Below are 57,519 nucleotides of genomic sequence, written 5' to 3'. Positions count from 1 at the left end.
CTGCGGGACCATTTGGAGAGCAAATTTCGCGACACAGGTTTCCACTTTTCGAATATATGATCCGGCGGCTGAGCCTGTCTTTATCTTAAAATCCAGCGATTTCCATGTTTCAATTGCCAAGCCTGTCTTGAAAAAGTCATATCCAATCCTCACAAGAACAGGATGAGCACTCGATTTGATGTGATTCTGCTTGCAGCGCAACGCGTGGGCGTCACCAACCCACTCGCGGAGGTCCATGGCGTCAGCCATAAATGTCTTATTCCAATCGCAGACCAAATCCTGATCAGCCGCACATTGGCATCGGTCTCGTCTCACCCTGGGTGCCGGGCCATCCATATTCTGATCGAACCGGACGGCGAGCTTGCGGTCCGGCCCGTCGCAGAAGCGTTCGCGAAAGCGGACCTGCCGATATATTTCATCGCTTCGGACAGTAATATTGCCGGTAGCGTGCTGCTTGGTTGTGAAAACGGGACAGGGCCCTTTGTTATTACAACCGCAGACAATGTACTCATCAAGCACGAGAGTATCGATCGGGTCGTGGAAATCATGGCCGCAGGGGCTGATGCGGTCGCTGCGCTGGCCAATAAAGATGATGTTCGCAGCATCCATCCTGCGGCCCAGCGGTTCTTTTACGAGTTTCGCGATCACGGCTATGCAAATTGCAACCTCTATGGGATCGCCAGCGAGCGGGCACTACACGCGGTGGAAATATTCCGCGAAGGCGGTCAGTTCATGAACCACCCCCGGCGTCTGGTGAACGCCTTTGGCCTGTTCAACATCCTGTTGATGCGCTTTGGCTGGGTAACCGTTGATAATGCCTTCCAGAGAATGTCAAAACGCTTTGGCATCACCATGCGCCGGGCACCGATAAGCGATGGTACGCAGGCCATCGATGTCGACAATGATCGCACATATCGGATCGTTGAAGCGGTGTTACAAAACCGCATCGACGATCTCAAAATTTGATTGTTTTGCCCTAGATTTTTGAATTATATTCCAGAACATAGCCAAGAGAATCAGTATGATGTCAAAATCTCCCGATGTGCTGCCGCTTGCGATTCCCGATGAAGCCAAAGAGCGGCTGAAATTCTTATATCTAGCGAAACATGCCCATTGGGGCGGCGGGATGCATCCCGAAGATGGCAATCACGCCATATATCATCACGAGGTTAGAACCAGTCTCGAAAGTCTTGGCATAAATCTCGCGGTCGAGGACAAGTACGACATATTGTTCGATCATCCGGGCGTGGATTTTGTCTTTCCATTGTTGAATCGGGGCGGCTTCGTGAACAGCGAAATGATGATTCCGCTGCTGTGCAACATGCACCGGATCGCCTATGTCGGTGCGATGCCCTTCATTCGCGGCGTGGGGGATGACAAATCGGTATCCAAGCTCGTCGCAACCCATGCCGGCGTTCCGACCGCGCCCTGGTTTTGCTACCGGCGCGGCGCCCCGGTGCTGGAGGCTGACTGTCCAACAGCCGAGCGCTGGGTCATCAAGCCGAATGCCAGTTCGGCGAGCTGGGGGATTTCGGATGCCTTTGATTGGGCCGGCGTCGCCAACGCCGTTGCCGGAATTCATGGCCAGGGTCACGATGCGATTGTTGAACCCTATCTCGATGGATATGACGTGCAGGCTGCCTTCATCAGTTCCGACGGACCCAAAGCGTTGCCGATGCTGATCTATGAACGGGAAGATACGCAGAAGCTCTGGACCTATTATGAAAAGCGCGATTTGGTGCCCAATACAGAGAAAGCGACTCTGAAACGCTTTGACGATCCGGAATTTGCTCCGCGGGTTCAGGAGATGGCGGAGCGGATTGCCCGTGAATTCGAGCCGTTTGACTATGGACGGATCGAGTTTCGGCTGGACAAGAAGACCGGCGAAGTCAATTTTATCGAGATCAATCTCAACTGCAATCTATGGTCCGAGAAGGTCGTGGCCAAATCGGCTGCGGCCGCGGGCTTCAGTCATGCGCAACTGCTCGAAACGATCATTGCGGAAGGCTTGAAGCGCAACGGCCTGATTGCTTGATCAACCGACAATGGAATTATTGGGTGGATTGCCGAGCGGGGGATGCTAGCTCGGCATCATGAACCAAGATAACCGATCCGCAGACATCACCAATTTCGTCACCCATCTGGAATGTTCCAAAACCGGAGAGGCCTTGCCCGCCGGAACCGTGCAAAACCTGTCACCAGCGGGTGCGCCGATATTGGTGCGCTATGATCTGGACGCGGTTGCCGGCGAATTGACCAAGGAAAAGCTCGCCAGCAGGCCTGCCGACCTCTGGCGCTATCGCGAACTATTGCCGGTCGCCAGCGCGACCAATATCGTTTCGCTGGGCGAGGATATGACGCCACTCGTCGCGCTCGACAATTCTCTCGGGTCCAATGTGATCGTCAAGGACGAAGGCCGTCTGCCGACCGGTTCATTCAAGGCTCGCGGGCTGGTCATGGCGGTGTCGATGGCGAAGGAACTCGGGCTGAAGCGGCTCGCGATGCCGACCAATGGCAATGCCGGAGCGGCAATGGCCGCTTATGCCCGGCGAGCCGGAATGGAAGCCTTTGTCTTTTGCCCCGACGACACGCCCGAGGTGAATGTCCGGGAGATCGCGTTGCAGGGAGGCAAGGTCTGGCGAGTGAACGGCCTGATCAACGACTGCGGCAAGATTGTCGCTGACGGCGAAGCGGAAATGGGCTGGTTCAATCTCTCGACCCTGAAAGAGCCTTACCGGATCGAAGGCAAGAAGACGATGGGACTCGAACTGGTCGAACAACTGGGCTGGGAAATGCCGGATGTGATTTTCTATCCGACCGGCGGCGGCACCGGCCTTATCGGCATGTGGAAGGCTTTTGACGAACTCGAAGCGATCGGCTTTATCGGATCCCGGCGGCCGCGGATGGTTGCGGTGCAGGCTACCGGTTGCGCGCCGATTGTCGATGCCTGGGAAAAGGGGCTCGACCACGCGCCATTGTGGGAAAATGCCAGTACGGTCGCCGCCGGTATCCGCGTGCCGGTGGCGATTGGCGACTTTCTGATATTGCAGGCGGTGCGCGAGTCCGGTGGTTTCGCGATTGCGGTCGAGGATGAAGCGATCATCGCGGCGCAACAGAGGATCGGGCAGGAAGACGGGCTTTTGCTCTGTCCTGAAGGTGCAGCGACCGCCGCTGCCTATCTGAAGGCGCTTGAGGACGGGCTGATCGGAAAGTCCGACCGCGCCGTGCTGTTCAACTGCGGCAATGGTCTCAAATATCCCATGCCCGCTGCTGATGCTGCGCTGGACCGCCATCAGCCGATCGACTGGAGCGCCATTGCCAGCGCCTGACCGGCTGGTTAAGGCTTAGAATATGAAGTGGCTTGTCATAATCTCTGTTTTGTTGCTGGCCTGCGCTGGCCTTGGCTGGTGGTTCGTCTCGCAACCAGGACCGAAGCAGCTTGATATCGCCAATAATATCATGCCCGGCGACAGCGATGCGAAGCTGCTGGTCGAGAACCAGATCTATGATCAGGAACTGGGCCTGGGGCTTAATATCTGGACGCCCAAAGGCATGACGACCGAACCGCTTCCGGTCATCATGTTCATCTATGGTGGTGGATGGCGTGACGGCGCCAAGGATCATTATGCATTCACCGGCAGGGCGCTGGCCAGTCGCGGGTATATTGTGGTGCTGCCGGATTACCGGCTGTTCCCCAAAACCCGCTTTCCCGGCTTTCTCGAAGACAGCGCCAAGGCTCTTGCCTGGGTCCACGACAATATTGGCGAACATGGCGGTGACAGCCGGCGGATATTCCTCTCCGGCCAATCCGCCGGAGCCTATAATGTCATGATGCTCGCGCTCGACCGGCAATGGCTGGGGCGCGAAGGCAAGTCACCGGACCTGATCAGGGGCGTCGCGGCGCTGGCCGGGCCCTATGATTTCTATCCGTTTGATTCCGAAACCACCAAGCAGAGCTTTGGCGAATTTCACAGGCCGGAGATGACTCAGCCGGTCAATTTCGTGCGGCCCGATGCGCCGCCACTCTGGCTCTCCAGCGGCGATAACGACACCAAGGTCAAGCCGCGCAACAGCAAGACCTTGCGGGACAAAATCCTCGAGGCGGGTGGCGATGCGGAATATGTCGAATATCCCGATATCGACCATCTCGAGATCATGATGGCGGTGGCCAAGCCGTTTCGCCACAAGGCGCCGGTGCTGGATGACATGGTGGCCTTTTTCGAACGCCACAAGTGATCGCATGAAATGATAGGCTCGCCGTTGTTTTTGCTGCGCAAAACGGTTGAGATAATGGCACTTCTTGGTTATGCCGATCCGCAGAACAAGGGAATCCGACAGACATGGCCACTTTCACGCTCCCCAAGAACAGCAAGATTCGCAAAACGGGCGAGTTGCACCAGGCGCTGACCGGCGGAAAGAAACGGCCGTTCAAAGTCTATCGCTATGACCCCGACAAGGGCGAAAATCCGCGCTACGACACGTTCGAGATCGACACCGACGAATGCGGTCCGATGGTTCTCGACGCCCTGATCAAGATGAAGTCGGAGCAGGACGCCACTCTGACCTTCCGCCGCTCTTGCCGCGAAGGGATCTGCGGGTCCTGCGCGATGAATATCAACGGCAAAAATGGCCTGGCCTGCACCACCGCGATCGAAGATTGCGGGAACAAGGTCACGATCACGCCATTGCCTCACATGGAAGTGATCAAGGATTTGGTGCCGGATTTCACCCATTTCTACGCCCAATATGCTTCGATCGAGCCCTGGCTCAAGACGGTCACGCCGACCCCTTCGGGCAAGGAACGGCTGCAATCGCCGGAAGATCGTAACAAGCTGGACGGACTGTACGAGTGCATATTGTGCGCCTGTTGCCAGACCAGCTGCCCGAGCTATTGGTGGAACAGCGACAAGTTCCTTGGTCCCGCCATCCTGTTGCAAGCCTATCGCTGGCTGGCGGACAGCCGCGACGAAATGACCGGTGAGCGGCTCGACGAACTGGAAGATCCGTTCCGGCTCTATCGTTGCCACACAATCATGAACTGCGCCAATGCCTGCCCCAAGGGTCTGTCCCCGGCCAAGGCAATTGCCGAAATCAAGAAGATGACCGCCGCGCGCGCAGTTTGAACCGCTGGCAGGCTGTTCATGACTGAAGCGGAGCGTAATTTTGAAATCAGCAATCCCGATCCGGACTATCCGGGTTGGTACACATGGGTGCTGAACGATCCCGATTGCTATAATAGTTTTCTCGGAAAATTGATTGTCCGGCGCGGTGGCGACGGGCTGGGCGATGATATCGCGCGGGTCCGCATGTTCCCGGAACGCAAGCACCGCAATCTGGGCGATGTCGTGCATGGCGGCACGATGATGGGCTTTATCGACTGTTCGCTGTTCGCCGCGATGCGGGTCTTCGAACTCGGACCATCCGGCTATGCCGTGACGCTGGAATTGCAGACCCATTTTATCGGTGCCGCGCGAATGACCGAACCACTGGAAGCGCAGGTGGAAATAACCCGGGAAACCGGCCGTTTTCTGTTCATGCGCGGACTGGTGGTGCAGGGCGCAGAGGGTGAGGACAATATGGCTTCGTTCACCGCCATCGTCAAAAAGGCGCCGCGCCAGAAAACAGATATGCAATGAGCGCATTCTACCAGCGCTATCAGGCGCTGATTGCGCAAGGCGAACTCAAGCCTGATGCCGATCAGGACGATTGCGCGAAACAACTCGCCCGGCTGCAGAAAGAGCTCGAAGCCGTGCCGCCTCGGGGCAGCATTCTGTGGCGCACCTTTGGCAAGAAGCCGCCCGCTCCCAAGGGCATCTATATGTGGGGCGGGGTCGGTCGTGGCAAGTCGATGCTGATGGATCTATTTTACAACAATCTCGACATCCGCCGGAAGAAACGCGCCCATTTCCATGAGTTCATGCTCGATGTTCACGCGAGAATCAGGGAGGAGCGCAAGAAGGAACTTGGCGATCCGATATTGCCGGTTGCCGCTGCCTTGGCCAGCGAGGCGCGCTTTCTCGCCTTTGACGAAATGGTGGTCAACAACAGCGCCGACGCGATGATCATGTCGCGGCTGTTTACCGGGCTGGTCGAGGCGGGCGTGACGATTGTCACCACTTCGAACCGTCCGCCGGACGACCTTTACAAGGACGGTCTCAACCGCGAGCATTTTTTGCCGTTTATCGAACTGCTCAAGACCCGGCTCGAAGTAATATCACTGAACGGTCCGACCGATTACCGGCGCGAGCGTCTGGGCGATGTCGATCTTTGGCATGTGCCCAACGGAGAGGCCGCAACAAAGGCGTTGAGCGAGGCCTTTTTCCGCCTCACCGACTATCCGCCCGAGGACCGTGAGCATGTTCCCTCCGCAGAAATCGCGGTGCCGGGCGGCCGGTTGCTGACCGTTCCGAAATCGCTGAAAGGCGTGGGTGTGTTTTCGTTCAAGCGTTTATGCGCTGAGGCGCGCGGTGCGCAGGACTATCTGGCGATTGCGCGCCATTATCACAGCGTCATCATCGTCGGAATACCGGTGCTGTCCAAGGAGAATCGCAACGAGGCCGCGCGCTTTGTCACTCTAATCGACGCACTCTACGAATATCGGGTCAAGCTGCTCGCCAGCGCCGACGCAGAGCCCGATGCGCTATACCCTGCGGGTGACGGTTCCTTCGAGTTTGAACGCACTGCTTCGCGGTTGCTGGAAATGCAATCGGACGAATATCTTGCCCTGGGCCACGGAGCGGGCGTCTAGAGCAGACTCAGGCTGTCCAGATCGATGGCCATCTGGGCCGGCCGCTCGGCCATCGCCGCAAACATCCGGTCTCCGCGCTCGGTCCGTTCGACGTGGAGCGAGGCGTTGATCGCCATGATGAAGCCGGAAAAGGCGTGACGGCGATATTCGGTCCAGAATTTGTCGAAATCGGGCGCGTCGGGCCGCAGGGCCAAATAGGCCCGGACCAGATTTTCCTCATGCCGCCGCCGGTCGGCCGGGTCGGCAAAGCTGGTCCCGGTCAGATAGGCGACGTCATTGGCCGGGTTGCCCAGAGAGCAGGTTTGCCAGTCGACCAGGGCCGCGATACGGCCGTCATCGTGGAAGAGGATGTTGTCGAGCCGCATGTCGCCGTGTGTGATCGCCTGCTGTTCGGGAGGATGCGCGATATAGGTCCCGATCCCGTCAACCAGCTGCTGGCCGAGGTCCAGTATATCGGGCGACAGCAAGGACGAGAAGCGCTCGCGAAACAGCGGATAGCCGGCCGCCAGACTTTTCTCGAGAAACTGGGCATTGCCTTCGCCATGACCGAGCCATGGAAGATTTTCGAAGCCGGCTGGCGGTTTGAAACTGTGGAGAGCGGCGGCTTCGGCCAGTGACGTTTCCACCTGGATCAGCAATGCTCCCGCCAGTTGGTCGCCCTGCGACGCGGGGGCCATGTCCTCGAGCAGCAGGACGAATTCCTGTTCATTCTCGGCAATGTCGGCGTGATAGGATTTCGGGCAGAGTGCATCGCAATGGTCCGCGACGTCCCGATACCAGCCGACCTCCATATCATAGAGATGAAAGATCGCGGCGGCTCCCCGGCTGACCGGGTCGGCGCTCGGGCATTTGGCGATGAAAGTCGCGGGATGGCTGCCTTCTGTCCAGTCGCAGGTGAACCGATAGCTGTCGCAGACCTGGCCGGTGCCGACCGGTTCGTGGCTCAGGGATATAAGCGACCCCGGGGCGGCGTCGAAAACCTGCTCGACAAAGGCGGTATCGAATTCTTCGGGACGGACGGGGAAGCGGCGGCTCATGCTGCGGGGTCCATCAGCCCGGTCAGGCCGCTGGTTGCGTGGGGACCGATGAACAATTGCTCGACCACACCGATGCCCCGATGTTCGGTGCCGTCAACCGTCAGCACGGTGTCGCTGAGCGCCTGGATATGGATAGTGGTCATGTCGATCGCCGGAGCGGGGTCGAGGGTGATGACATCGTGGGCGACCTCGAGATCGCCGTGATCCATCCCGTGGCCCCAGACCGGGTGGAGATAGCCGAGGCCCGACATATAGAATGTCCGGGCGGCATCGCCCGTGCGGGGCGTGATCGAGAGCGATCCGTTGCCGGTCTCAAGCCGCACCTGCCTGATGCGGCGAGAGCCGCTGTGATAGGCGAGATCGATCGTCTCGGGTTCGAACTCGATTGCGCTTCCTCCAATCGAATCGACCACCCCGCGGCGGTTCCAGGCCTTTCCTTCGCCGTCGTCGTTGCTGTGGAAAAAGCAGGCGTGCTGGTCAAAATTGAGCGGGGTCCATAGCCACCAGAATTGCGGAAAGGCTCCGGCTGGCGGCGGCTGCGACTCCGCGGCGCCGATCGCCCTGATCCCCCAGCTGCGGTCCCGGGTGCCGCGGCAACTGGCGATATCGATATCCTGACCATCGACGGTGATCGTCCCCGACCAGTCGCCGTTCTGGGTCATTCTGGTATAGTCCATCTGCAGTCGCGGGCCGTCGCGCCGGATGAAGCGGGGTTCTTCGATCGGCTGGTGGCGGGCAGTGAAGCGGATGTCGGCGGTGATCGCGCTGTCGTTGCCTGCGACTGTCAGGTGGAGCCGCTGGAGCGGTTCGACGATCGTGATCGTGATGGGGCCGACGGTCAGATCAAGCCGCTCGCTGGACATTCTCTTCGAGGCGCGGAGATTGTGCTGCTTGCCGTCGATTGAGACACAAAAGGCGGCGTCCATGATGTCCAGCTGGGGGTAGGCACCGAGTGCTGCAGCGAAGAATATCTTGCCGTCAGGCGAATAGCCGTTGAAGAAATAGCGGTCGTAGAAGTTCCGGTTTCCGCCCGATAGCGCCATTGGTTCGGGCGTCTGGTGCAGCGGATAGTCGTCGCCTTTTGTCAGCATGTTGCATCCTCTTTTTCTTGCATCATGGCATTTCAATTTCGCTTTGCAACGCAAAAGATTGGAAGAATTGGAAGCATGTTTACTGTTCTGCGTCATCCTGAACTTGTTTCAGGACCCGGGAGACGGAGAGCCGTTGGAGGTCCTGAAACAAGTTCAGGATGACGAGGCTAAGCCACTACAATTGCTATTGAGAACTAATTGCAAAGATAGCAGGTAAAATGATGCTTTCTCCGGTTGAATTTGTCTTAATTGCGGCCTAATCCGGTCGTTAATATCCTTTTCCGACTCTATTCTATCAGGAGAATTTCCCACATGGCCCGTAACAAGATTGCGCTGATCGGCGCAGGCATGATCGGCGGCACGCTCGCCCACCTCGCAGCTTCCAAGGAAATGGGCGATGTCGTCCTGTTCGACATTGCCGAGGGCATGCCAGCGGGCAAGGCGCTCGACCTGAGCCAGGCCGCTCCGGTCGACGGGTTCGACAGCAATCTCAAGGGCACCAATGACTATGCCGATATCGCCGGCGCCGATGTCATCATCGTGACCGCCGGTGTTGCGCGCAAGCCCGGCATGAGCCGCGATGACCTGATCGGCATCAACCTGAAAGTGATGAAGGCGGTTGGCGAAGGCATTGCTGCCAATGCGCCCGACGCTTTCGTCATCTGCATCACCAACCCGCTCGACGCGATGGTCTGGGCCTTGCGCGAATTTTCCGGACTGCCGCACAACATGGTAGTCGGCATGGCCGGCGTGCTCGACAGCGCCCGCTTCCGCCACTTCCTTGCCGACGAATTCAATGTCAGCGTCGAAGACGTCACCGCCTTCGTTCTCGGCGGCCACGGCGACACGATGGTTCCGGTTCCGGCTTACTCGACGGTCGCCGGTATCCCGATCCCCGATCTCATCAAGATGGGCTGGACCACGCAGGAAAAAATCGACGCGATCGTCGACCGCACCCGCAAGGGCGGCGGCGAGATTGTCGGCCTGCTCGGCAACGGCTCGGCTTATTATGCTCCGGCAACCAGCGCGATCATGATGGCGGAAAGCTACCTCAAGGACAAACGCCGTGTCCTGCCAGCCGCTGCGCATCTGACCGGCCAATATGGCGTTGACGATCTCTATGTCGGCGTGCCGGTCATCATCGGCAAGAACGGTGTCGAGAAGATCATCGAAATCGAACTGAGCGAAGAGGCCCAGGGCAATTTCAACGTGTCGGTCGATGCGGTGAAGGAATTGCTGGTCGCCTGCAAGGGGCTGGATAGCTCACTGGCTTAAGGGCAAATTGCATCCCGGTAAAAATCGGGATTTTTGCTACAACGCAGCGCGCTGGGAAGATTGTTCCAGCTTTCGCTGGAATGACGAGAAAGTAATTTTATGAGCATTTTGATCGACAAGAATACCAAGGTCATCACCCAGGGCATGACCGGCAACACTGGCACGTTCCACACCGAACAGGCTTTGGCTTATGGCACGCAGATGGTTGCGGGCGTTACGCCGGGCAAGGGCGGCACGACCCATATCGGATTGCCGAACTATAACACCGTGGCGGAAGCCAAGGATGCTACCGGCGCGACGGCTTCGGTTGTCTATGTTCCACCTCCGTTCGCGGCGGACTCGATCCTCGAGGCAATCGATGCCGAAATCGAGCTGATTGTTGCGATTACCGAGGGCGTTCCGGTGCTTGATATGGTCCGCGTAAAGCGCGCGCTGCAGGGCAGCAAGTCGCGCCTGATCGGCCCCAATTGCCCCGGCGTCCTGACCCCCGACGAATGCAAGATCGGCATCATGCCCGGCAGCATCTTCATGAAGGGCTCGGTCGGCGTGGTCTCGCGTTCCGGTACCTTGACCTATGAAGCGGTGCACCAGACCACAGCGGTTGGCCTTGGCCAGACCACAGCGGTCGGCATTGGCGGTGATCCGGTCAACGGCACCAACTTCATCGACGTGCTCGAACTGTTCCTGGCCGACGACGAAACCAAGTCGATCATCATGATCGGTGAAATCGGCGGCAGCGCGGAAGAAGAAGCGGCGCAGTTCATTGCTGACGAAGCCAAGAAGGGCCGCAGCAAGCCGATGGTCGGCTTTATCGCCGGTCTCACCGCACCTCCGGGACGCCGCATGGGCCATGCCGGCGCGATTGTTTCGGGCGGCCAGGGCGGCGCGGAAGACAAGATCGCGGCGATGGAAGCCGCGGGCATCCGCGTTTCGCCTTCACCGAGCGAATTGGGCACGACGCTTGATGCGATGCTGAAAGAGCTGGTCTAGATTACTGGGCCCTCTGCGCAAGCAGAGGGCCACCCTCCCCCCAAGGAAATGATCATGGGTTTTGAAGGTCAAGAGTTTCTCCAATCCGAAAAAGAAGCAGGCCCCAGCTGGCAGCGCAAACATTGGCCGCTCGATGATGCCGACGAGCTGAACAGCGCGCTCGATCCCACGCAAATGGGCGTCGAGATCAAGGCAGCCGCCGAGAAATCCGGCAAATCGATGTCCGACGCCGAAGTGGCGCTCGCAGCCGAAAAATCGATTCGGGCGATGATGCTGATCCGGACCTATCGGGTGCGCGGGCATCTCGGTGCCAATCTTGATCCCCTGGGCCTGTCCAAGCTGGAAGAACCGGCTGACCTGACCCCCGAATTCCACGGCTTCACCGCTGCTGAAATGGACAAGCCGATTTTCCTCGGCGGCGTATTGGGATTTGAAACCGCGACCATCCGGGAAATCGAAGCGGTGCTGCGCGCCAATTATTGCGGCTCGGTCGGGCTGGAATATATGCACATTGCCGATATCGAGGAACGGCGCTTCCTGCAGGACCGGATGGAAGGCAAGGACGCCGAGATCCACTTCACACCGGAAGGCAAGAAGGCGATCCTCAACAAGGTGATCGAGGGCGAGGAATATGAGAATTTCCTCGGCAAGAAATATGTCGGCACCAAGCGCTTCGGTCTCGATGGTGGCGAATCGATGCTGCCGGCGCTGGAAAATGTCATCAAATATGGCGGCCAGTCCGGCGTGCGCGATATCGTCTACGGCATGGCCCATCGCGGCCGGCTGAACATTCTCGCCAATGTCATGGCCAAGCCTTACAAGGTCATCTTCCACGAATTCCACGGCGGATCGGCCAATCCCGATGATGTCGGCGGCTCCGGCGATGTGAAATATCATCTCGGAACATCCTCCGACCGCGAATTTGACGGTATCAATGTCCATATGAGCCTGGTGCCCAATCCGTCGCATCTCGAAGCGGTCGATCCGGTGGTGCTCGGCAAGGTCCGCGCCCAGCAGGTTGCGCGCGACGATCTCGAAAAGCATGACCAGGTTCTGCCGGTTCTGATCCACGGCGACGCCGCCTTTGCCGGACAGGGCATTGTCTGGGAATGTCTCGGCTTCTCCGGCATCCGCGGCTATAATACCGGCGGTTGCATCCATTTCGTGATCAACAACCAGATCGGTTTCACCACCAGCCCGCAATTCGCGCGCTCCTCGCCTTATCCGTCGGATGTCGCCAAGGGCGTGCAGGCACCGATTTTCCACGTCAACGGCGACGATCCGGAAGCGGTGACCTTTGCCTGCAAGATCGCGATAGAATTCCGCCAGCGTTTCGGCCGGGATATCGTCATCGACATGTGGTGCTATCGCCGCTTTGGTCACAATGAAGGCGACGAGCCAAGCTTCACCCAGCCGATCATGTATGCAGCGATCAAGAAACACCCCAAGGTCAGCAAGCTTTACGAAGCGCGGCTGGTCGAGGAAGGCGTGATCGATGCCGATTGGGGTGACAGCACCCGCAACGCTTTTGCCGAACATCTCGAAACCGAATTCCAGGCGGCAGCGACCTACAAGGCCGACAAGGCCGACTGGTTTGGCGGTCGCTGGCAGGGGCTGCATATTCCGGCCGATCCGGAAACCGCTCGTCGCAACGCCGACACCGCGATCGACACGAAATTGTTCGACAGTCTTGGCCGGACGCTGACCACGGTTCCCGAAGGTCACAAGATTCACAAGACTCTCGGCCGCGTACTCGAAGCCAAGGCTGCGATGTTCAAGACCGGAGAGAATTTCGACTGGGCAACCGGCGAAGCGCTGGCTTATGGCGCGCTGGTTTCGGAAGGCTATAATGTCCGCCTGTCCGGGCAGGACAGCGGGCGCGGAACCTTTTCCCAGCGCCACGCGGTCTGGGTCGATCAGGAAACCGAAGAAAAATATGTGCCGCTCAGCACCGTGCGTCACGGCCGGTTTGAAGTGCTCGACAGCCCGCTTTCCGAATATGGCGTGCTCGGTTTCGAATATGGCTATGCCGGCGCCGATCCGAAAACACTCGTGTTGTGGGAAGCGCAATTTGGCGATTTCGCCAATGGCGCGCAGATCATGATCGACCAGTTCATTGCCTCCGGCGAAGCCAAATGGCTGCGCGCGAACGGGCTGGTGATGCTGCTGCCCCATGGCTATGAAGGCCAGGGGCCGGAGCATAGTTCGGCGCGGCTGGAACGGTTCCTGCAGCTTTGCGCGCAGGATAATATCCAGGTCGCCAATATCACCACGCCGGCCAATTATTTCCATGTCCTGCGCCGCCAGATGCTGCGTAGCTTCCGCAAGCCTTTGATCATCATGACGCCGAAGTCGCTGTTGCGGCACAAGATGGCGGTGTCGAAGGCGGAGGATTTCCAGGGCGATCATCATTTCATGCGGATATTGTCCGATACCAATCCACCCGCGGACAAGGATGTGAAACGTCTGGTGCTCTGCTCGGGCAAGGTCGCCTATGACCTTATCGAGGCGCGCGATGCCGCCGGCGACAAGAATACCGCGATCATCCGCATCGAACAGCTTTATCCGTTCCCCGGCGAACCTCTGGTGGTCCGTCTCAAGCGGATGAAAAATCTCGAGACGATGGTCTGGGCGCAGGAAGAGCCAAAGAATAACGGCAGCTGGCATTTCGTCCGCCGTTATCTGGAAAAGGCCCTGACCCTGGCCGACGTCGGGCCACGCGACCCGGTCTATGCCGGACGCGCCGCCTCGGCTTCGCCGGCAACCGGACTGGCAAGCCGCCACAAGCAGCAGCAGGAGCAGCTGATCGCCGAGGCCCTGGGGCATGAAGCGCAATAAGATGTAAGGGCCGTTCTCCTGTCTCGGCAGGAACATGACAAGCTACGAAAGCAGAGTGAATATTATGGCAATAGAAGTAAAAGTCCCGGTTCTGGGCGAATCGATTACCGAAGCAACCTTGGGCGAATGGCTCAAGCAGCCCGGCGATGCGGTTGCCGCCGACGAACCGATTGCCAGCCTCGAAACCGACAAGGTCGCGCTGGAAGTACCCGCGCCGGAAGCTGGCGTGATGGGCGCGCATCAGGTTGCTGTGGGCGATACCGTCGAAGTCGGCGCGATCATCGCGACGATCGAGGCAGGAAGCGGCGCGGCGAGCGCAGCCAAATCCGCTCCGGCTCCGGCCCCGGCCAAGGCAGAAACCAGGAGCGAGGCAAAAGCGGGCGAGCCCGATGCATCGATCACCCTGTCACCATCGGTGCGCCGTCTGGTGCTCGAACATGGTGTCGATCCGAGCCAGATCAGCGGGACCGGCAAGGATGGCCGCCTGACCAAGGCCGATGTCGAACAATATGTGAAATCCGGTGCCCAGAGCAGTCAGCAGGCCCCGCTCGCGGAAAAGGGAACGGCAAAGGGAGCCCAGACCCCGCCGGAAACCTCATCGACCGGCAACCGCAACGAAGAGCGTGTCCGCATGACCCGCTTGCGCCAGACCGTCGCACGGCGGCTGAAAGAGGCGCAGGATACGGCGGCGCTGCTGACCACGTTCAACGATGTCGACATGACCGCGGTGATCGAAACCCGCAGCAAGTACAAGGACCTGTTCGCCAAGAAACACGGCGTGAAGCTCGGCTTCATGGGCTTTTTCGTCAAGGCGGCCTGCATGGCCCTGAAAGACGTGCCTTCGGTCAACGCGCAGATCGATGGCGACGAAATCGTCTATCATGATTATGCCGATATTTCGGTCGCGGTCAGCGCGCCCAACGGTCTGGTCGTTCCGGTGATCCGCAACGCCGAAGCGATGAACTTTGCCGATGTCGAGAACACGATCGGTGATTTCGGCAAGCGCGCCAAGGACGGATCGCTGACGATGGCCGACATGCAGGGCGGGACCTTCACCATCTCCAACGGTGGTGTGTTCGGCTCGCTGATGTCGACGCCGATCATCAACCCGCCGCAGTCAGCGGTGCTCGGCCTGCACCGGATCGAGGATCGCGCCGTGGTCGTGGATGGCGAGATTGTTATCCGTCCGATGATGTACATGGCGCTCAGCTATGACCATCGTCTGATCGACGGTCGCGAGGCGGTGACCTTCCTGGTGCGGATAAAGGAAGCGATCGAGGATCCGGCGCGGCTTTTGATTGATTTGTAAGACGACAAACCATTGCTCGTCATGCTGAACCAGATTCAGCATCTCGGGAGGTCCTGAAACAAGTTCAGGATGACGGAATGAGAGACAGAATATGACCGACAATTTTGACTATGATCTTCTGGTAATCGGCTCCGGGCCCGGCGGTTATGTCGCGGCTATCCGGGCGGCTCAGCTCGGTTTGAAGACCGGCTGCATCGAGAGCCGCGAGACACTGGGCGGCACCTGCCTCAATGTCGGCTGTATCCCGTCCAAGGCGATGCTGCACGCGTCCGAACTCTATCACGAAGCCCATAGCGGCGCGCTCGAGAAATTCGGCGTCAAGCTGACCGGCGCGAAGCTGGACCTGAAGCAGATGTTGTCCGAGAAGCTGAAGGCGGTTGAAGAACTGACCGGCGGTATCGCGTTCCTGTTCAAGAAGAACAAGGTCGACTGGATCAAGGGCCGCGGCGCGTTTGAAAATGCCAATACAGTCAAGGTCGGAGAAAAGAGCTACACGGCCAAGAATATCCTGATCGCCACCGGTTCTTCGGTCACCCCGTTGCCGGGCGTCGAGATCGACAATGACAAGCATGTCGTGGTCGATTCCACCGGCGCGCTCGAACTGCCCAAGGTTCCCGGCCATATGGTCGTGATCGGCGGCGGCGTGATCGGGCTGGAACTGGGTTCGGTCTGGCTGCGGCTTGGCGCGAAAGTCACGGTGGTGGAATATCTCGACCAGATATTGCCCGGCATGGATGGCGATATCCGCAAGGATGCGGCGCGCATTTTCAAGAAACAGGGCTTTGATATCAGGACCGGGACCAAGGTCACCGGCTGCACCGTCAAGGGCAAGAAGGCGACCCTCACCATGGAACCGGCCAAGGGCGGCGACAGCGAGACGCTGGAGGCCGATGTCGTGCTGGTGGCGATTGGCCGCAAGCCGAATATCGACGGGCTCGCACTCGAAAAATCCGGCGTCGAAACCAACGACCGCGGCCAGATCGAGGTCGGCCATGATTTCCAGACGGATGTTGCCGGTGTCTATGCGATCGGTGATGTAACTCCCGGCCCGATGCTCGCGCACAAGGCCGAGGATGAAGGCATTGCGGCGGCCGAATTTATCGCCGGACAGCAGGGCATCGTCAATCACGACCTGATCCCCGGTGTCGTCTATACCTATCCCGAAATTGCCAGCATCGGCAAGACCGAGGAAGAGGTAAAGGACAGTGGCACCGAATATAAGGTCGGGAAATTCCCCTTCGCCGGCAACAGCCGCGCCAAGACCAACCGCGATACTGACGGCTATGTGAAGGTCATTGCGGACGCGGAAACCGATCGCGTGCTGGGCGCCCATATCATCTCGTCGCTCGCCGGCACGATGATCGCCCAGGTCACCCAGGCGATGGAATTCGGCGCGACCAGCGAGGATATCGCCTATACCTGCCACGCCCATCCGACCCATTCGGAAGCGATCAAGGAAGCGGCAATGGCGGTGCAGGGCAAGCCGATCCATATCTAGTCGACGAGCGGAGGGGAAAAAGATGCATCGGCTTACCCTCTTCCTTTCCCTGCCGCTATTGCTGGCCGCATCTCCGCCCGTCACGCTGTCGAGCAATCTGCTGGAGATATCGGGTGCCTGGGCGGGCGCCATCGGAAAATTGGCCCGCATCGACGCAAGCCTGATAGCGCAAACATCGGCTCACCGGGCCGAATCCGACAGCTGTCAGTCGCGAGGCGGGAAAGAAATGGCTCGCGCGCTCTATAGTTGCTTGCCGTTATTGGAGATTTTTCACGCTTTTGAGCCGATGCGTCTGAACGTCATGACCAGAGAATGTCTGCGCGATCCTGACAGCCTGGTGAGCAAGGATTTTGCCATAAAGTCGCAGCGGTTTTTTGCCCTGACGGAGGGACGACGATATCCGGCGGCTGATGTCGCCATCGTTCATACGCATCTCATTCGGGCGCTCGTCTTCGAATCCAGGCAATCCCGGGAAGCGGCCATAGCGGAACTGGACGCTGCCATCGATGTGATCGCGTCCACCAAGATCGCCGATCCTGCCTTTGATATTCGTGAGGCTTTGTCGGAGCGCAAAGCCTTGCTCGCTGGACTTCCATGAAGCATCATAAACTCATGCGCTGGCACGTTTGGCTCGGGTGGCTGATCGGGGTGCCGATCATCATCTGGACCGCGAGCGGATTGCTGATGGTGGCCCAGCCGATCGAAAATGTCCGTGGCAATCATTTGCGTAGCGAAGCACCCATGCTGGATGCGATCCGGCCGGTCGTGCCCCTGCTGGAGGGCCGCACGGCCAAGAGCCTGACCTTGCAGCAAAATGATGCCGGTCCGTTCTGGGTGATTGCCTATGCAGACGGCGGCAAGCGGCGGGCGGATGCTCTGACCGGAGCGTTGCTGCCGCCGGTTTCAGCTGCCGAGGCGGATGCCATCGCCCGGGCGGCGCGAGCGGACAGCGCTGCAATCCGCTCGGTGACACGCTTCGATGCCGGCAACGCACCGAGCGACCAGCGCAGCGGGCGGCCCGCTTGGCAGGTCGCGTTCGACGATGATGCGCGCTTCTATATCGATGCCGATACCGGCGAGCTGCTTGCGGTGCGGACGAAATTCTGGCGGGTGTTCGATTTCATGTGGGGCCTGCATATCATGGACCTGCAGACGCGCGAAGATACCAGCCACCCGATATTGATCGGATCGGCTGCGCTCGCCCTGACGGGATCAATTCTCGGATTTGTCCTGCTGTTCACCCGGCGCAGGCGCAAGCGGAGCATATCGTCATGAATTCCACCATTTTATATAGCGCGCTGGGATGGCTCGACCTGTTCGGTATCGCGGTATTCGCGATTTCCGGTGCGCTGGTCGCAGCGCGCAACCGCCAGACCTTGGTTACCTTCGGCTTTTTCGCGCTCGTTACAGGCGTTGGCGGCGGTACGGTCCGCGATTTGTTGATCGGTGCGCCAGTCTTCTGGGTCCAGGACGCCCGCGTACCCATCCTGTGTCTGGGGATTGCCCTGCTGGTCTGGCTGACACCGGTCAAATTCTGGCGACCCGCGGCGGTCGACTGGTTCGACGCGATCGGACTGGCGGCTTATTCGGTTTTCGGTGCGGCCAAGGCGATGCAACTGGGCATCGACCCGGTTCCCGCCGCGATCATGGGGATCATCACCGCGAGCGTCGGCGGGGTGATCCGTGACCTGATCTCGGGAGAACCGTCGATCATTATCCGGCCGGAGCTTTATGTGACCGCCGGCGCGCTCGCTGCTTCGGTATTCGTCCTGCTGGTGCAGACCGGGGTGCAGGGATTTGTCGCCGCGCTGATCGCCTTTACCGCCGGATTTGCGTTGCGCGCCCTGGCAATCGTCAAGGGTCTGTCGCTACCCGCCTATCGCGGCGCCGAAGAGAAGGAATAAGCGAGCAGCCGATCTATCCATTTGGCAGATGCCTGGCTGTTCCGGTGCACGCCGGTGCCGCATTCGAGGCACAGGGCCTGGACATCTTCGCGCACCAGCAGACCCTGGGCGGCGGCCATTGCCTGGCCGACAATCGCCTTCTGGCGTTGGGCAGCCCAGCCGATGACGCCGGTTACCGGAGCGCCTTCCTGCCGGACAAAGGGAATGCCATCAAAGGGGAGCCAGGAGAGGCCGACCTTCGGGTCGAGATATTGCGCATGATATTCGCCCTTTTCGAGACCCGCCCGTTTGGCCGCTTCCGCAAGGGCCTCGGTCATGCCGCCAAAGCCGTCGACCAGGCCGAGCTGCCGCGCGGTGCCGCCGTCCCAGACGCGGCCCTGTCCGATGCTGTCGACCTCGGCCGGCGTCTTGCCGCGTGCTTCGGAAACCAGCGTCACGAAATCGCGATAGCTGTTTTCCACGCCCGACTGCAGGACCAGATTGAGATCCTCGCTGAAGCCGCCGACAAAATCCGGTTCGCCGGACAAGGGGGTGGTCTGGACGCCGTCGGCGGTGACACCCCATTTGGCGAGCGCTTTTTCAAAGCTGGGCAGAACCGCGAACACACCGATCGACCCGGTAATCGTATCCGGCTCGGCGAAAATATGGTCGCCGGCAGCGGCAATCCAGTAGCCGCCGCTGGCCGCGACATCGCCCATCGAAATGACGATCGGCAGCTTCTTTTTCTTTGCTTGCAGCAGCGCCAGGCGGATTTCCTCGCTGGCAAAGGCTGAGCCACCGGGTGAATCGACCCGGACCACCAGCGCCCTGATCTCGTCTTCGTCCAGCGCCTTGTAAATCTGTTCGGCGATGCGGCCGCTGGCGGCCTTGCCCGTTCCGCTCTTGCCGCCGATGATTTCGCCGGCGACTGTGATCACACCGATGGGCGAACCCTTGGTCTCAACCGGATTTGCGGCAACATAGTCGTCATAGTTGATGCTTTTGAAACTGTCGGGTGCGGGGGTCTCGTCCACGCCGACCTTGTCCGCAACAAACCGGTCAAAAGCGGTCTTGTCGGCGAGCTTGTCGACCAGTTTCTGCCTGATCGCGACCGAAGCAATATCGCCACCTGCTGCGGTGATGAAAGCGGCAGGATCATCGGCAAAGGGCTGGATCACAGCCTGGGGCCGCGCCTTTTTCACTTCGGCAAGCCAGCTGTCCCACAGCACGCCGTAGAGCGCTTCGGATGCTTCCCGCGATTCCGGCGACTGGTCGGCGCGCATATAGGGTTCGACGGCGCTCTTGTAGGTGCCGACGCGGTAGATATTGGCGGTCACGCCGAGCTGATCGATCAGGCCCTTGTAATAGAGGCGGTTGCCGCCGGGGCCGGCGAAGATAATTCCGCCCATCGGGTCCATCCAGATTTCGGTGGCATGGGCCGCCAGCTGATAGCCGTCATCGCCGAAGAAATTGGCAAAGGCATAGACGGGCTTTCCTGCCTTCCTGGCCCGGTCGAGCGCTTCGCCGACATCGGTCAGGCTGGTCTGGCCCCCGCCGATGAAACGGCTGAGGTCAAGAACGATGGCTTTGACGCGGTCATCCTCGACCGTTGCATCGATCGCGCGGACGACGTCGCGCAGGCGATATTCGCGCGGACTGTCACTATTGCTGGCGAGTAGGTCTTCGAACGTCGGTGCGGCCGGTTCTTCGACAATCACGCCGTTCAGGTCGAGCAAGAAGGCGCCGTCGCGGATCGACGCGCTGTTCGGCTGCGCTGACAACAGGGAATAGAGCAGACCGAAGAACAGCAGCATGGCGATCAGGACCATGCCGTCCTTGATGGCGACCAGAAATCTCCATGCTGCCCGTGCAAATTGCATATTCATGTCCCTGCGTTGACTGGATTACCTGCCCTATATGGGATCGGATCGGGAGATTACCAGCGGATAAGGTGCGGAACGACCAGGCGGCCGACCACGGCGCACAGGACCACCGCCAGCGAATACCACAGCCCGACATAGAATATGCTGTTGAACGGGCAATGCAGGCTATAGGCGGCTGCGCCCAGAGCGCCAGAAGACATGCCGACCAGCCATCCGGCGCGATTAAGCGCGACCGGCGCGCCGCGCCGGAGCCACATGATCTGGGTTGCGGCTATACCGGTCCCCAGCAGCATGCTGATGCCCAGACATTCGAGGCCATAGCGCGGCACCAGTATCGCCATATTATCCGGCGCGGCCATCATCGCCATGACGATGGCTGTGGCCGGAAAGAGCAAGGCGGCCAGCAATGCCCAGACCCAGCCCTTGAAGCTGTTGCCGACGGCGGGCTGGCTCATCGCGATGACCGCATAGCTGCTGGTCACGCCAAGCAAAAGCAAGGCGCCGGCGCGCAGAAAGAACATCGGGTGCGGTATGCCCATCAATATGTCGCCACGGAGCCCGCCGAACACTGCAACGGCGACCGCAAAAACAGCAGCGATCACCAGAGTCAGTGCCAGCCCGCTCCGGGCCTTCAACGGTTTGACCGGTGTCAGGTCATCGACCAGGCTATCTATCATCTTGTCTGACATCATTTAAACTCTTCTATTTTCATTCGGTCTCAACCATCGATGAGAGCTTTTTGAGACCGCGATGGATATTCACTTTGACCAGTGATTCCGACTGCCCGGTCATCGCCGAGGCCTCGTTGATGCTGAGGCCCTCAATCTTGACCAGACTGATCACTTCGGCCTGTTTTTCGGGGAGCATCCCCAGCAACCGTGCCAGGCTGACCCTGGCGGTCATGTCCTCGTCCTGCGGATCGGCGACCATTTCTTCAAACAGCTGGTCATGTTCGTGCCGGTATATTTTGCGCAAACTGTCGATCCAGCGGTAGCGTCCGATGGCGGCCAGCCAGGGCAGGAACGCTTTTGTCGGATCGTAGCTGGCGCGCTTGCGGTGGAGCGAGATCAATGTTTCCTGCACCAGATCATCGATCGCCGACGGGTTGATCTTTCGACCATAATAGCGGCGCAGCCATTTTTCGCATTCGGTGAGCAGACTGGCATAGCAAAGCTTGTCGCCGCCCTGTGCCCTGATCATCAGATGACGAAAGGTTTCCTCGTTCGCGATCACCGGATCAGCCCAGTTTGTGACCGGTCAGCCGGTCCAGCGAGAATATGCCGCCGCCTCGCACGATCAGGACAAGCGCCATCGCGACCCAGAGGATATGGGTCTGCCACCAGATGATCATTTCCGGGAACACGAATATCTGGATCACCATGGTCATCGCCAATATGCCGAGTGCTCCAAGCCGCGTTGCCAACCCGAGAACCAGCAGGACCGGCAGCAAATGCTCCATATAGGTGGTCACATAGGCACCCAGGTCGCCGTTGAGTATCGGCACCTGGTTGAACGGGGCGTCCGAAAACTGGTAGAATGTCGTGTCCTTGATCGTCAGGATGCTGCCTTCTTCAACCTTGGTACGGGCCGACCGCCAGAATATTCCGGCGAGGGCGATACGGGTAACCAGAAGCGCGATGCCCTCGGGAATGGTGCCGCCGATCAGGCCGACCAGTTTCTTTGTCATCTTCTTGTTCATGTTCTTCTACCCCTGAATGCGCGTCATCGCCCCGGCCTGGATCAGCGTGATAATATGCTGCATTGCCGTTGTTTCATCCCCCAGTTCGAGCGCATGCGCCAAAAGGTTACCCATGGTTCCGCTATCGGCAATTTTTTCGGCAATCGCCTGTTCCACTGTATCGAGCGGGTGGAGAGAAACCAGCGCTTCCGGGCGGGCGACCATCAGCGCGCTCGGGTCCGTCTCGACCAGTTCGCCGAGTTCCGGCGACATCGGCCCGGTGATCTTTATCAGTCGCATGGCCGGATGGGCGGCGACCGGGAAAGCGAGCAGCGCGTCTTCGGGCAGGGCGGCAATGTCGGTCAGCGCAACCGGCGTGGCCTCTGCGGCGCGATAGCTCTCGATCCACGCCCATTCGATCCGGGCGAGATCGATTGCGGTGCCTGCCTGTTCGCGAGTCACCAGAAAATTCGGGAAATCGGCGGCAATGTGATTGATGTCGCAGGCCATGACATGGCCCTGATCGACATAATCGCGGGAAATGGCGTGGAAGGTTTCATGGCCCATATGGGCGTGCAGTCGCGGAAAACTGTCCTCCAGCGACACCAGACGGGCGTGCGAGATGTTGTTCGCATGCGCCTTCAGGCCAAGCAACGCGCGTTCCGCATCCTGCGCGAACAGGTCGTCGGGAAAATGCCCGGGGCCCTTCTGAAGGCAGGCGATGAAGCGCGACTGGCCGTCAGCGAGCGAGGGCATGGCGGGACTCTTCCAGCGAAGCATTGGTCAGAACAGCGTCTGCCTTGGCGACCTCGGCCATCAGCACATCATATTCGGGAATATTGCTGTCCCATTCGATCAGGGTCGGTTTGGGACCGGCCCGTTCGACAAAGCGGCGGTAGAGGTTCCAGGTGATATCGCTGACAATCGAGCCATGATCGTCGATCAGCAGCGGCCCGCTGTCATGTTCTTCCCTCGCATGGCCGGCCAGATGGATCTCGCCGACGATTCCCGGGTCGATCGCGTCGATATAGTCCTGCATGTCTAGTCCGACATTGGTGGCGCTGACCTCGACATTGTTGATATCGAACAGCAGTCCGCAGCCCGATGTCCTGCACAAGGCGTGGATGAAGTCGGTCTCGCCCATTTCGTCGTCGCGATAGGAGAGATAGCGGGACGGATTCTCGATCAGGATGGCGCGTTGCAGCCGGTCCTGGACCTTGCCGATCTCGCCGGCAAAATGATGCAGCGCTTCTTGCGTGTAGGGAATGGGGAGCAGATCGGGATAGCGGTCATGGGCATTGCCGCTCCAGCTGAGATGGTCGGACACCATCGCCGGCTGGTACCGGTCACAAAGTGCGGCGATATTTTCCAGATCGTCGCGGTTGAGCCCGTCCGCGCTGCCGAGGGACAGGCCGACGCTGTGAAAGCTCAGGGGATAAACCCCGGCGATGGCGGTGAGCCAGCGGTGTGCCGGGCCGCCATCGCCGAAGTAATTCTGTGGATGAACCTCAACCCAGGAAGGTCGTTTCGCCGCCGTGTCATCGTCGAGCACATGGGTGTAATGCACCGATTTAAGGCCTATGCCACTCAATGGAGGGAGGGAACATGGCACAGGCGTGGCTGGCGAAGCGTCGGGATCAGAAATCGGAATCATCCACGGAATCTAGCGCGTTCAGCCCTTTTTAGGAACCGGTTTCGCATTGCCCTCGTGCGCGGTCAGCGTGCCGCCCATTTTGACGCAGGCGCCCTTGGCGACATAGTTCCAGGCATTGCCCTGATAATTCACGGTCGATGTTCCGGCGCAGCTCGTGCCCGGCCCGGCGGCGCAGTCATTCTTGCCGGCAAGCGCGACGCCATAGCATTTCTCCTTGGCCCCGGCGGCTTCAGCAGCGGTGGCGGAAAGGGACAGTGTCGCGGCGGCAGCCAGTGATGCAGCGGCGGCGGTGGTTTTCATTAGAACAGACATGAAATTTTCCTCTCTTGTATATGGGGGAACAGGTGCGAGCCTGCCAATGCGGGCTCGTGATGATATTCGGCGGCGCTGGCGATCCGGTTACACAGCGCTTCCGTAGCATTGCGTATTGCAGAAAAAAGAATCGGAATGCCTTGGAAATCCAACAAAAATTAACCAAAATAATTTCTGTCCTTTCCCTTGACGGTGGATGAATAAGGACTACATGGGGCCTGTTAGCACTCGGAAGCATAGAGTGCTAATTCACATATATTCTGCTCTTCCGGTCGGCGGCGAACCGCTGGCATGAAGAGATTTGGATTGGGCAAGAAAGGGAAATCTATGAAATTTCGTCCATTACATGACCGTGTACTGGTGCGCCGCGTAGAAGCGGATACCAAAACTGCGGGCGGCATCATCATTCCGGATAGCGCACAGGAAAAGCCATCAGAAGGCAAGGTTGTCGCTGTCGGCAATGGCCTGAAAGACGACAATGGCAAGACCACAGCGCTTGACGTCAAAAAAGGCGACAAGATCCTGTTCGGCAAATGGTCCGGCACCGAAGTCACCGTTGACGGCGAAGAGCTGATCATCATGAAGGAAAGCGATATTCTCGGTATTATCGAGAAGTAATTGCTTCCCCCATCATAATTTCAATCAACTAAGCAGAGGAAAATATCATGGCTGCTAAAGACGTAAAATTTGGTCGCGATGCCCGCGAACGCATCCTCAAGGGTGTGAACACGCTGGCTGACGCCGTTAAGGTAACCCTCGGTCCCAAAGGCCGTAATGTTGTGCTCGACAAGAGCTTTGGCGCACCGCGCATCACCAAGGACGGTGTTTCGGTTGCCAAGGAAATTGAACTGAAAGACAAGTTCGAGAATATGGGCGCACAGATGCTTCGTGAAGTCGCATCGAAAACCAACGATGTTGCCGGCGACGGCACCACCACTGCTACCGTTCTCGCTCAGGCTATCGTCAAGGAAGGCATGAAATCCGTTTCTGCCGGCATGAATCCGATGGATCTGAAGCGCGGTATCGACCAGGCGGTTGAAGCTGTTGTTGCGGACATCAAGAAGCGTTCGAAAGACGTCAAGGGTACGCAGGAAATCGCTCAGGTTGGCATCATCTCCGCCAATGGCGACCGTGAAGTTGGCGAGAAAATCGCTGAAGCCATGGAAAAAGTCGGCAAAGAAGGCGTGATCACGGTTGAAGAAGCCAAGGGTCTCGACTTTGAACTCGACGTTGTCGAAGGCATGCAGTTCGACCGCGGTTACCTGTCGCCCTATTTCATCACCAACCCGGACAAGATGATTGCGGACCTCGAAAATCCCTACATCCTGATCCACGAAAAGAAGCTGACCAACCTGCAGCCACTGCTCCCGATTCTGGAAGCTGTTGTTCAGGCTGGACGCCCGCTTCTGATCATTGCCGAAGATATTGAAGGCGAAGCGCTCGCGACCCTCGTGGTCAATAAGCTGCGCGGCGGCCTGAAGATCGCAGCGGTCAAGGCACCTGGTTTCGGCGATCGTCGCAAAGCGATGCTCGAAGATATCGCGATCCTGACCAAGGGCGAAATGATCTCCGAAGATCTCGGCATCAAGCTGGAAAGCGTTACGCTGAACATGCTCGGTGAAGCCAAGAATGTCACGATCGACAAGGATAACACCACGATCGTCGACGGTGCCGGCAAGAAAACCGACATCAAGGCACGCGTTGAAGCGATCCGTAACCAGATCGAAAACACCACATCTGACTATGACAAAGAGAAGCTGCAGGAACGTCTGGCGAAACTCGCTGGCGGTGTTGCCGTGATCAAGGTCGGTGGTGCTACCGAAGTTGAAGTGAAAGAGAAGAAAGACCGTGTCGACGACGCGCTGCACGCAACCCGTGCTGCCGTTGAAGAAGGCATTGTCCCGGGCGGCGGTGCTGCACTTCTCTATGCTACTTCGGCTCTCAAAGGTCTTGAAGGCATCAACGACGACCAGACCCGCGGCATCGACATCGTTCGTCGTGCGCTGCAGGCTCCGGTTCGCCAGATCGCTGAAAATGCGGGCTTTGACGGCGCGGTTGTAGCCGGCAAGATGCTGGACCAGAAGAGCAAGGAATTCGGCTTCAACGCATCGACCGATGTTTATGAAGACCTTGTTAAAGCCGGCGTCATCGATCCTACCAAGGTTGTCCGTGCTGCACTGCAGGATGCTTCCTCGGTTGCCGGTCTGCTGATCACCACCGAAGCGGCTGTGGCAGAAACGCCATCAGACGACAAAGCTGGCGGCGGCGGCATGCCCGACATGGGCGGCATGGGCGGCGGCATGGGCGGAATGGGCTTCTAAACCCAACCACCCAGCTAAGGCTGAACCAAACAAGAGGGGCTGGAAGGAAACTTCCGGCCCTTTTTTTATCAACGCCAGATGCGTTTCCAAATTCCGTTACATGTGCAATGGAAGTTCCATTGAATAATATGACGAGAGGATGAATGAACATGCGGATCCGGTCTTTTCTTTTGAGCACGGCTTTATTGAGCGGACTGGCCGCTCTCCCGATGGTGCCAGCCGCGGCACTGGCAACAGAGCAAGCGGCAACCGAAGCGGCGAGCGAGACCGATCGCATCAACCGGTGGTTCGACGAGAAATATGAAGAAGAACTCGCGTTCAGCCCGATCGAACAGACGTTCATCGGGCGCAAGACCAGCTATGGTCTGATCGACGATTTCAGCGACGCCGGCGCGGATCGCGAACTGGCGTGGCGACGCGCTGCGGTTGCGGAAATGAAAAGCCGCTTTGACTATGAGAAGCTCTCGCAGGACGCCAAAATCTCTTATGATATCTGGGTCTATAATCTCGAACAGGCCGAAGCCGGTCTGGCGTTCCGGACGAACCGCTATGCGCTGCACCAGCATAATGGGCTGCAGTCATTTTTCCCGACATTTCTGATCAACACCCACAAGGTCGAATCCGAAGCGGATATGCTCGGGTTTATCCAGCGGCTGTCGGGGGTTGCTACTGCGCTCGATCAGCTTCTGGCGCGCGCAAAAACCAATGCCGCAGCCGGAACCCGGCCGCCACGTTTCGCCTATGAAGGCGTGATCGACCAGTCGCGCAAGATCATCAGCGGCGCGCCCTTCGACGATGGAGAGCCTTCGGCAATCTGGACTGCGACCGAAGAGAAGTTGCAGGGGCTGGTCGACGAGGAGATCATCAACGCAGCGCGCGCGGATGTGCTGCGCGGCGAAGCGCGGGCGGCCCTGACCGGCACGTTTGCACCAGCCTATCAGCGGATCATCGCCTGGTATGAAGCCGACCTGCCCAACACCGACGCGGCGCCAAAAGGCGCGGGCACTCTGGCGAACGGAACGGCTTTCTACGATTACCGCCTTGCCAACCAGACAACGACGCAATTGACCGCCGACGAGATTCACAATCTGGGTCTCAGCGAAGTGGCCCGGTTGCGGGCCGACATGGAAGCGGTCAAGGATCAGGTGGAATTTGACGGCGATCTGAAGGCTTTCTTCAAGTTCATCCGTGAGGACGACCGCTTTTATTTCTCCGACGACGATGCCGGAGCGGACCAATATATTGCGGCGGCCAAGGGGCATATCGAGGCGCTGAAGGAAAAACTGCCGGATTATTTCGGCATATTGCCCAAGGCCGATCTCGAGGTGCGCCGGGTCGAATCCTTCCGCGAGCGGGACGGCGCGGCCCAGCATTATCGCAGCGGCACGCCGGACGGATCGCGGCCGGGCATCTATTATGCCCATCTTTCCGACATGCGGGCGATGCCGATCCCGACGCTTGAGGTGATTGCCTATCACGAAGGCCTGCCCGGGCATCATATGCAGATTTCAATCGCTCAGGAACTCACCGGCATTCCGGTGTTCCGCACCCAGGCGGGTTATACCGCCTATAGCGAAGGCTGGGGTCTCTATTCGGAGAAGCTCGCCAAGGAAATGGGCGGCTATCAGGATCCCTATTCCGAATTCGGACGGCTCACCAGCGAGATCTGGCGGGCGATCCGGCTGGTGGTCGATACCGGTCTGCACAGCAAGGGCTGGAGCGAGGAGCAGGCGGTGGCCTATTTCCTTGAAAACAGTTCGATTCCCGAAGCGGCGGTGCGTTCTGAAGTCCGCCGCTATCTGGTCAATCCGGGCCAGGCGACCAGCTACAAGATCGGCATGATCAAGATCCTCGAACTGCGTGCCCGGGCTCAGGAGAAACTGGGTGACCAGTTCGATATCAGGGCTTTTCACGATGTCATCCTTGGCGGTGGCGCTCTGCCGCTCGGCATATTGGAACAGCGCGTCGACCAGTGGATCGCCGAAACGCTGGTGTCTTAAAGGTCAGGATGCGAGATGGTCTGTAGCACATTCGAGCTGTTCAAGATCGGCGTAGGGCCGTCCAGTTCTCACACGATGGGACCGATGCTGGCGGGGGCGCAATTTGTCGAGCGGGTGGCCGATAGCGGGCGGTTGAGCGAGGTCACCCGTCTCGAGACATTGCTGTTCGGTTCGCTGGCGCTGACCGGCAAGGGCCACGCGACCGACCGGGCGATCCTGCTGGGTCTTAGTGGCCAGCGCCCGGAAGATATCGAGCCGGATGCAGCCGATTTGCTCGTCGACACGATACGGGAGTCGATGCAGATCAGGTTGAACGATGCCCATGTCATCGCTTTCGATGAAGCAAACGACGTGATCTTCGACCAGAAAAAGCGGCTCGACTTCCACAGCAATGCGATGCGGTTCAATGCGTTCCATGGTGATGAACTGCTCGCAACCCGGGTCTATTATTCGGTCGGCGGCGGCGCGATTCTCGACGAGGACCAGATCGGCAGCAACAATCCGGAAAGCGGCCTGTGGGACGTGCCTTACAGTTTTTGCTCGGGCGCTGATCTGCTCAGGATCGCGGCGGACGAGAATATCTCCATCGCCGACATCATGCGCGCCAACGAGCGCACTCGCCAGACCGATGAACAGACCAGTGTCGCGATCCGCGAGATTGCCGATGCGATGTCGGCCTGCATCGACCGCGGGATATTGCAGGGTGGCATCTTGCCCGGCGGGCTGCGGGTCAAGCGCCGCGCCCCGCTGATCCACGCGCGACTGATGGAGCGACAGGAACGATCGCTGTCCGATCCGCTGACCATATTGGACTGGGTCAATCTCTGGGCGCTGGCGGTCAACGAAGAAAATGCCGCGGGCGGCAAGGTGGTGACCGCTCCGACCAATGGTGCCGCCGGCATCGTCCCGTCGGTGCTGCGCTTTTACGAGCGGTTCGCGCCCAAGGCGGATGCAGCGGGCGTCGAGACATTCCTGCTGACCGCTGCCGCGATTGGATCGCTGTTCAAGGAAAATGCCTCGATCTCCGGTGCAGAAGTCGGCTGCCAGGGCGAGGTCGGGGTCGCCTGCTCGATGGCCGCCGCCGGTCTGACGGCCGCCTGGGGCGGGACTCCGCTGCAGGTCGAAAATGCCGCCGAGATCGGGATGGAGCATAATCTCGGCCTGACCTGTGATCCGGTCGGCGGACTGGTGCAGGTCCCGTGTATTGAACGCAATGCAGTGGGCGCGGTCAAGGCGATCGAGGCGGCGCGGCTCGCGATTCTCGGCGATGGCACGCATCGGGTCAGTCTCGATGAAGTGATCGAAACCATGCGCAAGACGGGGCTGGACATGAGCGACCGTTACAAGGAAACCTCGCAAGGCGGTTTGGCCGTCAATCTGGTAGAATGCTGAACCGGACAATGGGAGTTTGTCATGAAGAAACTGGGTATCGGACTGGTGATATTGGTGTTGCTGCTGGTCGGCGCCGGGATAATGTTTCGTGAGCCAATCGGCGAACGCATGTTTGCACGTGCGGTCGCGACCGGAGTCGTGCGCGACGTGATCGGCGGTCTGCCCGACGGAATGCACGTCGCGCTATGCGGTTCGGGTTCGCCGCTTCCCGATCCGACCCGGGCCGGTCCCTGTTCGGCGGTGATCATCGATGGCAGGATGTTCATTGTCGATATCGGCGGTGGCGCCGTGCGCAATCTCGGGCTGATGGGTCTCAATCCCGGCGCGGTGGAAGCCTTGCTGCTCACCCATTTCCACAGCGATCATATCGACGGCATGGGAGAATTGATGCTGCAGCGCTGGGCCGGCGGTGGCCGGGACGCGCCCCTGCCGGTGATTGCACCAGAGGGCGTGGCAGCGATCGTCGACGGTCTGAACGCGGCCTATGCGGCCGACGTGCAATATCGCATCGCCCATCATGGAGAAGCGACGATGCCGCCGTCCGGCGCCGGTGGCGAAGCCAGATCATTTCCCGCTCCACAGGGGCAGGACCAAGTCATTGTCTATCAGCAGGACGGTATCAAGATTACCGCATTTCCGGTGTCCCACAAGCCGATCTCGCCGGCGGTCGGCTATCGTTTCGATTACAAGGGCCGATCGGTCGTGTTCAGCGGGGATACGGTCAGGCAGACCGCCGTGGAAAAAGCCTGCAACGGATGCGACCTGCTGGTGCACGAAGTGTTGAATGCAGAGATGGTCGGCACCGTGGAAGCGGCTTTTGACAAAGCCGGTCGCACGCGGATGGTCAAGATCATGTCGGACATTCCGGATTATCACACGACGCCGGTCGAAGCGGCGAAAGCGGCGCGGGCGGCCGGGGCGAAGATGCTCGTCTTCTCCCATATCGTTCCGGCGCTGCCGCTCGACTATCTCGAGGGGTATTTCATGAAGGGCGTCGCTGGCGCTTTCGAAGGGCCAGTAGTTCTCGGGAAGGACGGCATGTTGTTCAGCCTGCCCGCCAAAGAGGACAGGATCGAGCGGGACAGTTTGCTCTAGCGTTGTCCGGTCATGCCTTGTGTCGAGCCAGCGATGACTGATTTTCGTCTCTGGCTGGCTTGAAACGCAAGCCCCAGAGCGAAAGTCCCATGATCGTCACCGCATAGCAGATCGCCATGATCGAAATGCCCGGCCATCCGGCAAATTCATAAGTGGCGGCGCCCAGCCAACTCGATATGCCGCCGCCGATAAACATGATCACGATATAGATGGTCATCAGCCGGGTCCGGATTTCCGGGGCGCGGCTGAACAATATCGTGCGGCTGCAGATATCAACCGATGCGCCGCCAATGCTGTTGAAAATGACCGCGACGACCAGCAACCAGAGATTATTGCCGGCAAAGGGGAGCAGGGAGACGCCGGCGAGCTGTACCATGCAGAAATAGATGCGGGCGCGTTCCGCTCCGATATGGTCCGCGAACCGGCCAGCATAAGGCGAGCCGAAAACATTGACGATGGCGATGATCGCAAGATAACCGACCGTATCGACGCCATAACCATTGCGCGGCAGATGCAGGCCGATTGCCAGCCAGAGCGCGAGGAACAGTCCGAACGAGAGCGCCTGGATCATACCGCCGAGAGGCACTTCCGGCATCGATTTCATGATCGGCCACAAGGACCGGAGCAATTCGCTGTAACGCGGGGGCTCGACGTCTGAGGGCTTTTCGTCCTGTCTGCGCTCCATGATCGAAGGCAGGAGGACCACCAGCAATCCCATGCAAGCCACGCCGACCCAGTAGGCCGAGCGCCAGCCGAAATAATGACCGAGCAAGCCGCCGCCAACCCGGCTGCCCAATATGCCCAGCGTCACGCCTGCGGTCATTATGCCTGTGACATGGCCGATCCGACCGGGCGCGACGCGCCGGGTAACATAAGCGGGCAACAGATAGGGCGCGATGGTAACAAAGCCGAGCAGCGACGAAGCGGTGGCGAACAGGAGGAAGCTGCCGGACAGCGCCATCGCCAGCATCGCGAGAAACTGGCCCGCCACGAATATTGTCACCAGCTTGCGGTTGTTGATCCGGTCGCCGAGCGGCAGCAGCAATAATATCCCGAGCGCCAGAGCGATCTGGTTGAGCGCGGGAACCAGTCCGATGGTCGCGCCGCTGACCCCGAATTCTTCTGCCACCGGTGTGACCAGGGGGTGAATATAATAGCCGTTGGCGACCACCGCCGCCGAAGACAGGGCGAAGAGGAAAAGCTTGAGCTCGCTGATTTGCGCGGGATTGTCCATTTACGTCTTGGCCTACGCGATAACGATGTAAGCGCAAATCAAAATTCCGACATTATAGCCGGTCAATGATCGCCGCTATGTCGGCAGCCTTCTCTCCATAAATCCGGTCGTGCAGCAGCTTGACCAGTTTCGGATCCGCGAGATCAGGGTGGCCGCTACGGAACGGGGGTTGGGGATCATATTCGAGTCCCAGCTGGATGGATTGCGCAAATTCCTGACCGGCAATCTCCGCGATGACGGTCAGCGCAAAGTCGATTCCGGATGTGACGCCGCCCGCGGTGATGATATTGCCGTCCTTTACCACCCGCGCCTTTTCAAAAGTCGCGCCGAATTTTTCCAGCAATGCGGTATAGGCCCAATGACTGGTTGCCCGTTTGCCTTTCAGCAATCCTGCCGCGCCGAGGACCAGCGAACCGGTGCAGACAGAGGTGATGTAGCGCGCTCCGGCTGCCTGATCGCGCAGAAACTGCAATGTTTCAGCGTCGACGATCACGTCCCTGGTGCCGAAACCACCGGGCACGCACAGCAGGTCGGCCTGGGGGCAGTCGGCGAAAGTCCTGTTCGGCAAGATGGCAAAGCCGCTGTCGGTTTCTATCGGTTCGGGACGCCTGGCGGCGGTGTGGACAATTGCTCCGGGAATCCGCGCGAGAAACTGGGCGGGTCCGGTGAAATCGAGCTGGGTAATGCCGTCGAACAGCAGGAAGACGATGTGGAAAGATTTTGGACTATCGGTCATGGGGTGGCTCCAGCTTAGAGAAACGCCCAGGCGATCGGCTGTAACTATGTCCGCTCCCCGATGGTGTTCCATCTTGATCTCGCCAGTTACGGACAACATCCTGCTACCAGTGTTGGGGCGCGCGATCAATCGGGACCTGCTTGCGTGCCAGCGAATATTCATGCGCCTGCTGCTAGAAGATGAATATGGAATTTGTGACCGAACATGATCGGCAGGATCGCCTCAAATCGCTGGCCGCGGTGATCGTCATCCATGCCGCGATCGGCTACGCGCTGGTGAGCGGGTTGGGAATGGAGATGACCAGGACTGTCGCGGCAGGATTCAAGGTCATCAATATCACTGCCCCGCCACCGCCAAAGCCGGTCCCGGACAAGGAGCCGGTCGAAGCCGGAAAACAGGCCGCTTCTCCCAAGAATGTGAAAGCCGAGGCGACCCAGATCGTGGTGCCTGAGCCGGTGGTCAGACTGGATATTATCACTCCGGTCGTTGCTGCGCCGGTTGCAGGTGCGGGAAATGACAATGATGCCGGCGCTTCCGACCGGCCGGGCGCCGGACATGGCGGCGGCGGGCAGGGGGACGGTTTCGGAAGTGGCGGAATCGTCTCCGGTCCGCGCCATCTCTCCGGGGCGATCACCCGCAGGGATATTCCGCGTGGGGTCTGGAAGGCCGGAAACCGCGGCAATGTCGTGGCCCATTTCACGGTCGGGGTCGATGGCCGTGCCAGCGATTGCGCCGTGCGACAGTCCAGCGGCCATCCGGTACTCGATGCCGCTACCTGTCGTCTGATCGAACAGCGCTTCCGCTTCGAACCGGCAAGGGACGCGCGCGGCCAGGCGGTTGCGCGCCCCTATGGCTGGCTACAGGAATGGTGGCAGGACGGCCGTGGCCCGCAGCGGGCCGAATGAATCCGGCTTACAATCCCATATAATCGCGTTTGCCAATCGCGACGCCCTGCATGCGGAGCAGATTATAGGCTGTGGTGACGTGGAAAAACAGGTTGGGCAGGAAGAAGCTGAGCACATAGGTCTGGCCGTCCAGTTCCATCGTCTGTTCCGGCCCAACCGGCATCGAGATTTTCAGATCGGCATTGCCATCGATTGCGGCATCATCGGTGGCTGCGATAGTCTCGGCACATTCGGCGATGCGGGCGATCAGGGCGTCAAATGTATCGCCTTCCATCGGCATGTTGGGCAGCGCATCCGGGGCTGTGCCGTTCATCCGCGCAGCGCCGCGCACCGCGAATTCGGTGATCATTTGCACCTGCCATTTGAGATCGCTCATGTCGGGAAACAGGCGCGCGCCGAGATAGGATTCCTCGGCTGTTCCGGCTGCTTCTGCTGTTGCCTTGGCCTTGGTGAGAACCTTGGTCAGACCGCGGAAGGCCTGGGCGGCGGAGCCTTTGAGAATGAACGAGAGGTTGGTGGTCATATATTTTCTTTCGATGAGCGGGATAAATATGGACGCTAGAATATGCCGGCTAGCAGATAGCCGCCGAGCGCGACAAAGCTGCCGAAGGTCGTCATCGCGCCGATGGCGCGAAGGGCAGCGAAAATCCTGCCGGTTTTGGCGCCATGCGAGCCGGCTATGGTCGACAAGGCGACGGCGTGAAAGATTCGACCGATGACGAAGACAAGGGCGATGATCTGCACGACAATATTCGGCACGACGGTCATTTCCGCCAGCGCCAGTACCACGACGAACAGCGCGGCATTCTCCGCCAGATTGCCGTGGCGGCGGATTTTGCGTTCCAGCGCCGGATCGTCACCGGTGCCGAGATTGATCCGGTTGCGGATACGGTGAGTGCCGACAAGGATCATCAACAGTGCCTGCATTATGATCAATATGGCACCAGTGACCGCTGCAATTATCGGTATCGTCATGCTGGACTCCTCCTTGTCGACTATTTTTAGACTGCTCTGAGCCTGCGGCAGTTGACCGGTGAGTGCAAGGCTATTTGCGGTGAAAAAATCAGGCACGAAAGAAGATATTGAACGCCATCGGCGCAATGCAACATGGTTAGCGGAATGGTTCGTCTGCACTGCGGAACTTAACGCTGATCCAGGCTGAACCGCGCCGGAAATCAGCCACAATTTACCGGTTTTCCGATGGATTGAGCGATTTGCCATTGCAGCCTGTTAACCACGGCAATGCACATCCGATCAACCAATTTCCGTTACAGCAACGGATCATGACCGAACCAGTGCAAAGCATCTCGCCGATCCGGCAGACGGCCATCATATCGGCAATCGCGGTGCTACTGTCTTTCACGCTCACCGGATTTTTCTATCTGCTATTCTACGGGGTGGACGGCCGGTTCTGGCAAGCAATGACCATGGCGATCGTGGTTCCCTGGGGAATCAGCATCCCGCTCGGTCTCTACATGTCGAAGCAGCGGTTCAAGCTAATCCAGCTCACCAACCGGCTCAAAGACACGCAAGGGAAATTGCGCAAGGCCAACAAGGCGCTTGAACTGCGGGCCAATTTTGACGGGATGACCGGCCTGCTCAATCGGGACAGTTTCCTGAGCCAGCTCAGCAAATTACGCGGCGACCAAGACAGCAATGCGCTGCTGATTGTCGACGTCGACCATTTCAAGGATATCAACGACAATTTCGGCCATCCGGTCGGGGATCAGGCGCTGAACCTGCTCGGCAAGGTTTTCCACAGGATTTTGCGCAAAAATGATATAGCGGGACGCATCGGTGGTGAAGAATTCGGTATCTTTCTGCCTGACACCAGCGCGCTGGAGGGGCAGATCATCGGCGAGATGGTGCGCCACGAGATAGAGAGTATAATATTTGAGCCCTGCCACAATATACGTCATGTCATCACCGTGAGCATTGGCGTGACCGGCATGGCCCCGGACCATAAGGATTCGGCGGCGATGAAAAACGCCGATGCCGCTCTGTTCACCGCCAAACGCCGCGGGCGCAATCAGGTGGTATTGTACGAACCGGGTATGCGCGCCAACAGCTCTCTTCCGGGCCGTGAACAGTCGCGTAATCTGAGGCTGACCATGTCCGATTCAAATTTCCGATAAGTCAGAATTTGAAATGACGAAGGCGACGGGCGCTGCTAATGCTCGCGGCTATGACCAATTCTCCTGACAGCAAACCCAATCATCTCTATCTCGTGGACGGCTCGGCCTATATTTTCCGGGCCTATCATCGTCTCCCGCCGCTGACCAACGTCCATGGCGAGCCGGTTGGCGCAGTCTACGGCTATACGACGATGCTGTGGAAGCTGGCCGACGAGCTCAACAAGGCCGATGGCCCCACCCATATGGCGGTGGTTCTGGACAAGGCGGGTACCAGTTTCCGCAACGATCTCTACGACCAGTACAAGGCCAATCGTCCGGAAGCGCCCGAGGACCTGAGGCCGCAATTCCCGATGATCCGCGATGCCACGCGCGCTTTCTCGCTGCCGCTAATCGAGGAGGAGAATGTCGAGGCCGACGATATGATCGCCTCCTATACCAGGGCGGCGCTGGCCGAGGGCTGGAAAGTCACGATCGTATCGTCTGACAAGGATCTGATGCAGCTGATCGAGCCCAATGATGAAGGTCGCGTCGACATGCTCGACACGATGAAGAACGCGCGGATGAACCGGGCGACGGTCGAGGAAAAATTCGGTGTCGGTCCCGAGAAGCTGGGCGATGTGCTGGGGCTGATGGGTGACAGTTCCGATAATATTCCCGGGGTCCCCGGGATCGGGCCGAAAACGGCGTCGAAGCTGATCAACGAATTTGGCGATATTGAAAGCGTGCTCGCCGCAGCGCCGAAGATGAAAAAATCCAAGATGCGGGATAATCTGCTCGAATTTGCCGAACAGGCCCGTCTGTCGCGGATATTGGTGACGCTGAGGGAAGATTGTCCGTTGCCGGACACTCTGGACAGTTTCCTGATTCAGGATATCCCCCACGAGCCGCTGCACGAATTTCTGTCGCACCACGGTTTCAACAGCCTGCTCAAAAAGCTCGGCGGCAATGGCCAGGCGGAGCCGCAGAACCCCGATGTCGATGACAAGGCCTCGGCGCGGTCGGCGGTCAAGGCGGCAGATTCGCCGGCCATCGACCGGTCATCATATGAATGTGTGCAGACGATGGCAGCGCTGGATCAGTGGATAGAGCGCGCTACCGCAAAAGGAGTCTGCGCTATTGATCTGGAGACAGACAGTCTTGAAAGCGTGACCGCGCGGATCGTCGGGGTCTGCCTTGCTACAGGTCCCAACGAGGCTTGTTATATTCCGCTCGGCCACGGCAGCGGCGATATGTTTGGCGAAACGCCGGATCAGATCGGCTTCGATGACGCGCTCGCCAGACTCACGCCGCTGCTCGAGGATGATGCGGTGCTGAAAGTCGGCCAGAATCTGAAATATGACATGGGCGTGCTGGCCCAGCATGACATCAGGATTGCGCCGTTTGACGACACATTGGTGATGAGCTTCAACCTTGACGCCGGCTTGCACGGCCACGGCATGGATGAACTGTCCAAGCTGCATCTGGGTCATGAATGTATCAGCTTCAAGTCGCTCACCGGCACCGGCAAGAAGGCGATCGGCTTTGCCGAAGTGCCGCTGGAGAAGGCGACCGAATATGGCGCGGAGGACGCCGACGTCACGCTTCGTCTGTGGGAGATATTGCGCCTGCGGATGGTGCCCGAACGGGCAACGCGCATCTATCAGATGGTCGACCGTCCGCTGGTGCCGGTGATTGCCGGGATGGAGGCCACCGGCGTGCTCGTCGACCGCGAGGAACTCGCGCGATTGTCCAAGACATTTGCCGAGGAAATGGAAAAGCTGGAAGCACAGATTCACGAGTTGGCCGGAGAGCCTTTTTCCATTGGCAGTCCCAAGCAGCTCGGTGAAATTCTGTTCGGCAAGCTTGGCCTGAAGGGTGGCAAGAAGGGCAAGTCAGGTCAATATTCGACCGACGTTACCGTGCTCGAACGGCTGGCCGGTGACGGCGAACCGATCGCGCAGAAGGTCGTCGACTGGCGCCAGCTGGCGAAGCTGAAATCCACCTATACCGACGCGCTGCAGGAACAGATCAACGCGAAGACCGGTCGCGTGCACACCTCATACAGTCTCAGTGGCGCGCAGACTGGGCGTCTGTCATCGACCGAACCGAATCTGCAGAATATCCCGATCCGCAGCGAGATCGGGCGGCAGATCCGGCAGGCATTTGTCGCCGCGCCCGGCAATGTCATCCTTGCCGCCGACTATAGCCAGATCGAGCTCAGGCTGGCCGCGCATATCGCCGATGTGGCGAGCCTGAAAGAGGCCTTTGCCCATGGCGAGGACATCCATAACCGCACCGCGCGCGAACTGTTCGGCGCCGAAGACCGCGACGCCCGCGCCCGCGCCAAGACGATCAATTTCGCAATCCTCTATGGCATCTCGCGCTGGGGTCTGGCCAAGCGGCTGGAAGTAGACCCGGATGAAGCGCAGGCGATGATCGATACCTATTTCGAGCGTTTCCCGGGCATCAATCAATATATCTCCACCACTCTGCAATCGGTTCGCGAGACCGGCTATACCGAGACCCTGTTTGGCCGCAAGACGTGGTTCGAGCGGATCAAGTCGTCCAACCAGGCCGAACGGCAGGGCAGCGAACGCGCCGCGATCAACGCGCCGATCCAGGGTACCAGCGCCGACATCATCAAGCGCGCGATGGCAAGAATGCTGCCTGCGCTGGTCGAGGCGGGGCTGGACGATGTCCGGATGCTGATGCAGGTGCACGATGAACTGGTGTTCGAATTGCCCGAAGGCGACGTGGAGGCCGCAAGCGCGGTGATCCGCACGGTGATGTCGGGCGCGGCGGAACCGGCGGTGAAATTATCGGTGCCGCTGGATGTCGATATCGGGACCGGCAAGAACTGGGACGAAGCCCATTAGGTCGAGGACGAAATAGTAAGGGCCTTGCGGCTTGTTCTTCAGGTCTTGATCCAGAGCCGGATGAAAAAGCCGACCGTGCCGATCGCCAGAACGCCCATCGCCCAATAGGCCATCATCCAGAGCAAGCGCTTTGGCAGAGGCGCGTCGTCCGCGCTTTTGCCATTGGTCGAGAGCGGATCAAAAGCCATTAGTGATAACCGTCCGTTCCGACCTTCCCGCGAAACACCCAATAGGCCCAGCCGGTGTAGGCGAGGATGACCGGCACCATGATCGCCGCGCCGATCAGCATGAACATCTGGCTTTCATAGGGAGCGGCTGCTTCCCAGATCGTGATCCGGCCGGGGATCACATCCGGCCACATCGAGACCGCGAGGCCGACGAGGCTGAGACCGAACAGACCGAGCGCGTAGAAGAAGGGAGCTGCTTCCTGCTTTTTTGACAGGCTGCGGAAGAACAGCACCGAGATGACCAGTGTGGCCAGCGGAATCTGCGCCGTGGCGATAACGCCGGGATAGGCGAGCCAGCGGGTATAATATTCTTCCTCGAGAAAGGGCGTGGCGGCGCTGACCGCGATGATCGCCAGCAGCAGCAAGATGCCGAGACGGCCGGCATAGCTGTAGCATTGGCGCTGCAAACGGCCTTCTGTTTTCCAGATCAGCCAGCAGCAGCCGAGCAGGGCATAGCCCGCCAACAAAGCAAAGCCGGTCAACAGGCTGAACGGAGTCAGCCATTCCCACCAGCCGCCGGCATAGGCGCGGCCTTCGACCGTGATTCCCTGAAGCAATGCGCCAAGCGTGACGCCCTGGGCAAAGGTCGCGATGACCGACCCTGCGGTAAAACCAAAATCCCAGCGCGCGCGGTGGGCCGGGTCGCGCCAGCGAAATTCAAAGGCGACGCCGCGCAGGACAAGACCCAGCAGCATCGCGATCAGCGGCGCATAAAGCGCCGGCAGGATGATCGCATAAGCGAGCGGGAAAGCGGCCAATAGTCCGCCCCCGCCCAGCACCAGCCAGGTTTCATTGCCATCCCATACCGGTGCGATACTGTTCATCGCGGTGTCGCGATCCGGACCCACTTTGAAATTGGGAAACAATATGCCGATGCCGAGGTCAAAGCCGTCCATGATCACATAGACGACGACCGCAAAGGCGATGATGCCCGCCCAGATGACGGTCAGTTCGGTGCCGCTCATGTCGCTGCTCCTTCCTCATGATCCCCTTCGAGCACCGCCGCCGCCGGGGTGATACCAGCGGTGCGGATGGGCGCATCGTCGGGCGTCGGTTCGTGAGCTTCGGGCGTTTTCGCCGCCAGTTTGAAGATATAGACGATGCCGGCGCCGAAGACGATGAAATAGACCACCACGAAGGCGAGCAGCGATGCTGCGACCGCCGGAGCGTCGAGTGGTGCGGCGCTCTCGCTGGTGCGCAGCAGGCCATAGATGGTGAACGGCTGGCGTCCGACTTCGGTGGTTACCCAGCCGGCGAGGACGGCGATGAAGCCCGATGGCCCCATCACCACGGCGGCGCGATGCAGCAGGGGCCAGTCGTAGAGTTTCTTGCGCGACCGCGCGAGCAGGCTCCACATGCCGATGCCGAGCATCGCGAAGCCCAGGCCGACCATGATCCGGAACGCCCAGAATACGATGCCGACCGGCGGCTCGTCCTCGTCGGGGATGGTATCAAGCCCGGCTAGCGGCGCATTCATGTCATGCTTCAGGATCAGCGATGATGCATTGGGGATTTCAATCGCATAATCGATGCGCTTTTCCTTGCTGTTGGGAATTCCGAACAGGATCAGCGGCGCGCCGTCGGGATGACTTTCGTAATGGCCTTCCATCGCCATCACCTTGGCCGGCTGATGCTCGAGCGTATTGAGGCCGTGCAGGTCGCCCATGAATATCTGGGTCGGCGCCACAATGGCGGCCATCCACATTGCCATCGAGAACATCTTGCGGGCGCCCGGGTTGGTCTTGTCCTTGAGCAAATGCCATGCCCCGACCGCGCCGACCGCAAAGGCCGTGGTCAGATAGGCCGCGAGCACGGTGTGCACCAGACGGTAAGGGAAGCTGGGGTTCCAGACGATATCCCACCAGCCGGCAGCGGGCACATATTGTCCGACATCGTTGATCGCAAAGCCGACCGGCGTCTGCATCCAGCTGTTCACCGACAATATCCAGAAAGCGGAAATGAATGTCCCGATGGCGACGGCCAATGTGGCAACGAAATGCAGTTTGCGGCCAACCTTGTTGATGCCGAACAGCATCACGCCCAGAAACCCGGCCTCGAGGAAGAAGGCGGTCAGCACCTCATAGGCCATGAGCGGTCCGATAACCGGTCCGGCCTTGTCGGAAAATACCGACCAGTTTGTCCCGAACTGGTAGGACATGACGATGCCGGAGACGACGCCCATCGCAAAGACAATGGAGAAAATCTTGAGCCAGTAACGGTAGAGGTTGGCGTAGACGCCATTGTCGGTTTTCAGCCAGAGTCCCTCGAGTACCGCGAGATAGCTGGCGATGCCGATGGTAAATGCCGGGAACAGGAAATGGAAGCTGACGGTAAACGCGAACTGGATCCGCGCCAAATTGATTGCGAGATCATTTTCCATCATATCAGGCCCCTTGCGTTCCAAATATCAACCGGACTGTCGGCTTTGTCTTCATTGTCCGCAATTGCAATTAGCGCGGAATAAGCTGCATTTTGCGAAAGATATACTTTCCCAGACAATTGGTCGAGGAAGTGCGAGCGTTTGAGCCGGTCCATCACCGGACCCTTGACCTCGGAAAGATGGAGCGAGATGCCGCCGTCGTCGAGCCGGTGGTTGATCGCCTCGATGCTTTCCAGTGCCGATGCGTCGATTGCGTTGACCGCCGAGCACATCAGGATGACGTGGCGCACGGTCTTTTGCTCCGCCACTTGTTCGAGGATGAATTCTTCCAGCCAGCGCGCGTTGAGATAGGTCAGGCTTTCGTCGATCCGGATCGTCAATATGCGGGGATCGGTGAAAACCTTGTGCCGGTCGACATTGCGAAAATGCTCGGATTCGGGGACCCGACCGACAATCGCCGCGTGGGGCCGCGAACTGCGCCACAGGAACAGGGCGAGACTCAACCCGACACCCGCGATCACGCCCGGTTCGACACCGGCGAGCAGCGTCACGCCAATGGTGGCCGCCATTGCCGCGAAATCGGCTTTGGAATAGCGCCAGATTGTTAGCGGGGTCTTGAGATCGACGAGGCTGAGCACGGCAACAATGATGGTCGCGGCCAGCGTGGCGATCGGAAGGGAGGCCAGCAGCGGTGTCAGGAAAAGTGCCGCCAGGGCGATTCCGATCGCGGTGAAGGCGCCGGCGGCCGGCGTCTCGGCACCGGCATCGAAATTGACGACCGAACGGGCAAAGCCGCCAGTCACCGGATAGCCGCCGGAAAAAGCCGCCGAGATATTGGCTGCGCCAAGGCCGATCAGTTCCTGATCCGGGTCGATCCGCTGGCGGCGCTTGGCCGCCAAGGTCTGGCCGACGGAGACAGATTCGACAAATCCGATAATGCTCAACAACAGAGCCGGAATGGCGAGTGTTGTCCATAATTCCAGATCAATAAGCGGTACGGAAAATGGCGGCAAGCTTTGCGGGATATCACCGACCACGCTGACGCCTTTGGCTTCCAGTCCGAGGGCTATCGTTGCAATTGTCGAGACGGCAACGGCAGCAATCGGTCCTGCCTTAGCAATCAGTTCAGCTGGCCGCGCAGGGAGGCCAATGCGCATTAACAGCGGCTTGAGACCCTTGCGGACCCAGAAGAGAAAGGCGGTGGCGGAAACGCCGATGATCAGCGTCGGGATATTGGTCGTCCCGATTGTCGCGGCTATGCTGGAGACCAGTTCGGGCATGGCGGCGCCGCTCGCCTTGATACCGAAGATCGATTTAAGCTGGCTGGTCGCGATGATGATGCCGCTGGCGGTGATGAAGCCGGAAACGACGGGGTGGGAGAGCAGATTGGCCAGGAATCCTAGCTTGAATATGCCCATGAGCAAGAGGAACAGGCCTGACAGCAACGCCAGAACCAAGGCGGCCGCAATAAAGTCCGCGCTGCCGGGCGGCGCTATCGCGCTGGCGGCGGTGAGGGTCATCAGCGATACCACCGCAACCGGTCCAACTGCCAATGTCCGGCTGGTCCCGAATATCGCATAGGCGATCAGCGGCAGGATCGAGGCATAGAGGCCGATTTCGGGTGGCAGCCCTGCGAGCATGGCATAAGCCAGGCTTTGCGGGATCAGCATGATCGTGACAATGATTGCGGCGACGCCGTCATTGGTCAGCGTGGTGCTGTTATAGCGGCTGCCCCAATCGAGGATCGGCAAATAGCGGGCGATTTTCATGGGACCGGCTCAGTCCGCACCGATCCGGTGGGGCTTGACCATCCACTCGCGGCCCTTGAGCATGCCATGCCAGTAGACCGGCGGCAGGATCGTGTCCTTCAACAGCCACGAAAGCCGCGATGGCCGCGTGCCGTCGATCAGCCAGTTGGGGAAGCTCGGGAGCAATTTGCCGCCATAGCCGAATTCGGCCAGCACCACTTTGCCGCGCTCGACGGTTAGCGGGCAACTGCCATAGCCGTCATAATCGGCGACCGGCGGTTTGCCATCGAGGGCTGCGAGCGCATTGACCGCAACAATCGGCGCCTGTTTGCGAACTGCTGCCATCGTCTTGGCATTGGGAGCGCTGCAGGCATCGCCGAGTGCGAATATATTGGCATATTTCGTGTGCCGCAGCGTGGCCGGATCGACATCGACAAAGCCGCTTTCGGCGGCCAGCGGGCTGGAGCGGACGAAATCAGGCGCCACTTGCGGCGGAACCACATGGATCATGTCGAACTTCACTTCGACCCTTTTGGTTTTCTCGCCCTGTTTCTGTTCGAATGTCGCGACCTTTGCCGGACCGTCGATCGCGACCAGTCTGGATTCGAGGTTCAGATGCGCGTCGTAGCGCTCGATATATTCCATCAACGCGGGCACATATTCCTTGACGCCGAAGAGCACGGCGCCGGTGTTGTGAAACTGCACGTCGATATTGCCCAGCACCCCCTGTTTCTCCCACTTGCTGCAGGACAGATACATCGCCTTTTGCGGCGCGCCGGCGCATTTGATCGGCATTGGCGGCTGGGTGAACAAGGCCGTTCCGCCGGTCATTTCCTTGACCAGCCGGAAGGTATAGGGCGCGAGATCATAGCGGTAGTTGGAGGTGACACCATTCTTTCCCAGGGTCTCCGGCAGGCCGTCAATGGCTTCCCAGTCGAGCTTGATGCCCGGACAGACGATCAGCACGTCATAGCCGATCTTCTGCCCGTCGGCGGTGAGGACGGCATTGTTTTCAGGATCGAAGGAGCTGACCGCAGCCTGAATCCATTGTGCCCCCGCCGGGATCAGATCCTTTTCCTTGCGGTGCGTGAACTCCGCTGAAAAAGCACCGCCCCCGACCATCGTCCAGCCGGGCTGGTAATAATGGTCATCAGCCGGGTCGATGATCGCCAGCGAGATTTTTCCGTCTCGCTTCAACATGCTTGCGGCGGTCGCGATGCCGGCAGATCCACCGCCGACGATGACGACATTAAACCGGTTGGCCGGGGCCTCTGAGTCGTTGTTTTCTGCCATGTTCGTCATCCTATATCCCTCGTGCTCATATCATTGCCTAACTCGTAACGCGATGTGCGATCATGCCCGCCAGCAGGGCTGCTACAAATGCGAGGGCAGGCAGGGGGTTGATCGCCAGGTCGGCGAAGCCTGGTCCCGGGCAGAGGCCGCTGATGCCCCAGCCGGTCCCGAACAGGACCGCACCGATCGTCAGCTTGCGGTCGATCAACGTCGTGCCCGGGAGCGAGAATTGTTCGCCGGCGAAAGGCTTTTCGAGGCGCCGCTGGATAATCCAGGCGATGGCCATGGGGGTCATCGCTCCACCCATCACGAAGGCAAGGGTCGGGTCCCAGCGGCCGAAGAGATCGAGAAAGCCCTGGACCCGCGCAGGATCGGCCATGCCGGAAAAGGCGAGGCCAGCACCAAATAAAGATCCGGCGATCAGAGCGACCAAAAGCTGTTTCATAGAAAGCCTCCCGCACGCATCAGCGCAACCGTGACGAAGCCGCTCGCCATGAAGATGGCGGTGGCGATCAGCGATCGCGGGGACAGGCGCGACATGCCGCAGACGCCGTGGCCGCTGGTGCAGCCCGAGCCAAGGCGGGTGCCATAGCCGACCAGCAAACCGCCGATGACCAGGGGAATGACCGATGGCGGAAAGCGGGTTTCAATCCCGCCGGTGATCAGGGATATCAGCAGAGCGCCGAGCGGCACGCCGATGATGAAGGCGATGGCAATGCCGCGCGGGGTGCCACTGTCGGCGATTCCGGTGGCCCGTGCGGCGAGGCCGCTGACCCCGGCGATACGGCCGAGGCCAAGCAGCATCACTGCTGCGGCGACACCGATCATCAGTCCGCCGATCAGGCCTTCCAGCGGCATGGCATGAGGAAAAGCAGCGAGCATCAGACGCCGTTCAACGGAACTTTGAGATAACGCACGCCATTGTCTTCCTCGGGCGGCAAATGGCCGGCCCGCATGTTGACCTGCACCGAGGGCAGGATCAGTCGCGGCATATCCAGCGTCTTGTCCCGCTCGGTCCGCATTTTGACAAACTCGTCCTCGGTCACGCCGTCATGGGCATGGATATTATTCTTCCGCTGCTCGGCGACGGTGGTTTCCCAGACATATTCGGTCCGGCCAGCCGGCAGATAATCATGGCACATGAACAGGCGGGTGGTATCGGGTAGCGACAACAGCCGCCGCATCGACTGGTAGAGCTTGCGCGCATCACCGCCGGGAAAATCGGCCCGGGCGGTTCCGTAATCCGGCATGAACATCGTATCGCCAACGAAGACCGCATCGCCGATGACATAGGCGATATCGGCCGGTGTATGTCCGGGCACGTGCATTACCGTCACATCGAGATCGCCGATCTTGAACGTGTCTCCGTCGGCGAACAGACGGTCAAAATCCGATCCGTCGCGCTGGAAATCGGTGCCGGCGTTGAACAATTTGCCGAACACGTCCTGCACCGTCACGATATGCTCGCCAATGGCAATCTTGCCACCGAGCTTTTCCTGCAGATAGGGCGCAGCCGACAGATGGTCGGCGTGGGCGTGGGTTTCGAGCAACCACTGGACCGTCAGGTCCTGTTCCTTGACATAGGCAATGACTTCGTCAGCGGAATCGAAGGAGGTTCGACCGGAAGCCGGGTCGAAATCGAATACGCTGTCGATGATCGCGGCGCATTTTGTTTTCTTGTCATGCACCACATAGGTCACCGTGTAGGTCGGCTGATCAAAGAAAGCCTTGATAACAGGGAGCTGCTGCTGCGCGCGGGAGATTTGTTCCGTTGCATGAATCAGTGTCGAATCAGTCATGGATAATTCCTCAAATTCATATTTACATAAACTATGTAATACATTATATGTGTTGCGTCAATATGCCAATACTGCCAATTCTCGGGAGAGGTGAAAATTAATGTCAGACGCGTTGCAGGTAAAGTCAGGGTCATTGCGTATCGGTGACAGTGCGCCCGATTTCGAGGCGCGGACAACCCACGGCCCGGTCAAGCTGTCCGACTATCGCGGCCGGTGGCTGATCTTCTTTTCGCACCCCGCCGATTTCACCCCGGTCTGCACGACCGAATTTGTCGCGCTGGCGCGCCATCAGGACCAGTTTGAAGCGATGGACTGCGCGCTGCTGGGCCTGTCCGTCGACAGTCTCTATGCCCATCTTGCCTGGGCTCGCGCCATCGAGGAGCGGTTCGACGTCCAGATACCCTTTCCGATCGTGGAAGATCCGAGCATGGCGGTGGGTCGCGCCTTTGGCATGATCGACGAAAATGCCGCCGATTCTGCGGCGATGCGGACCAGCTATTTTATCGATCCCGCCGGCATCATCCGGGCGACAACCTGCTATCCGCACAATGTCGGGCGCTCGGTCGACGAGATGATCCGTCTGTTGGCCGCCCTGCAACTCACCGAAAAGGCTGACGTCCTGATCCCGGAAGGATGGCAGCCCGGCGATGACGTGCTCGCCGCACCGCCGATAGCTGCGGGAAATATCAGCCGCGAAGACGACTGGTTCTGCCACAAGGTGAAGGCCCCGTGACGGCCATTTTTGAAAGCCGGGAACAGGCAGATGCGGCGACCGAGAAGCTGAAAATCTTTGCCCAGCCCCAGCGGCTGATGATCCTGTCCTACCTGCTGCGCGGCGAAAGCAGCGTCAGCGACATCGATATGGCGACGAGCATTGGCCAGCCGGCGCTCAGCCAGCAACTGGCGGCCTTGCGACAGGCAGACGTCGTGAAAACGCGCCGGGATGGAAAGCAGATTTGGTATGATCTTGCCGATGACGCCTCGCGTCTGTGTGTCAGAACGATGGAGGCCTTGCTGGTTGACCGGCCCGACCCGGCGCAGGTGATGAAGGCCGCGAAAGAGGCTGACCCTGCGGCACAATCGGCAACCGATAGAGAAAACGCCCGCTCGGGAACGGCGGGCTTCGCGAAAATATTATAGGACAGGACCATTTCCATGAACGATGACAGTTCTCGCAAAGACCCGCAGCCCGACACGGTGAAACCGGAAGACTGGGCGGGTGAAATGGGGTTGAAATGGCTGGCCAACCTCGACGCATTCGAGGAGATGATAGCACCGATCGGTGACGCGTTGCTCGCTCGGGCCGATTTCCAGCCCGGCGAAACGGTGATCGATCTGGGGTGCGGTGGCGGCGCGACAACGCTTGCGATCGCGCAGAAAATTGCTCCTTCGGGCAGGGTCAGGGGAGTCGATATTTCGCCGGACCTTGTGGCAGCAGCCCGGCAGCGCGCAACGCAGGCTGGCGCGACAAATATGGAATTTACCTGCGCCGATGCCGCGACCGTCAATTTGCCGGATTCTCCATATGATCGCCTTTTCTCCCGTTTCGGCAGCATGTTTTTTGAAGATCCGTTTGCTGCTTTTCAAAATCTCCATGGTCTTCTGCGAAAGGGCGGCCGCGTTGATCTGGCGGTCTGGGGGCCACCGCGCGATAATCTCTGGATGATGGAGATGATGGGCGTGGTCAGAAACCATGTTGAAGTTCCGCCGGCGGTGCCGCGCGCGCCGGGGCCGTTTGCCTTCGAGGATCTGGAATATCTCGGCGAGATATTGAGCCGTGGAGGGTTTTCCGATGTTGATGTTGCTGCCTATGAATCCCTGCAACCCGTTGGTGGTGTCGGGGCAACGCCGGAGCAGGCGGCCGACTTTGCGTCGGCCGCGATGGCCACCGGCCGATTGCTGCGTGACCAGGGCGAGGCGGTCGTTGCAGCCGCCCACAAGGATCTGGTCAGCCTTTTTGCTACCCACCATGTACCGGGAAAAGGCGTGATGATGCAGGGCAAGGTCTGGCTGGTCTCCGCCATCGCCTGAAAAACGCGGCAACGCCCGCTGCGTCGATATTGGCCGGGCCATGGATTGCCCTTGAATCGGGGTAGCGCCTTTTGAACCGTCTGCATTGTGGTATATTCAAGCCACCTTGGCCTTGTTCGTCACGAACCGCACTAAACTGTACCGTGACCAGCAATTGCCTTGCCAGATAAACTGCGGAAATATTGGCATTTACTTTAACTGCTTTTGTGACCATTCTGTTGCCCGGGTTGTAACCAGTCAAGTTTACGAGGTGGTTATATGAACGAAGGGCATATCGGAACAACATTGTTGCAGCGGGCCAAGGCCATATTATTGCAACCACGCCAGGAATGGCCAATTATCGAAGGCGAAGCAGCTAGCATCGCTTCAATCTACAAATCCTACATCATTCCGCTGGCTGCGATCGGGCCAGTGGCAGGCTTCATCCACGCGGTCCTGTTCGGCAACAGCTTTTTCGGTATTACGCACCGGCCGTCTTTCCTGTCGGCGCTGTCGACCGCAGTGGTCAGTTACATTTTCACGCTGATCGGGGTTTTCCTGATGGCGCTGGTGATCGACTTTCTGGCCCCCCGTTTCGGCGGAACGGCCAATCGCACCAATGCTTTCAAGCTCGCCGCCTATAGCGCAACCGCGGCATGGGTGGCGGGCGCTTTCCAGCTTGTTCCCGGTCTTGGGATGCTCACGGTTCTCGGGCTATATGGATTATATCTGCTCTATGTCGGCATCCCGGTGATGATGAAGGCGCCGGAAGACAAGGCGGTGATCTACACCGTGGCGATCGTCGTCATCGGCGCCATTGCGGGGATGATTTTCAGCGTCATTCTGGCTCCGCTGATGCTCTTGACCAGCAGCGTGCCGGACACCAGCGACGGCAGCCTGTCCGGCAGCGTCAATGTGCCCGGTGTCGGATCCCTGGATTTGAGCGAGCTGGAAAAAGCCGGCGAGAAAATGGCGGCTGCGAACGAACGGGCGCAAAGCGGCCAGGCCACGACATTGCCATCAAAGCAGCTCGCCGCGATGCTTCCGGCCAGCTTGCCAGGCGGGCTGGAACAGACCAGGTCGCGGTCCAGCGGAACATCGGTTGCCGGCGTCGGAGCATCCAGCGCATCGGCCAGCTATGGCGATGACGAAAAGAGCATCGAGCTGACCATCACCGACCTGGGTATTGCCGGGAGCCTCGCGACGCTGGGCAACGCGATGAATATGGAATCGGAAAGCCAGAATGGCACCGTGATCGAAAAAATGGGCAAGATTGACGGCCGTCTGACCACAATCCGCTACGACAGCGCCAGCAGGGATGGCCGCTACGGGGTAATCGTTGGCGACCGTTTCAATGTGCAGGTCGACGGTGACGCCGATTCCGTAGCGGATCTCCGTGCCGTGCTTGACGAGATTGATCTTGCCGCTCTGGAATCGATCGCACGATCCGGCGAGTGAAAAAAATATAGGCAGATACCGGTTTCCCGGAATCTGCAGGCCGCGGTCTGCGTGGACGAACATCGACATTCGCGCAGACCGCCGACATTTTCATGAAAAGATTTCTTTTTGCCGGAGCGCCGGCAGGAAAGTCGTGCCCGTGGCAGATATTCCCGATGTCCAGCCGCAAAGGCGCGCGATGTCCAACCGCGGATATCTTGACAAGGTTCCAAATAATCTTAGGCCGTCTTGTTCAAATGCCATTCAATCAAAGCATCGGCTTTGAGCATCAACCGGAGAAATCAAATGCGTGAAGCAGTCATCGTATCCTATGCCCGTACCGGGCTTGCCAAAGCTGGTCGTGGTGGCTTCAATATCACGCCTCCGATGACCATGGCTGCCCATGCCGTCAAACATGCGGTTGCCAAGTCCGGTGTTGAAGGCGATTTTGTCGATGATTGCATATTCGGCAATGTGGCGCATGCGGCCCCGAATATCGGACGCAACGCGGCGCTTCTCGCGGGTCTCCCCAAGACAACTGCGGGGGCGACGGTCAATCGCTTCTGTTCTTCGGGCATGCAGTCGATCGCCATTGCGGCCAACCATATCCGGGGCGACGGTGCAGACTGTGTCGTAGCGGGCGGCGTCGAGAGTATCTCGATGCAGGGGACACGGGCAGAAGAAGGCAGCATTGACCAGGAAATCCTGAAAATTGCGCCGGCCATCTTCATGCCGATGATCGAAACCGCCGATATCGTCGCGGAACGGTATAATATCAGCCGCGAGTATCAGGATGAATATTCCCTGCAATCGCAGCAGCGGATCGCGGCGGCGCAGGAAGCCGGGCTGTTTGACGATGAAATCGTGCCGATGCAGACCAAGATGAAAATGGTCGACCGGGAAACCAAGGAAGAAACCATTGTCGACTACACCGTCGACCGCGACGAGTGCAATCGGCCGTCAACGACATTGGAAGGCCTTGCCAGCCTGAAGCCGATCATGGGCGAAGACAAGTTCATCACGGCCGGCAATGCCAGCCAGTTGTCCGACGGCGCGGCAGCTCTCGTGCTGATGGAAGCCAAGGAAGCGGAACGCCGCGGACTGAAACCACTGGGACGTTTTGTGTCCTGGGCCGTGGCCGGCTGCGAGCCGGATGAAATGGGCATCGGCCCGGTATTTGCGGTTCCCAAACTGCTGGAACGGCAGGGGCTGACCGTTGATGATATCGATATCTGGGAACTGAACGAAGCATTCGCCAGCCAGTGTCTTTACAGCCGTGACCGTCTCGGAATTGATCCGGCGAAATATAATGTCAACGGCGGCTCGATCTCGATCGGCCATCCGTTCGGCATGACCGGTGCACGCTGTGCCGGCCATTTGTTGCAAGAAGGCCGCCGTCGTGGCGCAAAATGGGGCGTGGTTACCATGTGCATTGGCGGTGGACAGGGCGGTGCCGGCCTGTTCGAAATTTATCCCTGATCGCGCGCGTCCATTCGGGCCTGGCGCATAGCAAGGAACAGAAGCAGTTTTGAAAAAATTAACAGACGCACAAGTCGAGCGCCGGTTGTCGGATGCCTTGGCCCATCGGTCCTCCGTGCCCGCAGAGAAGCTGATATCGCGATTGCTTCGCACCTTTGATTTGACGGCGGAAGATGATGACGAATTCATCTTTCCGGCCCTCAATTCAACGGCGCGGGAACGGATTTTCGGTGGTCAGGTGATTGCCCAGGCGATCGTCGCGGCGGATCGCACGGTGGATGATGAGAAGAATATCCATTCGCTCCATTCCTATTTCCTGCGGGCCGGGGATGAAACCAAGCCGCTGCATTTCCGGGTGCACCGGGACTTTGACGGCCGCAGCATTTCCAACCGCAGGGTTGTCGTCCGGCAGGATGACAAGGTCATTTTCAACCTGACCGCATCCTTCCAGAAAGCGGCCGAGGGGCTCGAGCATCAGATCGCGATGCCCGACGTCTTGCCGCCCGAGCAATGTATGAGCGCGATGGAACAAATCGCCTGCAATCCGCTGATATCGGACGAGCATATCGAACGGATGAGCGTGCCGAGACCCTTTGAAATGCGTAGCTTTCGTCCGGAAGGCAAGAATCCGGATGCGCGCCAATATCAATGGTTCAAAACCGTGGCACCGCTCCCGGATGACCCGCTGACCCATCGCGCCGCTCTGGCCTTTGCGTCGGACATGGGACTGCTCTCGACGTCGATGATCCCCCACGGGCTGCACTGGACCACGCCGGGCCTGTTCTCGACCAGCCTCGACCATGCGATGTGGTTCCATGACGATTTCAGGGTCGACCAGTGGATCTGCTATGTCATGGACAGCGACTGGACCGGCAATACGCGCGGCCTCAATCGCGGGTCCCTGTTTACGCAGGACGGGCTTCTGGTGGCGACGGCCGTGCAGGAAGGCATGATCCGCCTGACACCAAAAGCCTAGCGGGTCTCAGAAAAGCGACTTGAGGTCCTTCTTCAGGATCTTGCCATTGGCGTTGCGCGGCAGGCTGTCCGTTCTGAACAGGATTTTCACCGGCACTTTGAAATTGGCCAGTCGTTCGCGCACCCAGGCCTGCAATTCCGCCTCGCTGGCTTTCTGTCCCGGAACCAGTTGCACAATGGCGGCGGGTTCTTCGCCCAGCATCTTGTGATCGATGCCAACCAGCGCAGCATCCATCACCGCAGGATGATCGTAGAGCACATTCTCGACTTCAGACGAGTAGATATTCTCGCCTCCGCGGATGATCATGTCCTTCGCACGGTCGACGATATAGCAGAAGCCCTCGTCATCCAGTCGCGCCAGATCGCCGGTTCGCACCCAGCCATCGACAAAGGTTTCGGCGGTTGCGTCGGGTCGTCTCCAATAGCCTTTGACGACCATCGGTCCGCGCGCCCATAGTTCACCGACCTCGCCGATCGGCATTTCGGTGCTGCCATCCTCGCTCATGACCTTCAGGTCGGCAGCCGCCACCGGCGGGCCGCAACTGGTCGGGCGATTGAGATAATCCTCGGCGCTATGGCCTGTAACCGTCGCCGTTGTTTCGGTCATGCCCCAGCCGTTGCCGGGCAGTGCGCCAAAGACTTCAAAGATCTTTCGGGCCAGTTCGGGCGCTGAGGGCGCTCCACCATAGCTGATCGAGTCGATCGAGCTCAGATCATATTTCTCGCGGTCCGGATGTTCGATCAATTGCCACGCGATAAACGGAACACCGCCGGTCGCGTTGACCTTTTCCCGTTCGATGATCTCCATCGCTTTCACCGTGTCCCACTTGTGCAGGAATATCATCTTGTGGCCGCCATGAACCGTTGGCATCATGGTTGCGGAACAGGCGGTGCAATGGAACATGGGTATGACTGTCAGGCCAACCCGGACGGTAGGCTCGGGCAGTTCATTTCCCCGGCGCAATGCCGCGACCGTTCCGGCATAGCCGGAAGAAATCGCATTGGTTGTCAGGTTGCGATGGCTGCCGAGTGCGCCTTTGGGTTGTCCGGTTGTACCGCTGGTATAGAAAATCGTCGCCGCGTCATCCGGTGCAATATCGACCGCGGGCAAGTCCTGATCCGGAAGATTGCCATAATCATTGGGCCGTCCGATAATCGCTTCCAGCGGCCGGGCCGCTGTGGCCAGTTCGCTTTGGCTACGGGCCACTATGACATGTTTGAGGTCGGGCAGTTCAGCCAGATGTGGCGAAATCCGGTCCCATCGTTCGGCGTCGCAGAGCAAGACGCTGGTCTGTGAATTTTCCAGTCCGAAGACCAGTTCCTGATCTGTCCACCAGGCATTGAGTGGCACAACAATGGCGCCGATAGAAGCGGCAGCAAAGAAGATCACCGGCCATTCCGGGAGGTTGCGCATCGCGAGCGATACCCGGTCACCCTTGGCGACACCGATGTTCTGCAGCTCCACCGCGAGAGCGGCGACGGCACGATACCAGTTGGCATAGGTGACGCGCTCGTCTTCGAATATCAGAAATTCGCTATCACCATGACCGCGGGCATGCTCGGCGAGAGCCGCCAGGCTGGGATGGGCGTTTTTCCAGACGCGGGTGGCGACGCCTTCAATATCGACCATCTCCATTTCAAATGGTTCACCCGGTGCGCATAACAAGGTTTCGATTTCATCACGCGACCGCAGGGGCCATCCATTGCTCGGCGTCCACTTTTCCAGTGGATCTATAGCTTGAGTTGCCAATTTATTCTCTCCTATTCGATAAACCTAAAACCTATCCGTTGAACTTTTCGCCTTTGCTCGCCTTGTCCCGGAGCATATCGGCAACCGGTAGATTGTGCTTCTCGAGTCCGGCGACGACCTTGTCGAGACCGACGGTATCGGCCCAGAACATCGGGCCACCGGTATAAAGCGGCCAGCCATAGCCGTTGATCCAGACGACATCGATATCGCTGGCCCGCTGTGCCATGCCTTCTTCGAGGATTTTGGCACCTTCATTGACCATCGGATAGAGCAGCCGCTCGCGAATTTCGTCCTTTGAAATCTCGCGCTGTTCCTTGCCTGCCTTGGCAGCAAATTCGGCGATGATCTGTTTGACCTCGTCAGCAGGCGTCCGTTGACGCGCCTGGTCATAATCGTAAAATCCCTTGCCGACTTTCTGGCCCCAGCGCCCGACCGCGCACAAAGCATCGCGCATTGTTTCGATGCGTTCCGGATCACGATGCCATCCGATATCGACACCGGCGAGATCGGACATCTGGAAGGGTCCCATCGGGAAACCAAATTCGAGCAGGACATCGTCTACTTCCCAGTAATTGGCGCCCTCCATGAGCATCGCATTGGCCTGTTCCTGACGCGGGCTGAGCATCCGGTTGCCGATGAAGCCGGGGCAGACGCCCGACACCGCTGCGACCTTGCCGATTTTTTTCGACAGCTTCATCGCGGTCATCAGCACATCGTCGGCGGTTTTTTCGCCGCGTACGATTTCCAGCAATTTCATCACATTGGCCGGAGAGAAAAAATGGAGTCCCAGAACATATTCGGGACGCTTGGTTACTGCCGCTATCTCGTCGATATTGAGATAGCTGGTGTTGCTGGCAAGGATTGCGCCCTGTTTGACGATGGCATCAAGCTTGGTGAACACTTCCTTTTTGACGTCCATATTCTCGAACACCGCCTCGATCACTAGATCGCAGTCGGCGAGATCGTCGTAGGACAGGCTGGGCGTCAAGATGCTCATGGCGTCTTCGACCTGCTGCTCGGTCATGCGGCCGCGCTTGGCGGTATTCTCGTAATTCTTGCGGATGACGCCGACGCCGCGGTCGAGCGCTTCTTCTTTCAGCTCGACAATCGTCACCGGTATGCCGGCGGACAAGAAGTTCATGCCGATGCCGCCGCCCATGGTGCCCGCACCCAGAATGCCGACTTTCCTGATCGGGATCAGGTCGATCTTGGGATCGATACCGTCAATCTTGTTGGCCGCCCGTTCGGCAAAGAAATAATGTTGCATCGCAGCCGCCTGGGTGCCGGTCATCAATTTGGTGAACAGTTCGCGTTCTTTGGCCACGCCATCGGCATAGGACATTTCGCCCGCTGCCTTGACCGCCTGGATACCGGCTTCCGGGGCGTCGAAGCCACGAATCTTGCGACCGCTTTGCTGGCGGAAATCGTCGAATATGGCCGGGTTCCGGACGCCGTCCTGATTTGCCGTGCCTTCCGAAGAGCGCGGGGGCGCCTTGCCAATCTGCTCGCGGGCGAAAGCCATCGCGTCTTCAGCCAGACTGTCTTCGCCGACGATCTTGTCGATCAGGCCGATGCCATGGGCCTTTTTGGCCGAAACCGGGTTGCCGATCACGACCATCGGCAAGGCGGCTTCTGCGCCAACCACGCGCGGCAGGCGCTGGGTTCCTGCAGCGCCGGGGATCAGACCCAATTTGACTTCGGGCAGACCGATTTTCGCCGACGGAACCGCCACCCGGTAGTGGCAGGCCAAGGCAACCTCGCAGCCACCGCCGAGCGCGGTGCCGTGGATGGCTGCAACGACCGGCTTGTTGCTCGCCTCCAGCTGGTCAAGCGCCTCGCCCAGATTCGGTCCCTTCATCGGCTTGCCAAATTCGGTGATATCAGCGCCTGCAAAAAAAGTCCGTCCGTCGCAGCGGATGACCACGGCCTCTACGCTTTCATCGGAGAGCGCCTCGTTGATGCCGTCGACCAAACCCTGGCGAACCGCGGCGCCGAGCGCGTTTACCGGAGGATTGTTGGAAATGATGACCAGAATATTGTCATGTTTTTCAGTGGTTACGACAGACATTTTTCTCTCCTAGAAGACCATGCTTTCGTGGCGAAGCATTGCGTCACAGCATGATAATAAACCGCGATTATCGGGTGAACGGACGCGATATCACAAAGGCTAAGGATTTGAAAACAGGCTTTTTGTCTTCGGACAATGGAAGCGTCTATAATGATCCATGTCGATGGGTTCTAAAACAATGGGATTTGTTTCGCAAAACAGTGATGACGATCATCTTCTGCTGGCCAGCTCCATTGATCTAACATCGTCCGGCCCAAAGCAGCTGCAGATTAGGGCAGTCCCGATACTCAAGGCACATCCATCATGCGAACAGGGACTGGCGACCTTATCCGGCAAGAATTTCCAGCGCAACGCGTTCGGCTGACGCCAGTGCGCCCTCGACGCCCCGGGAAACATTTTCCGTGTGCTCGCCACAGAAGCTGATCGGCCCGGCCCTGTCGGCGATCACATTCGGTAATGTCGTCGCTTGGCCAGCGCCATGATAGGCCCAAGCTCCGCCTGAAAATTCTTCTTGAGCCCAGCTGTGATAATGGCGTGTCTCCAGTTTTCCTTTTGCCGCCGGACGCATTGCTTCGATATCGGCGACGATCTTTGCCATGGCGGTTTCCGCCCCGAGCCTGTCCCATTCAAGCGCGAGGTCGCCGCGCGCCTGTACCATCAGTCCGGTCACTTCTTCGTCGGTTGCTCCGTATCGCTGGGGAATTACGGTGCTGGAGAAACTGTCGCTCCACATGCCGGGTGCGAAACCGTCTTCTTCCCAGAAAGGCGCTTTGGCGGTCAGGAATGCTATCGAGATCGGCTGATAGCTGACTTCTTCAACGGCCTTTGCCTGCAGCGCCGGAAGCCCGGGCGTAATATCGACGTTCCGCAACGCCGCAAGCGGCAGGGAACAGACCAGTTTTGCCGCCTGAAAGCGCGAACCATCGCGACAGGACACGATAACCCCGCCGGCATTTTGTTCGATCGCGGCCACCGGTTTTCCCAGAATCACGTCACCCTTTAACTGCGCCGCCATGGCCTCCGGCAATTTTATGTTGCCACCCTTTGCCGCGAATGATTCCGGCCCCGCGGCGATCTGGTTTTGCACGAAACCGCTGTTAAAGCTCATCATCATCGTGGAGACGTCGCGCGAATTTCGTCCGTGATAGGGCGCAAGATCATAGCCCAGCCGGATCGCTTCCTCGTTCAAACCCTGCTGCGCAAGAAATTCGGCGAACGGCTTGTCGAGCGCTGCGTTTGCCGGATCACACCATTTGGTCCAGTCATCGATCGGCGGGTTCTTGCCGAGCAGAACAAAGGGCAGTTCGGCCGGCATGACCGGTTTGAGCGCCTCTGGAAAAGGATTTTCCGGATGGGCAGCCTGTCCGTCGTCAGAACATTTGGCACAGATGGCTGCGTAAATTAGCGGAGCATCGGCCTCGTCTTATTGGTTGATATTAGGCGGCTAGCTTGCGGTGTTGCAAGCGCCGATGTTCAATGGTCTT

The 57,519-nt window shown here is 59.1% G+C and carries 54 protein-coding genes and 1 riboswitch (1 of these 55 only partly in view); of the genes, 29 read left to right on the top strand and 25 right to left on the bottom strand.

Features of this window, described 5'->3' with window-relative positions; all coding sequences use genetic code 11:
- A protein-coding gene (locus HUO14_RS13010; protein ID WP_176280278.1) for an oligosaccharide flippase family protein crosses the window boundary here: on the bottom strand, window positions 1–35 show its 5' end (the start). The gene continues 1,312 nt to the left of window position 1, outside the view; the window shows 35 of its 1,347 coding nt (coding positions 1–35); it begins with the start codon at window positions 33–35; its stop codon lies off the left edge, out of view.
- A gap of 127 nt (window positions 36–162) precedes the next feature.
- On the opposite strand from HUO14_RS13010, the gene HUO14_RS13005 reads away from it, so the two are divergent.
- From HUO14_RS13005 to zapE, 7 genes are all read left to right on the top strand, one after another.
- Window positions 163–966: an NTP transferase domain-containing protein gene (locus HUO14_RS13005; protein ID WP_176280277.1), complete on the top strand. Its 804-nt coding sequence runs from the start codon at window positions 163–165 to the stop codon at window positions 964–966.
- A 55-nt stretch (window positions 967–1,021) separates the two neighbouring features.
- Window positions 1,022–2,035, top strand: a complete 1,014-nt coding sequence (locus HUO14_RS13000) for a D-alanine--D-alanine ligase family protein (RefSeq protein ID WP_246255640.1) — start codon at window positions 1,022–1,024, stop codon at window positions 2,033–2,035.
- Between the two features lie 58 nt (window positions 2,036–2,093).
- Window positions 2,094–3,329 carry a threonine synthase gene (locus HUO14_RS12995; protein ID WP_176280276.1) on the top strand — a complete coding sequence of 412 codons (1,236 nt, stop codon included), beginning with the start codon at window positions 2,094–2,096 and terminating at the stop codon, window positions 3,327–3,329.
- Window positions 3,330–3,351: 22 nt separating this feature from the next.
- Window positions 3,352–4,236 carry an alpha/beta hydrolase gene (locus HUO14_RS12990; protein ID WP_176280275.1) on the top strand — a complete coding sequence of 295 codons (885 nt, stop codon included), beginning with the start codon at window positions 3,352–3,354 and terminating at the stop codon, window positions 4,234–4,236.
- 104 nt (window positions 4,237–4,340) lie between these two features.
- Window positions 4,341–5,123 (top strand): succinate dehydrogenase iron-sulfur subunit, encoded by a 783-nt coding sequence (locus HUO14_RS12985; RefSeq protein ID WP_176280274.1) that lies wholly within the window; start codon window positions 4,341–4,343, stop codon window positions 5,121–5,123.
- Window positions 5,124–5,141: 18 nt separating this feature from the next.
- On the top strand, window positions 5,142–5,636 hold the full coding sequence (locus HUO14_RS12980; protein WP_176280273.1) for a PaaI family thioesterase: 495 nt from the start codon (window positions 5,142–5,144) through the stop codon (window positions 5,634–5,636).
- On the top strand, window positions 5,633–6,748 hold the full coding sequence (gene zapE / locus HUO14_RS12975) for a cell division protein ZapE (protein ID WP_176280272.1): 1,116 nt from the start codon (window positions 5,633–5,635) through the stop codon (window positions 6,746–6,748). Before HUO14_RS12980 ends, zapE begins: the two co-directional genes overlap by 4 nt.
- Here zapE and HUO14_RS12970 read toward each other — a convergent pair.
- A complete protein-coding gene (locus HUO14_RS12970) occupies window positions 6,745–7,785 on the bottom strand; it encodes a phosphotransferase family protein (RefSeq protein ID WP_176280271.1) in 1,041 nt (346 codons plus the stop codon). The two genes, zapE and HUO14_RS12970, sit on opposite strands and share 4 nt — an antisense overlap.
- Window positions 7,782–8,876, bottom strand: a complete 1,095-nt coding sequence (locus HUO14_RS12965; RefSeq protein ID WP_176280270.1) for an Rv3169 family protein — start codon at window positions 8,874–8,876, stop codon at window positions 7,782–7,784. The genes HUO14_RS12970 and HUO14_RS12965 overlap by 4 nt, the downstream gene beginning before the upstream one ends.
- Window positions 8,877–9,188: 312 nt before the next feature.
- On the opposite strand from HUO14_RS12965, the gene mdh reads away from it, so the two are divergent.
- The 8 genes from mdh to HUO14_RS12925 all read left to right on the top strand — a co-directional run bounded on the left by mdh (window position 9,189) and on the right by HUO14_RS12925 (window position 18,690).
- Window positions 9,189–10,151 (top strand): malate dehydrogenase, encoded by a 963-nt coding sequence (gene mdh / locus HUO14_RS12960; RefSeq protein WP_176280269.1) that lies wholly within the window; start codon window positions 9,189–9,191, stop codon window positions 10,149–10,151.
- A 99-nt stretch (window positions 10,152–10,250) separates the two neighbouring features.
- A complete protein-coding gene (sucD, locus tag HUO14_RS12955; protein WP_176280268.1) occupies window positions 10,251–11,141 on the top strand; it encodes a succinate--CoA ligase subunit alpha in 891 nt (296 codons plus the stop codon).
- Window positions 11,142–11,195: 54 nt separating this feature from the next.
- Window positions 11,196–13,979, top strand: a complete 2,784-nt coding sequence (locus HUO14_RS12950; protein ID WP_176280267.1) for a 2-oxoglutarate dehydrogenase E1 component — start codon at window positions 11,196–11,198, stop codon at window positions 13,977–13,979.
- A gap of 64 nt (window positions 13,980–14,043) precedes the next feature.
- Window positions 14,044–15,288, top strand: a complete 1,245-nt coding sequence (gene odhB, locus HUO14_RS12945; protein ID WP_176280266.1) for a 2-oxoglutarate dehydrogenase complex dihydrolipoyllysine-residue succinyltransferase — start codon at window positions 14,044–14,046, stop codon at window positions 15,286–15,288.
- Window positions 15,289–15,379: 91 nt separating this feature from the next.
- Window positions 15,380–16,786, top strand: coding sequence for a dihydrolipoyl dehydrogenase (gene lpdA / locus HUO14_RS12940; protein WP_176280265.1), 1,407 nt, complete (start codon window positions 15,380–15,382; stop codon window positions 16,784–16,786).
- A gap of 22 nt (window positions 16,787–16,808) precedes the next feature.
- Window positions 16,809–17,384, top strand: a complete 576-nt coding sequence (locus tag HUO14_RS12935; RefSeq protein ID WP_176280264.1) for a hypothetical protein — start codon at window positions 16,809–16,811, stop codon at window positions 17,382–17,384.
- Window positions 17,385–17,398: 14 nt separating this feature from the next.
- A complete protein-coding gene (locus tag HUO14_RS12930) occupies window positions 17,399–18,061 on the top strand; it encodes a PepSY domain-containing protein (protein WP_246255639.1) in 663 nt (220 codons plus the stop codon).
- Complete coding sequence (locus HUO14_RS12925) at window positions 18,058–18,690, top strand: trimeric intracellular cation channel family protein (RefSeq protein WP_176280262.1); 633 nt, start codon at window positions 18,058–18,060, stop codon at window positions 18,688–18,690. Before HUO14_RS12930 ends, HUO14_RS12925 begins: the two co-directional genes overlap by 4 nt.
- Here HUO14_RS12925 and sppA read toward each other — a convergent pair.
- The 7 genes from sppA to HUO14_RS12890 are packed head-to-tail and all read right to left on the bottom strand — an operon-like array spanning window position 18,663 to window position 24,196.
- Entirely contained in the window at window positions 18,663–20,549 is a 1,887-nt protein-coding gene (gene sppA, locus HUO14_RS12920) for a signal peptide peptidase SppA (RefSeq protein ID WP_176280261.1), read from the bottom strand. The genes HUO14_RS12925 and sppA overlap by 28 nt on opposite strands.
- A gap of 56 nt (window positions 20,550–20,605) precedes the next feature.
- The gene (locus HUO14_RS12915; RefSeq protein ID WP_176280260.1) at window positions 20,606–21,244 is read right to left on the bottom strand and encodes an NrsF family protein; all 639 of its coding nucleotides are present in this window, start codon (window positions 21,242–21,244) and stop codon (window positions 20,606–20,608) included.
- A 16-nt stretch (window positions 21,245–21,260) separates the two neighbouring features.
- Window positions 21,261–21,785 (bottom strand): sigma-70 family RNA polymerase sigma factor, encoded by a 525-nt coding sequence (locus HUO14_RS12910; RefSeq protein WP_176280259.1) that lies wholly within the window; start codon window positions 21,783–21,785, stop codon window positions 21,261–21,263.
- 4 nt (window positions 21,786–21,789) lie between these two features.
- The gene (locus tag HUO14_RS12905; RefSeq protein ID WP_176280258.1) at window positions 21,790–22,251 is read right to left on the bottom strand and encodes a DoxX family protein; all 462 of its coding nucleotides are present in this window, start codon (window positions 22,249–22,251) and stop codon (window positions 21,790–21,792) included.
- A gap of 6 nt (window positions 22,252–22,257) precedes the next feature.
- Complete coding sequence (locus HUO14_RS12900; protein ID WP_176280257.1) at window positions 22,258–22,986, bottom strand: HvfC/BufC family peptide modification chaperone; 729 nt, start codon at window positions 22,984–22,986, stop codon at window positions 22,258–22,260.
- On the bottom strand, window positions 22,970–23,884 hold the full coding sequence (bufB, locus tag HUO14_RS12895; RefSeq protein ID WP_217908021.1) for an MNIO family bufferin maturase: 915 nt from the start codon (window positions 23,882–23,884) through the stop codon (window positions 22,970–22,972). Before bufB ends, HUO14_RS12900 begins: the two co-directional genes overlap by 17 nt.
- An 18-nt stretch (window positions 23,885–23,902) precedes the next feature.
- On the bottom strand, window positions 23,903–24,196 hold the full coding sequence (locus tag HUO14_RS12890) for a BufA1 family periplasmic bufferin-type metallophore (RefSeq protein ID WP_176280256.1): 294 nt from the start codon (window positions 24,194–24,196) through the stop codon (window positions 23,903–23,905).
- A 327-nt stretch (window positions 24,197–24,523) separates the two neighbouring features.
- Between HUO14_RS12890 and groES the strand changes: the two genes are divergently transcribed.
- From groES to HUO14_RS12865, 5 genes are all read left to right on the top strand, one after another.
- A complete protein-coding gene (gene groES / locus HUO14_RS12885) occupies window positions 24,524–24,814 on the top strand; it encodes a co-chaperone GroES (RefSeq protein ID WP_176280255.1) in 291 nt (96 codons plus the stop codon).
- Between the two features lie 47 nt (window positions 24,815–24,861).
- Complete coding sequence (gene groL, locus HUO14_RS12880) at window positions 24,862–26,517, top strand: chaperonin GroEL (protein ID WP_176280254.1); 1,656 nt, start codon at window positions 24,862–24,864, stop codon at window positions 26,515–26,517.
- 143 nt (window positions 26,518–26,660) lie between these two features.
- Window positions 26,661–28,517 carry a DUF885 domain-containing protein gene (locus HUO14_RS12875; RefSeq protein WP_246255638.1) on the top strand — a complete coding sequence of 619 codons (1,857 nt, stop codon included), beginning with the start codon at window positions 26,661–26,663 and terminating at the stop codon, window positions 28,515–28,517.
- 15 nt (window positions 28,518–28,532) lie between these two features.
- Window positions 28,533–29,909 (top strand): L-serine ammonia-lyase, encoded by a 1,377-nt coding sequence (locus HUO14_RS12870; protein WP_176280253.1) that lies wholly within the window; start codon window positions 28,533–28,535, stop codon window positions 29,907–29,909.
- A 21-nt stretch (window positions 29,910–29,930) separates the two neighbouring features.
- The gene (locus HUO14_RS12865; RefSeq protein ID WP_176280252.1) at window positions 29,931–31,004 is read left to right on the top strand and encodes an MBL fold metallo-hydrolase; all 1,074 of its coding nucleotides are present in this window, start codon (window positions 29,931–29,933) and stop codon (window positions 31,002–31,004) included.
- A 10-nt stretch (window positions 31,005–31,014) separates the two neighbouring features.
- Here HUO14_RS12865 and HUO14_RS12860 read toward each other — a convergent pair whose 3' ends face one another.
- Window positions 31,015–32,238 (bottom strand): MFS transporter, encoded by a 1,224-nt coding sequence (locus HUO14_RS12860; RefSeq protein WP_176280251.1) that lies wholly within the window; start codon window positions 32,236–32,238, stop codon window positions 31,015–31,017.
- Window positions 32,239–32,290: 52 nt separating this feature from the next.
- Window positions 32,291–32,974, bottom strand: a complete 684-nt coding sequence (locus tag HUO14_RS12855; protein ID WP_176280250.1) for a DJ-1/PfpI family protein — start codon at window positions 32,972–32,974, stop codon at window positions 32,291–32,293.
- 17 nt (window positions 32,975–32,991) lie between these two features.
- Window positions 32,992–33,074, bottom strand: a riboswitch (ZMP/ZTP riboswitch).
- 85 nt (window positions 33,075–33,159) lie between these two features.
- Between HUO14_RS12855 and HUO14_RS12850 the strand changes: the two genes are divergently transcribed.
- Window positions 33,160–33,879 carry an energy transducer TonB gene (locus tag HUO14_RS12850; RefSeq protein WP_176280249.1) on the top strand — a complete coding sequence of 240 codons (720 nt, stop codon included), beginning with the start codon at window positions 33,160–33,162 and terminating at the stop codon, window positions 33,877–33,879.
- A gap of 7 nt (window positions 33,880–33,886) precedes the next feature.
- Here HUO14_RS12850 and HUO14_RS12845 read toward each other — a convergent pair whose 3' ends face one another.
- Window positions 33,887–34,402 carry a DUF1993 family protein gene (locus HUO14_RS12845; RefSeq protein WP_176280248.1) on the bottom strand — a complete coding sequence of 172 codons (516 nt, stop codon included), beginning with the start codon at window positions 34,400–34,402 and terminating at the stop codon, window positions 33,887–33,889.
- A gap of 35 nt (window positions 34,403–34,437) precedes the next feature.
- Window positions 34,438–34,854: an MAPEG family protein gene (locus HUO14_RS12840; RefSeq protein WP_176280247.1), complete on the bottom strand. Its 417-nt coding sequence runs from the start codon at window positions 34,852–34,854 to the stop codon at window positions 34,438–34,440.
- A gap of 308 nt (window positions 34,855–35,162) precedes the next feature.
- On the opposite strand from HUO14_RS12840, the gene HUO14_RS12835 reads away from it, so the two are divergent.
- Both HUO14_RS12835 and polA read left to right on the top strand, forming a co-directional pair.
- The gene (locus HUO14_RS12835; RefSeq protein ID WP_176280246.1) at window positions 35,163–36,014 is read left to right on the top strand and encodes a GGDEF domain-containing protein; all 852 of its coding nucleotides are present in this window, start codon (window positions 35,163–35,165) and stop codon (window positions 36,012–36,014) included.
- A 50-nt stretch (window positions 36,015–36,064) separates the two neighbouring features.
- The gene (gene polA / locus HUO14_RS12830) at window positions 36,065–38,869 is read left to right on the top strand and encodes a DNA polymerase I (RefSeq protein WP_176280245.1); all 2,805 of its coding nucleotides are present in this window, start codon (window positions 36,065–36,067) and stop codon (window positions 38,867–38,869) included.
- A 38-nt stretch (window positions 38,870–38,907) separates the two neighbouring features.
- On the opposite strand, the gene HUO14_RS12825 is transcribed toward polA, so the two are convergent.
- The 8 genes from HUO14_RS12825 to HUO14_RS12790 are packed head-to-tail and all read right to left on the bottom strand — an operon-like array spanning window position 38,908 to window position 46,316.
- The gene (locus tag HUO14_RS12825; RefSeq protein WP_176280244.1) at window positions 38,908–39,057 is read right to left on the bottom strand and encodes a DUF2474 family protein; all 150 of its coding nucleotides are present in this window, start codon (window positions 39,055–39,057) and stop codon (window positions 38,908–38,910) included.
- On the bottom strand, window positions 39,057–40,061 hold the full coding sequence (gene cydB / locus HUO14_RS12820; protein ID WP_176280243.1) for a cytochrome d ubiquinol oxidase subunit II: 1,005 nt from the start codon (window positions 40,059–40,061) through the stop codon (window positions 39,057–39,059). Before cydB ends, HUO14_RS12825 begins: the two co-directional genes overlap by 1 nt.
- Window positions 40,058–41,479, bottom strand: a complete 1,422-nt coding sequence (locus HUO14_RS12815; protein WP_281365410.1) for a cytochrome ubiquinol oxidase subunit I — start codon at window positions 41,477–41,479, stop codon at window positions 40,058–40,060. The genes cydB and HUO14_RS12815 overlap by 4 nt, the downstream gene beginning before the upstream one ends.
- Entirely contained in the window at window positions 41,476–43,245 is a 1,770-nt protein-coding gene (locus HUO14_RS12810) for a SulP family inorganic anion transporter (RefSeq protein ID WP_176280242.1), read from the bottom strand. The genes HUO14_RS12815 and HUO14_RS12810 overlap by 4 nt, the downstream gene beginning before the upstream one ends.
- 9 nt (window positions 43,246–43,254) lie before the next feature.
- Window positions 43,255–44,526: an NAD(P)/FAD-dependent oxidoreductase gene (locus HUO14_RS12805; RefSeq protein ID WP_176280241.1), complete on the bottom strand. Its 1,272-nt coding sequence runs from the start codon at window positions 44,524–44,526 to the stop codon at window positions 43,255–43,257.
- A gap of 28 nt (window positions 44,527–44,554) precedes the next feature.
- Entirely contained in the window at window positions 44,555–44,962 is a 408-nt protein-coding gene (locus tag HUO14_RS12800) for a DUF6691 family protein (RefSeq protein ID WP_176280240.1), read from the bottom strand.
- Complete coding sequence (locus HUO14_RS12795; RefSeq protein WP_176280239.1) at window positions 44,959–45,399, bottom strand: YeeE/YedE family protein; 441 nt, start codon at window positions 45,397–45,399, stop codon at window positions 44,959–44,961. The genes HUO14_RS12800 and HUO14_RS12795 overlap by 4 nt, the downstream gene beginning before the upstream one ends.
- Window positions 45,399–46,316 (bottom strand): MBL fold metallo-hydrolase, encoded by a 918-nt coding sequence (locus HUO14_RS12790; protein ID WP_176280238.1) that lies wholly within the window; start codon window positions 46,314–46,316, stop codon window positions 45,399–45,401. Before HUO14_RS12790 ends, HUO14_RS12795 begins: the two co-directional genes overlap by 1 nt.
- A gap of 100 nt (window positions 46,317–46,416) precedes the next feature.
- On the opposite strand from HUO14_RS12790, the gene HUO14_RS12785 reads away from it, so the two are divergent.
- The 6 genes from HUO14_RS12785 (at window position 46,417) to HUO14_RS12760 (ending at window position 52,218) form a co-directional block, all read left to right on the top strand.
- Window positions 46,417–47,049, top strand: coding sequence for a peroxiredoxin (locus tag HUO14_RS12785; protein WP_176280237.1), 633 nt, complete (start codon window positions 46,417–46,419; stop codon window positions 47,047–47,049).
- The gene (locus HUO14_RS12780) at window positions 47,046–47,456 is read left to right on the top strand and encodes an ArsR/SmtB family transcription factor (RefSeq protein WP_176280236.1); all 411 of its coding nucleotides are present in this window, start codon (window positions 47,046–47,048) and stop codon (window positions 47,454–47,456) included. Before HUO14_RS12785 ends, HUO14_RS12780 begins: the two co-directional genes overlap by 4 nt.
- Before the next feature lie 15 nt (window positions 47,457–47,471).
- Window positions 47,472–48,347, top strand: coding sequence for a class I SAM-dependent methyltransferase (locus HUO14_RS12775; protein ID WP_176280235.1), 876 nt, complete (start codon window positions 47,472–47,474; stop codon window positions 48,345–48,347).
- A 258-nt stretch (window positions 48,348–48,605) separates the two neighbouring features.
- Window positions 48,606–49,784: a Yip1 family protein gene (locus HUO14_RS12770; protein WP_176280234.1), complete on the top strand. Its 1,179-nt coding sequence runs from the start codon at window positions 48,606–48,608 to the stop codon at window positions 49,782–49,784.
- A 285-nt stretch (window positions 49,785–50,069) separates the two neighbouring features.
- Window positions 50,070–51,242: a thiolase family protein gene (locus HUO14_RS12765; protein ID WP_176280233.1), complete on the top strand. Its 1,173-nt coding sequence runs from the start codon at window positions 50,070–50,072 to the stop codon at window positions 51,240–51,242.
- A 49-nt stretch (window positions 51,243–51,291) separates the two neighbouring features.
- Window positions 51,292–52,218, top strand: a complete 927-nt coding sequence (locus tag HUO14_RS12760) for an acyl-CoA thioesterase (protein ID WP_176280232.1) — start codon at window positions 51,292–51,294, stop codon at window positions 52,216–52,218.
- Between the two features lie 6 nt (window positions 52,219–52,224).
- On the opposite strand, the gene HUO14_RS12755 is transcribed toward HUO14_RS12760, so the two are convergent.
- From HUO14_RS12755 to HUO14_RS12745, 3 genes are all read right to left on the bottom strand, one after another.
- Complete coding sequence (locus HUO14_RS12755) at window positions 52,225–53,967, bottom strand: class I adenylate-forming enzyme family protein (protein WP_425500488.1); 1,743 nt, start codon at window positions 53,965–53,967, stop codon at window positions 52,225–52,227.
- 31 nt (window positions 53,968–53,998) lie between these two features.
- Window positions 53,999–56,035 (bottom strand): 3-hydroxyacyl-CoA dehydrogenase NAD-binding domain-containing protein, encoded by a 2,037-nt coding sequence (locus HUO14_RS12750; protein WP_176280231.1) that lies wholly within the window; start codon window positions 56,033–56,035, stop codon window positions 53,999–54,001.
- A 325-nt stretch (window positions 56,036–56,360) separates the two neighbouring features.
- Window positions 56,361–57,350, bottom strand: a complete 990-nt coding sequence (locus HUO14_RS12745) for a flavin monoamine oxidase family protein (RefSeq protein WP_176280230.1) — start codon at window positions 57,348–57,350, stop codon at window positions 56,361–56,363.
- Window positions 57,351–57,519 lie beyond the last annotated feature (169 nt).

Origin of the sequence: Parasphingorhabdus flavimaris (genome assembly GCF_013371215.1) — a bacterium.
Classification (GTDB): domain Bacteria; phylum Pseudomonadota; class Alphaproteobacteria; order Sphingomonadales; family Sphingomonadaceae; genus Parasphingorhabdus; species Parasphingorhabdus flavimaris.
This window is presented reverse-complemented; position numbering and strand designations above follow the sequence as displayed.

Coding starts and splice junctions, on each gene's coding strand:
- HUO14_RS13005 (WP_176280277.1), top strand. CDS start 163: ATGAGCACTCGATTTGATGTGATTCTGCTTGCAGCGCAACGCGTGGGC.
- HUO14_RS13000 (WP_246255640.1), top strand. CDS start 1,022: ATGATGTCAAAATCTCCCGATGTGCTGCCGCTTGCGATTCCCGATGAA.
- HUO14_RS12995 (WP_176280276.1), top strand. CDS start 2,094: ATGAACCAAGATAACCGATCCGCAGACATCACCAATTTCGTCACCCAT.
- HUO14_RS12990 (WP_176280275.1), top strand. CDS start 3,352: ATGAAGTGGCTTGTCATAATCTCTGTTTTGTTGCTGGCCTGCGCTGGC.
- HUO14_RS12985 (WP_176280274.1), top strand. CDS start 4,341: ATGGCCACTTTCACGCTCCCCAAGAACAGCAAGATTCGCAAAACGGGC.
- HUO14_RS12980 (WP_176280273.1), top strand. CDS start 5,142: ATGACTGAAGCGGAGCGTAATTTTGAAATCAGCAATCCCGATCCGGAC.
- zapE (WP_176280272.1), top strand. CDS start 5,633: ATGAGCGCATTCTACCAGCGCTATCAGGCGCTGATTGCGCAAGGCGAA.
- HUO14_RS12970 (WP_176280271.1), bottom strand. CDS start 7,785: ATGAGCCGCCGCTTCCCCGTCCGTCCCGAAGAATTCGATACCGCCTTT.
- HUO14_RS12965 (WP_176280270.1), bottom strand. CDS start 8,876: ATGCTGACAAAAGGCGACGACTATCCGCTGCACCAGACGCCCGAACCA.
- mdh (WP_176280269.1), top strand. CDS start 9,189: ATGGCCCGTAACAAGATTGCGCTGATCGGCGCAGGCATGATCGGCGGC.
- sucD (WP_176280268.1), top strand. CDS start 10,251: ATGAGCATTTTGATCGACAAGAATACCAAGGTCATCACCCAGGGCATG.
- HUO14_RS12950 (WP_176280267.1), top strand. CDS start 11,196: ATGGGTTTTGAAGGTCAAGAGTTTCTCCAATCCGAAAAAGAAGCAGGC.
- odhB (WP_176280266.1), top strand. CDS start 14,044: ATGGCAATAGAAGTAAAAGTCCCGGTTCTGGGCGAATCGATTACCGAA.
- lpdA (WP_176280265.1), top strand. CDS start 15,380: ATGACCGACAATTTTGACTATGATCTTCTGGTAATCGGCTCCGGGCCC.
- HUO14_RS12935 (WP_176280264.1), top strand. CDS start 16,809: ATGCATCGGCTTACCCTCTTCCTTTCCCTGCCGCTATTGCTGGCCGCA.
- HUO14_RS12930 (WP_246255639.1), top strand. CDS start 17,399: ATGCGCTGGCACGTTTGGCTCGGGTGGCTGATCGGGGTGCCGATCATC.
- HUO14_RS12925 (WP_176280262.1), top strand. CDS start 18,058: ATGAATTCCACCATTTTATATAGCGCGCTGGGATGGCTCGACCTGTTC.
- sppA (WP_176280261.1), bottom strand. CDS start 20,549: ATGCAATTTGCACGGGCAGCATGGAGATTTCTGGTCGCCATCAAGGAC.
- HUO14_RS12915 (WP_176280260.1), bottom strand. CDS start 21,244: ATGATGTCAGACAAGATGATAGATAGCCTGGTCGATGACCTGACACCG.
- HUO14_RS12905 (WP_176280258.1), bottom strand. CDS start 22,251: ATGAACAAGAAGATGACAAAGAAACTGGTCGGCCTGATCGGCGGCACC.
- HUO14_RS12900 (WP_176280257.1), bottom strand. CDS start 22,986: ATGCCCTCGCTCGCTGACGGCCAGTCGCGCTTCATCGCCTGCCTTCAG.
- bufB (WP_217908021.1), bottom strand. CDS start 23,884: ATGATTCCGATTTCTGATCCCGACGCTTCGCCAGCCACGCCTGTGCCA.
- HUO14_RS12890 (WP_176280256.1), bottom strand. CDS start 24,196: ATGTCTGTTCTAATGAAAACCACCGCCGCCGCTGCATCACTGGCTGCC.
- groES (WP_176280255.1), top strand. CDS start 24,524: ATGAAATTTCGTCCATTACATGACCGTGTACTGGTGCGCCGCGTAGAA.
- groL (WP_176280254.1), top strand. CDS start 24,862: ATGGCTGCTAAAGACGTAAAATTTGGTCGCGATGCCCGCGAACGCATC.
- HUO14_RS12875 (WP_246255638.1), top strand. CDS start 26,661: ATGAACATGCGGATCCGGTCTTTTCTTTTGAGCACGGCTTTATTGAGC.
- HUO14_RS12870 (WP_176280253.1), top strand. CDS start 28,533: ATGGTCTGTAGCACATTCGAGCTGTTCAAGATCGGCGTAGGGCCGTCC.
- HUO14_RS12865 (WP_176280252.1), top strand. CDS start 29,931: ATGAAGAAACTGGGTATCGGACTGGTGATATTGGTGTTGCTGCTGGTC.
- HUO14_RS12860 (WP_176280251.1), bottom strand. CDS start 32,238: ATGGACAATCCCGCGCAAATCAGCGAGCTCAAGCTTTTCCTCTTCGCC.
- HUO14_RS12855 (WP_176280250.1), bottom strand. CDS start 32,974: ATGACCGATAGTCCAAAATCTTTCCACATCGTCTTCCTGCTGTTCGAC.
- HUO14_RS12850 (WP_176280249.1), top strand. CDS start 33,160: ATGGAATTTGTGACCGAACATGATCGGCAGGATCGCCTCAAATCGCTG.
- HUO14_RS12845 (WP_176280248.1), bottom strand. CDS start 34,402: ATGACCACCAACCTCTCGTTCATTCTCAAAGGCTCCGCCGCCCAGGCC.
- HUO14_RS12840 (WP_176280247.1), bottom strand. CDS start 34,854: ATGACGATACCGATAATTGCAGCGGTCACTGGTGCCATATTGATCATA.
- HUO14_RS12835 (WP_176280246.1), top strand. CDS start 35,163: ATGACCGAACCAGTGCAAAGCATCTCGCCGATCCGGCAGACGGCCATC.
- polA (WP_176280245.1), top strand. CDS start 36,065: ATGACCAATTCTCCTGACAGCAAACCCAATCATCTCTATCTCGTGGAC.
- HUO14_RS12825 (WP_176280244.1), bottom strand. CDS start 39,057: ATGGCTTTTGATCCGCTCTCGACCAATGGCAAAAGCGCGGACGACGCG.
- cydB (WP_176280243.1), bottom strand. CDS start 40,061: ATGAGCGGCACCGAACTGACCGTCATCTGGGCGGGCATCATCGCCTTT.
- HUO14_RS12815 (WP_281365410.1), bottom strand. CDS start 41,479: ATGATGGAAAATGATCTCGCAATCAATTTGGCGCGGATCCAGTTCGCG.
- HUO14_RS12810 (WP_176280242.1), bottom strand. CDS start 43,245: ATGAAAATCGCCCGCTATTTGCCGATCCTCGATTGGGGCAGCCGCTAT.
- HUO14_RS12805 (WP_176280241.1), bottom strand. CDS start 44,526: ATGACGAACATGGCAGAAAACAACGACTCAGAGGCCCCGGCCAACCGG.
- HUO14_RS12800 (WP_176280240.1), bottom strand. CDS start 44,962: ATGAAACAGCTTTTGGTCGCTCTGATCGCCGGATCTTTATTTGGTGCT.
- HUO14_RS12795 (WP_176280239.1), bottom strand. CDS start 45,399: ATGCTCGCTGCTTTTCCTCATGCCATGCCGCTGGAAGGCCTGATCGGC.
- HUO14_RS12790 (WP_176280238.1), bottom strand. CDS start 46,316: ATGACTGATTCGACACTGATTCATGCAACGGAACAAATCTCCCGCGCG.
- HUO14_RS12785 (WP_176280237.1), top strand. CDS start 46,417: ATGTCAGACGCGTTGCAGGTAAAGTCAGGGTCATTGCGTATCGGTGAC.
- HUO14_RS12775 (WP_176280235.1), top strand. CDS start 47,472: ATGAACGATGACAGTTCTCGCAAAGACCCGCAGCCCGACACGGTGAAA.
- HUO14_RS12770 (WP_176280234.1), top strand. CDS start 48,606: ATGAACGAAGGGCATATCGGAACAACATTGTTGCAGCGGGCCAAGGCC.
- HUO14_RS12765 (WP_176280233.1), top strand. CDS start 50,070: ATGCGTGAAGCAGTCATCGTATCCTATGCCCGTACCGGGCTTGCCAAA.
- HUO14_RS12750 (WP_176280231.1), bottom strand. CDS start 56,035: ATGTCTGTCGTAACCACTGAAAAACATGACAATATTCTGGTCATCATT.
- HUO14_RS12745 (WP_176280230.1), bottom strand. CDS start 57,350: ATGCCGGCCGAACTGCCCTTTGTTCTGCTCGGCAAGAACCCGCCGATC.